General features: G+C 54.6%; 57 protein-coding genes (2 of these 57 cut by a window edge). 11 read left to right on the plus strand and 46 right to left on the minus strand.

Annotated elements, in window-relative coordinates; genetic code table 11:
• From ACLHV9_RS16330 to ACLHV9_RS16375, 10 genes are all read right to left on the minus strand, one after another.
• On the minus strand, positions 1–827 hold the 5' portion of the coding sequence (locus ACLHV9_RS16330; RefSeq protein WP_407220837.1) for a nicotinamide mononucleotide deamidase-related protein YfaY. It extends 373 nt beyond the left edge of the window; the window shows 827 of its 1,200 coding nt (coding positions 1–827); it begins with the start codon at positions 825–827; its stop codon lies off the left edge, out of view.
• A gap of 93 nt (positions 828–920) precedes the next feature.
• Entirely contained in the window at positions 921–1,460 is a 540-nt protein-coding gene (locus ACLHV9_RS16335) for a YfaZ family outer membrane protein (protein ID WP_028016260.1), read from the minus strand.
• Positions 1,461–1,584: 124 nt separating this feature from the next.
• Positions 1,585–2,946 carry an o-succinylbenzoate--CoA ligase gene (gene menE / locus ACLHV9_RS16340; RefSeq protein WP_407220838.1) on the minus strand — a complete coding sequence of 454 codons (1,362 nt, stop codon included), beginning with the start codon at positions 2,944–2,946 and terminating at the stop codon, positions 1,585–1,587.
• A complete protein-coding gene (gene menC / locus ACLHV9_RS16345; protein WP_407220839.1) occupies positions 2,943–3,908 on the minus strand; it encodes an o-succinylbenzoate synthase in 966 nt (321 codons plus the stop codon). The genes menE and menC overlap by 4 nt, the downstream gene beginning before the upstream one ends.
• On the minus strand, positions 3,908–4,765 hold the full coding sequence (gene menB / locus ACLHV9_RS16350; protein ID WP_080328564.1) for a 1,4-dihydroxy-2-naphthoyl-CoA synthase: 858 nt from the start codon (positions 4,763–4,765) through the stop codon (positions 3,908–3,910). The genes menC and menB overlap by 1 nt, the downstream gene beginning before the upstream one ends.
• A 10-nt stretch (positions 4,766–4,775) precedes the next feature.
• Positions 4,776–5,537: a 2-succinyl-6-hydroxy-2,4-cyclohexadiene-1-carboxylate synthase gene (gene menH, locus ACLHV9_RS16355; protein ID WP_407220840.1), complete on the minus strand. Its 762-nt coding sequence runs from the start codon at positions 5,535–5,537 to the stop codon at positions 4,776–4,778.
• Positions 5,534–7,204: a 2-succinyl-5-enolpyruvyl-6-hydroxy-3-cyclohexene-1-carboxylic-acid synthase gene (gene menD / locus ACLHV9_RS16360; RefSeq protein WP_049006403.1), complete on the minus strand. Its 1,671-nt coding sequence runs from the start codon at positions 7,202–7,204 to the stop codon at positions 5,534–5,536. The genes menH and menD overlap by 4 nt, the downstream gene beginning before the upstream one ends.
• A gap of 88 nt (positions 7,205–7,292) precedes the next feature.
• On the minus strand, positions 7,293–8,588 hold the full coding sequence (menF, locus tag ACLHV9_RS16365; protein WP_407220842.1) for an isochorismate synthase MenF: 1,296 nt from the start codon (positions 8,586–8,588) through the stop codon (positions 7,293–7,295).
• 96 nt (positions 8,589–8,684) lie between these two features.
• Entirely contained in the window at positions 8,685–8,990 is a 306-nt protein-coding gene (gene elaB / locus ACLHV9_RS16370) for a stress response protein ElaB (protein ID WP_028016253.1), read from the minus strand.
• A gap of 53 nt (positions 8,991–9,043) precedes the next feature.
• Positions 9,044–9,505: a GNAT family N-acetyltransferase gene (locus ACLHV9_RS16375; RefSeq protein ID WP_028016252.1), complete on the minus strand. Its 462-nt coding sequence runs from the start codon at positions 9,503–9,505 to the stop codon at positions 9,044–9,046.
• Positions 9,506–9,576: 71 nt separating this feature from the next.
• Here ACLHV9_RS16375 and rbn point away from each other — a divergent pair, with 71 nt between their 5' ends.
• Both rbn and ACLHV9_RS16385 read left to right on the plus strand, forming a co-directional pair.
• Positions 9,577–10,494 (plus strand): ribonuclease BN, encoded by a 918-nt coding sequence (gene rbn / locus ACLHV9_RS16380; protein WP_407220843.1) that lies wholly within the window; start codon positions 9,577–9,579, stop codon positions 10,492–10,494.
• 64 nt (positions 10,495–10,558) lie between these two features.
• A complete protein-coding gene (locus ACLHV9_RS16385; RefSeq protein ID WP_108090827.1) occupies positions 10,559–11,563 on the plus strand; it encodes a chemotaxis protein in 1,005 nt (334 codons plus the stop codon).
• A gap of 36 nt (positions 11,564–11,599) precedes the next feature.
• Here the strand turns inward: ACLHV9_RS16385 and nuoN are convergent, their stop codons facing one another.
• The 14 genes from nuoN to lrhA form a co-directional block, all read right to left on the minus strand.
• Positions 11,600–13,057 carry an NADH-quinone oxidoreductase subunit NuoN gene (gene nuoN / locus ACLHV9_RS16390; protein ID WP_108090828.1) on the minus strand — a complete coding sequence of 486 codons (1,458 nt, stop codon included), beginning with the start codon at positions 13,055–13,057 and terminating at the stop codon, positions 11,600–11,602.
• A gap of 6 nt (positions 13,058–13,063) precedes the next feature.
• Complete coding sequence (gene nuoM, locus ACLHV9_RS16395) at positions 13,064–14,593, minus strand: NADH-quinone oxidoreductase subunit M (protein WP_028016248.1); 1,530 nt, start codon at positions 14,591–14,593, stop codon at positions 13,064–13,066.
• A gap of 76 nt (positions 14,594–14,669) precedes the next feature.
• Positions 14,670–16,511 carry an NADH-quinone oxidoreductase subunit L gene (nuoL, locus tag ACLHV9_RS16400; protein WP_028016247.1) on the minus strand — a complete coding sequence of 614 codons (1,842 nt, stop codon included), beginning with the start codon at positions 16,509–16,511 and terminating at the stop codon, positions 14,670–14,672.
• The gene (gene nuoK / locus ACLHV9_RS16405) at positions 16,508–16,810 is read right to left on the minus strand and encodes an NADH-quinone oxidoreductase subunit NuoK (protein WP_003861496.1); all 303 of its coding nucleotides are present in this window, start codon (positions 16,808–16,810) and stop codon (positions 16,508–16,510) included. Before nuoK ends, nuoL begins: the two co-directional genes overlap by 4 nt.
• Complete coding sequence (nuoJ, locus tag ACLHV9_RS16410) at positions 16,807–17,361, minus strand: NADH-quinone oxidoreductase subunit J (RefSeq protein ID WP_014170993.1); 555 nt, start codon at positions 17,359–17,361, stop codon at positions 16,807–16,809. Before nuoJ ends, nuoK begins: the two co-directional genes overlap by 4 nt.
• Positions 17,362–17,371: 10 nt before the next feature.
• Positions 17,372–17,914 (minus strand): NADH-quinone oxidoreductase subunit NuoI, encoded by a 543-nt coding sequence (gene nuoI / locus ACLHV9_RS16415; protein ID WP_003861491.1) that lies wholly within the window; start codon positions 17,912–17,914, stop codon positions 17,372–17,374.
• A gap of 13 nt (positions 17,915–17,927) precedes the next feature.
• Positions 17,928–18,905 carry an NADH-quinone oxidoreductase subunit NuoH gene (nuoH, locus tag ACLHV9_RS16420; protein WP_008500211.1) on the minus strand — a complete coding sequence of 326 codons (978 nt, stop codon included), beginning with the start codon at positions 18,903–18,905 and terminating at the stop codon, positions 17,928–17,930.
• Positions 18,902–21,625: an NADH-quinone oxidoreductase subunit NuoG gene (gene nuoG / locus ACLHV9_RS16425; RefSeq protein WP_407220845.1), complete on the minus strand. Its 2,724-nt coding sequence runs from the start codon at positions 21,623–21,625 to the stop codon at positions 18,902–18,904. The genes nuoH and nuoG overlap by 4 nt, the downstream gene beginning before the upstream one ends.
• A 54-nt stretch (positions 21,626–21,679) precedes the next feature.
• The gene (gene nuoF / locus ACLHV9_RS16430) at positions 21,680–23,017 is read right to left on the minus strand and encodes an NADH-quinone oxidoreductase subunit NuoF (protein WP_023312536.1); all 1,338 of its coding nucleotides are present in this window, start codon (positions 23,015–23,017) and stop codon (positions 21,680–21,682) included.
• Positions 23,014–23,514 carry an NADH-quinone oxidoreductase subunit NuoE gene (nuoE, locus tag ACLHV9_RS16435; protein WP_006176513.1) on the minus strand — a complete coding sequence of 167 codons (501 nt, stop codon included), beginning with the start codon at positions 23,512–23,514 and terminating at the stop codon, positions 23,014–23,016. Before nuoE ends, nuoF begins: the two co-directional genes overlap by 4 nt.
• Positions 23,515–23,516: 2 nt before the next feature.
• Complete coding sequence (gene nuoC / locus ACLHV9_RS16440; protein WP_028016245.1) at positions 23,517–25,319, minus strand: NADH-quinone oxidoreductase subunit C/D; 1,803 nt, start codon at positions 25,317–25,319, stop codon at positions 23,517–23,519.
• Positions 25,320–25,408: 89 nt separating this feature from the next.
• On the minus strand, positions 25,409–26,083 hold the full coding sequence (nuoB, locus tag ACLHV9_RS16445) for an NADH-quinone oxidoreductase subunit NuoB (RefSeq protein ID WP_003861482.1): 675 nt from the start codon (positions 26,081–26,083) through the stop codon (positions 25,409–25,411).
• Between the two features lie 15 nt (positions 26,084–26,098).
• Entirely contained in the window at positions 26,099–26,539 is a 441-nt protein-coding gene (gene nuoA, locus ACLHV9_RS16450; RefSeq protein WP_014171000.1) for an NADH-quinone oxidoreductase subunit NuoA, read from the minus strand.
• Positions 26,540–27,169: 630 nt separating this feature from the next.
• A complete protein-coding gene (gene lrhA / locus ACLHV9_RS16455) occupies positions 27,170–28,108 on the minus strand; it encodes a transcriptional regulator LrhA (RefSeq protein WP_028016244.1) in 939 nt (312 codons plus the stop codon).
• A gap of 936 nt (positions 28,109–29,044) precedes the next feature.
• On the opposite strand from lrhA, the gene alaA reads away from it, so the two are divergent.
• Positions 29,045–30,259 (plus strand): alanine transaminase AlaA, encoded by a 1,215-nt coding sequence (alaA, locus tag ACLHV9_RS16460; RefSeq protein ID WP_003861471.1) that lies wholly within the window; start codon positions 29,045–29,047, stop codon positions 30,257–30,259.
• A 94-nt stretch (positions 30,260–30,353) separates the two neighbouring features.
• On the plus strand, positions 30,354–30,953 hold the full coding sequence (gene yfbR, locus ACLHV9_RS16465; RefSeq protein ID WP_028016242.1) for a 5'-deoxynucleotidase: 600 nt from the start codon (positions 30,354–30,356) through the stop codon (positions 30,951–30,953).
• Between the two features lie 40 nt (positions 30,954–30,993).
• Here yfbR and ACLHV9_RS16470 read toward each other — a convergent pair whose 3' ends face one another.
• From ACLHV9_RS16470 to yfbV, 4 genes are all read right to left on the minus strand, one after another.
• Positions 30,994–32,826 (minus strand): SLC13 family permease, encoded by a 1,833-nt coding sequence (locus ACLHV9_RS16470; RefSeq protein WP_028016241.1) that lies wholly within the window; start codon positions 32,824–32,826, stop codon positions 30,994–30,996.
• A 76-nt stretch (positions 32,827–32,902) separates the two neighbouring features.
• Positions 32,903–33,562, minus strand: a complete 660-nt coding sequence (locus tag ACLHV9_RS16475) for a sugar phosphatase (RefSeq protein WP_049005854.1) — start codon at positions 33,560–33,562, stop codon at positions 32,903–32,905.
• Between the two features lie 11 nt (positions 33,563–33,573).
• Complete coding sequence (locus ACLHV9_RS16480) at positions 33,574–34,068, minus strand: YfbU family protein (protein WP_028016239.1); 495 nt, start codon at positions 34,066–34,068, stop codon at positions 33,574–33,576.
• Positions 34,069–34,159: 91 nt separating this feature from the next.
• Positions 34,160–34,615 (minus strand): terminus macrodomain insulation protein YfbV, encoded by a 456-nt coding sequence (gene yfbV, locus ACLHV9_RS16485; RefSeq protein ID WP_028016238.1) that lies wholly within the window; start codon positions 34,613–34,615, stop codon positions 34,160–34,162.
• A 337-nt stretch (positions 34,616–34,952) separates the two neighbouring features.
• Between yfbV and ackA the strand changes: the two genes are divergently transcribed.
• Both ackA and pta read left to right on the plus strand, forming a co-directional pair.
• A complete protein-coding gene (gene ackA, locus ACLHV9_RS16490) occupies positions 34,953–36,155 on the plus strand; it encodes an acetate kinase (RefSeq protein ID WP_028016237.1) in 1,203 nt (400 codons plus the stop codon).
• Positions 36,156–36,231: 76 nt separating this feature from the next.
• Entirely contained in the window at positions 36,232–38,373 is a 2,142-nt protein-coding gene (gene pta, locus ACLHV9_RS16495; protein ID WP_134707710.1) for a phosphate acetyltransferase, read from the plus strand.
• A 44-nt stretch (positions 38,374–38,417) separates the two neighbouring features.
• Here pta and ACLHV9_RS16500 read toward each other — a convergent pair whose 3' ends face one another.
• The 5 genes from ACLHV9_RS16500 to ACLHV9_RS16520 form a co-directional block, all read right to left on the minus strand.
• Positions 38,418–39,371, minus strand: coding sequence for a transketolase family protein (locus ACLHV9_RS16500; protein WP_108090834.1), 954 nt, complete (start codon positions 39,369–39,371; stop codon positions 38,418–38,420).
• Positions 39,364–40,194 carry a transketolase gene (locus tag ACLHV9_RS16505; protein WP_108090835.1) on the minus strand — a complete coding sequence of 277 codons (831 nt, stop codon included), beginning with the start codon at positions 40,192–40,194 and terminating at the stop codon, positions 39,364–39,366. The genes ACLHV9_RS16500 and ACLHV9_RS16505 overlap by 8 nt, the downstream gene beginning before the upstream one ends.
• The gene (locus ACLHV9_RS16510; RefSeq protein ID WP_028016233.1) at positions 40,191–41,582 is read right to left on the minus strand and encodes a PTS ascorbate transporter subunit IIC; all 1,392 of its coding nucleotides are present in this window, start codon (positions 41,580–41,582) and stop codon (positions 40,191–40,193) included. The genes ACLHV9_RS16505 and ACLHV9_RS16510 overlap by 4 nt, the downstream gene beginning before the upstream one ends.
• 21 nt (positions 41,583–41,603) lie before the next feature.
• Complete coding sequence (locus ACLHV9_RS16515) at positions 41,604–41,876, minus strand: PTS sugar transporter subunit IIB (protein WP_003861447.1); 273 nt, start codon at positions 41,874–41,876, stop codon at positions 41,604–41,606.
• An 80-nt stretch (positions 41,877–41,956) separates the two neighbouring features.
• A complete protein-coding gene (locus tag ACLHV9_RS16520; RefSeq protein WP_108090836.1) occupies positions 41,957–42,400 on the minus strand; it encodes a PTS sugar transporter subunit IIA in 444 nt (147 codons plus the stop codon).
• Positions 42,401–42,635: 235 nt separating this feature from the next.
• Between ACLHV9_RS16520 and ACLHV9_RS16525 the strand changes: the two genes are divergently transcribed.
• A complete protein-coding gene (locus ACLHV9_RS16525; protein WP_028016231.1) occupies positions 42,636–43,655 on the plus strand; it encodes a LacI family DNA-binding transcriptional regulator in 1,020 nt (339 codons plus the stop codon).
• A gap of 3 nt (positions 43,656–43,658) precedes the next feature.
• Here ACLHV9_RS16525 and yfcD read toward each other — a convergent pair whose 3' ends face one another.
• Genes yfcD through yfcF form a run of 3 tightly spaced genes read right to left on the minus strand, consistent with a single transcriptional unit; the run spans position 43,659 to position 45,521 of the window.
• On the minus strand, positions 43,659–44,213 hold the full coding sequence (gene yfcD, locus ACLHV9_RS16530) for an NUDIX hydrolase YfcD (RefSeq protein WP_028016230.1): 555 nt from the start codon (positions 44,211–44,213) through the stop codon (positions 43,659–43,661).
• 55 nt (positions 44,214–44,268) lie between these two features.
• Positions 44,269–44,820 carry a phosphodiesterase gene (yfcE, locus tag ACLHV9_RS16535; RefSeq protein ID WP_028016229.1) on the minus strand — a complete coding sequence of 184 codons (552 nt, stop codon included), beginning with the start codon at positions 44,818–44,820 and terminating at the stop codon, positions 44,269–44,271.
• A 56-nt stretch (positions 44,821–44,876) separates the two neighbouring features.
• Positions 44,877–45,521: a glutathione transferase gene (yfcF, locus tag ACLHV9_RS16540; RefSeq protein WP_028016228.1), complete on the minus strand. Its 645-nt coding sequence runs from the start codon at positions 45,519–45,521 to the stop codon at positions 44,877–44,879.
• A 139-nt stretch (positions 45,522–45,660) separates the two neighbouring features.
• Here yfcF and yfcG point away from each other — a divergent pair, with 139 nt between their 5' ends.
• The 4 genes from yfcG (at position 45,661) to ACLHV9_RS16560 (ending at position 48,187) form a co-directional block, all read left to right on the plus strand.
• The gene (yfcG, locus tag ACLHV9_RS16545) at positions 45,661–46,290 is read left to right on the plus strand and encodes a GSH-dependent disulfide bond oxidoreductase (RefSeq protein ID WP_049005864.1); all 630 of its coding nucleotides are present in this window, start codon (positions 45,661–45,663) and stop codon (positions 46,288–46,290) included.
• A 67-nt stretch (positions 46,291–46,357) separates the two neighbouring features.
• The gene (gene folX, locus ACLHV9_RS16550) at positions 46,358–46,726 is read left to right on the plus strand and encodes a dihydroneopterin triphosphate 2'-epimerase (protein ID WP_028016226.1); all 369 of its coding nucleotides are present in this window, start codon (positions 46,358–46,360) and stop codon (positions 46,724–46,726) included.
• A 13-nt stretch (positions 46,727–46,739) separates the two neighbouring features.
• Positions 46,740–47,633, plus strand: coding sequence for a TIGR01777 family oxidoreductase (locus tag ACLHV9_RS16555; protein WP_108090838.1), 894 nt, complete (start codon positions 46,740–46,742; stop codon positions 47,631–47,633).
• Positions 47,634–47,677: 44 nt separating this feature from the next.
• Positions 47,678–48,187 carry a GNAT family N-acetyltransferase gene (locus ACLHV9_RS16560; RefSeq protein WP_108090839.1) on the plus strand — a complete coding sequence of 170 codons (510 nt, stop codon included), beginning with the start codon at positions 47,678–47,680 and terminating at the stop codon, positions 48,185–48,187.
• Positions 48,188–48,235: 48 nt separating this feature from the next.
• Here the strand turns inward: ACLHV9_RS16560 and hisP are convergent, their stop codons facing one another.
• The 10 genes from hisP to folC form a co-directional block, all read right to left on the minus strand.
• The gene (gene hisP / locus ACLHV9_RS16565) at positions 48,236–49,009 is read right to left on the minus strand and encodes a histidine ABC transporter ATP-binding protein HisP (RefSeq protein ID WP_028016220.1); all 774 of its coding nucleotides are present in this window, start codon (positions 49,007–49,009) and stop codon (positions 48,236–48,238) included.
• An 8-nt stretch (positions 49,010–49,017) separates the two neighbouring features.
• Positions 49,018–49,734 (minus strand): ABC transporter permease, encoded by a 717-nt coding sequence (locus tag ACLHV9_RS16570; RefSeq protein WP_028016219.1) that lies wholly within the window; start codon positions 49,732–49,734, stop codon positions 49,018–49,020.
• On the minus strand, positions 49,731–50,417 hold the full coding sequence (locus ACLHV9_RS16575; protein ID WP_014832782.1) for a histidine ABC transporter permease HisQ: 687 nt from the start codon (positions 50,415–50,417) through the stop codon (positions 49,731–49,733). The genes ACLHV9_RS16570 and ACLHV9_RS16575 overlap by 4 nt, the downstream gene beginning before the upstream one ends.
• 88 nt (positions 50,418–50,505) lie before the next feature.
• Entirely contained in the window at positions 50,506–51,288 is a 783-nt protein-coding gene (gene hisJ / locus ACLHV9_RS16580) for a histidine ABC transporter substrate-binding protein HisJ (RefSeq protein ID WP_008502592.1), read from the minus strand.
• 226 nt (positions 51,289–51,514) lie between these two features.
• A complete protein-coding gene (gene argT, locus ACLHV9_RS16585; protein WP_028016218.1) occupies positions 51,515–52,297 on the minus strand; it encodes a lysine/arginine/ornithine ABC transporter substrate-binding protein ArgT in 783 nt (260 codons plus the stop codon).
• A gap of 291 nt (positions 52,298–52,588) precedes the next feature.
• Positions 52,589–53,158 (minus strand): UbiX family flavin prenyltransferase, encoded by a 570-nt coding sequence (locus ACLHV9_RS16590; protein WP_108090840.1) that lies wholly within the window; start codon positions 53,156–53,158, stop codon positions 52,589–52,591.
• Positions 53,159–53,247: 89 nt separating this feature from the next.
• Positions 53,248–54,765, minus strand: coding sequence for an amidophosphoribosyltransferase (purF, locus tag ACLHV9_RS16595; protein ID WP_049005877.1), 1,518 nt, complete (start codon positions 54,763–54,765; stop codon positions 53,248–53,250).
• A 33-nt stretch (positions 54,766–54,798) separates the two neighbouring features.
• Positions 54,799–55,287 carry a colicin V production protein gene (cvpA, locus tag ACLHV9_RS16600; RefSeq protein ID WP_000262116.1) on the minus strand — a complete coding sequence of 163 codons (489 nt, stop codon included), beginning with the start codon at positions 55,285–55,287 and terminating at the stop codon, positions 54,799–54,801.
• Between the two features lie 165 nt (positions 55,288–55,452).
• Positions 55,453–56,151, minus strand: coding sequence for a cell division protein DedD (dedD, locus tag ACLHV9_RS16605; protein ID WP_114977628.1), 699 nt, complete (start codon positions 56,149–56,151; stop codon positions 55,453–55,455).
• Positions 56,141–57,231 carry the 3' portion of a bifunctional tetrahydrofolate synthase/dihydrofolate synthase gene (folC, locus tag ACLHV9_RS16610; RefSeq protein WP_407220851.1) on the minus strand. The gene runs 178 nt beyond the window's last position, so only the last 1,091 of its 1,269 coding nucleotides appear in the window; its start codon lies beyond the right edge, outside the window; it ends in the stop codon at positions 56,141–56,143. The genes dedD and folC overlap by 11 nt, the downstream gene beginning before the upstream one ends.

Raw genomic sequence — 57,231 nt, forward strand, 5'->3', positions numbered from 1 at the left:
AACTGCTCGCTTAAGGTCACGCTCAGCTGACGAGACTGCAGCTGCTTCGCAATCTGCGCGGGCAACCCTTCCGTCCCTTCGAAGATCAGGCTTTCACCCGCCACACGCTGCACCTCAGGCCAGAGTGCCAGCATCGCCGCTTTCTGCTCTGCAGGCCCCGTCAGCTTGAGTTCAATGATCGGCATGGAGGACCGATACCCCATTGATACGTCTGGCGGCAGTTGCAGGTGATCAAGACTCTGGGCCAGGTCGCTTTCCGAGCGGCCAAAAGTGGTCAGACGCAGGCAAAGCGGCGGTTCAGGCAGGGTAAAACGGTCGCGAAGGCGCGGCAGGATCTGCTGCTCGACCATCACTTTAAATTCTGAGGGTACGCCCGGCGTGAAGAACATCAGGCAGCGGTTCAGCTGCATGGCAAATCCACATGCGGTACCGACCGGGTTGTCAACCAACTCAGCGCTGGCGGGAATTTCAGCTTGTTTGCGGTTGCTGGGTGCCATGACGCGGCCACGTTCGGAGAAAAAGCGCTCCATCTGCGAGAGCCACGCCTCGTGCAGCACCAGCCCTTCACCTTTTGCTGTGGCGGCGGCCAGTGCGCTGAGATCGTCACTGGTGGGGCCAAGTCCGCCATTCACAATCAGCACGTCACACTGTTCGCTGCGCTCACGCAGGATATTGACCAGTGACTCAAGATTGTCGCCCACCGTGTTGCGGCGCGTTAACGGTAATCCTTGCTCAAAGAAAAGATCGGCAAGCCAGGCAGCATTGGTGTCGATAATCTGTCCATGCAGCACTTCATCGCCGGTGGATAACATCTCCACGTTAATCATTATGTTCTCCCGCTTAAATGGTCAAAACACTATAACGCAAACGCAGGATGGAGAAGAGAGAAACTGGCGCGACAGAATGTCGCGCCGGAGTGATTAGAAACCTGCGCTGACGCCCACGTAAGGGCCGTCGGCCAGCGCGTTGTCACGGTTGCCGTCTTTACCGGCCAGGTTCAGGTAGCGATAGCCTGCTTCGATGGTAATTGGACGCATGATGGTCCAGCGCGCACCGGCGTTGGCTTCTTCATAGCTTTCAATGCCGCTGGAGAGCGAGTCCGGGGAATAGTAATACTCACCAAACAGACCGAAGCTGTCGCCAATTTTCCACTGCAGACCGCCGCCCACTGCCGCCGCATAGCCTTCATCACCGTCGTTCGGGTTGGTATAAATACCTTTACCGCCGACAGTGGCCAGGAACGGACCAAGAGGAATGTTCAGACCCAGGCCAAGACTGGCTGCGTCGCCGTCGTCATCGTTATGTGTCCAGCCACCGGTCATTGCCAGACCAGAAGTCTCGGTGCCCATGCCAAAGCCCAGGTGGGTGTAATCCTGACCCGCCGAGCCGTTAATGCTAATGGCGTTAGCCGCCGCAGAAACAACCATCAGGCCGAAGCCCAGTAATGCCACTTTTTTCATTGTCGTGATCCCGCACAATTATTATAAAGAAGTCCCAAAACCGCGAGATTTTAACCGGAGTCTCCATGGGATCAAGCACTCTGCGTGCGGCAAGTCGGTAGATTGTAACTATTTGAAACGGCTACTATCCCTGAAGCGATGCATTCACCCACTGTTGCAGCGCGCGACGGGAGACCTTAATGCCGCCATTTTTGAGCTCAGTCGGCAACACTAGCCACCGGACGGGTTGCTGAAAACGCGCCAGTTTATCCCGGACCCAGTCAGGTAAACAGGTGATATCCGTTCCCGGTTCACACTCCACCACGGCTACCGGGCGCTGCCCAAACTCGGCATCGTCCAGCGGAACGATAAACACCTGGTTAATTTGCGGATGACGGGCGATAACCCGCTCAAGACTTTCGGGCTGGATCCCTTCTCCACCGCTAAAAAAGAGGTTGTCCATACGCCCCAGAATTGTCAGCCGGTCATCATGCCATTCACCGCGATCGCGGGTCGCGAACCAGCCCTGCTCATTCGTCAGCGGGATCAACTCCCCGTCACGCCAGTAGCCTGAGGCCATACTTTGCGCTTTGATCCAGACTTCACCGTCAACCACCTGCACTTCTCTGCCCGGCAGTACACCGCCCACATCCGGCTCGCCGTCCGCCTCTTTCGCACAGACTGTTGAAGCAAACTCCGTCAAGCCATAGCCACAGAGGGTGCGAACGCCCTGTTTTCGCGCTTCCTCTGTCAGTTCAACAGGTATTGCCGCTCCGCCGAGCAGAACGGCTTTCAGCGCAATATGATGCTGAGTGTTAAGCAGACGCCAGAGCTGTGTCGGTACCAGAGAAGCGTGGGTACAGCCCTGCAGTGCCTGCTCAAGCGGCTGCTTTTCGCGAACGGTTAAACGTGCCCCGGCCTGCAACCAGCGCCATAAAATCCCCTGACCGGAAACATGAAACAGCGGCAGCGAAAGTAACCAGTCATCCTCATCACCGTAGGGCATCAGCGCCAGCACGCCACGCGCGCTGGCAAGATGGGCTTCGCAGGTATGGACCGCCGCTTTCGGCAACCCGCTGGAGCCGGAGGTCAGCGTCATCGAGGCCAACCGCGCCGGTTGCCACGTAACGCGATGTTCGCCAGCATGCTCGTACATGTTCAGGACGGGAAGATCGTCGTAGATGCCGTCCAGCACCAGCGCAAAGCGCAGGGTCATCTGCGGAAGCAGAACATCCAGCAGATGACGCGGCAACTGCGGGTTAACGGGAAGAATGCGCGCCCCGCACTGGAGCAGTGCCAGCCATGCCGTCAAGGTTTGCGGATGATTATGGGCCAGCAGCAGCACACCGTCGCCCTCTCCGACGCCCTGCTGCTGAAATCCTGCCGCAAGGTGGTCGACACGCGCACATAGCTGTTGCCAGGTAAGCACCTCATCGTTCAGCCTCAGCGCCGGCTTATCGGCAGCCTGCGCACACCAGTGCCGCCACGGCCAGTCGGTAAAACTCATCGCAATGGCTCCAGCGCCTCAACGTCGAGGCACGGCAGCGGACTGTCCGGCCACTGGCGAATAAGCTGAGCCTGCATCAGGTTTAGCGTGTCGAGACCCGGGATCGTGTCTGGCGTTAACCAGGCAGCGATACGTGCCAGTTGGGTCAGCCCAAGGCTGGATTCGATGGAGGAGCTGATCACCGCCGTCAACCCCAACGCATGTGCCGCTGCGACCTGCTCGCGCACTTTCGCCAGACTGCCGGTCAGCGTTGGTTTAATCACTACCGCGCTGACGCCGGGTTCGGCGACAAATTCAAAATCCGCTTCGCGCAGGCTTTCATCCCAGGCGATGGCAATCCCCGTTTCCCGGGCAAACGCACGCGAATCATCGCGGGTTTTACACGGTTCTTCCAGGAAGGCAATGCGACTGCGGTATGCCGGATTGACGTACTTCGCGAATTGCTGTGCCTTAAGTGGCGTCCACGCGCGGTTAGCATCCAGACGCAGATGCAGATCCGGGATCGCCTCCAGCAGGAGGTTAGCGACCATTCCGTCTCTCACCGCTTCGTACAGGCCAACTTTGATTTTCGCCACTTTCTCACCGGGCATAGCGGAAAGCAGGGCGAACAGTTCGTCCGGATCGCCGGTGCAGAGCGGTGCCGCACGGTAATTAGCCTCTTCAGGCAAACTACCGTCGAGCTCAGCCAGCGCACAGCTAATGCCAAAAGCCACGGAAGGAACGTCCGGCAACGCCGGATCCGCTCCCTCACGCCACTCTCCGGCCCACGCCAGTAATGCAGACTGCGCGTCATCCAGCGACTCAAGGCTAAAGCCCGGCAGAGGTGAAACCTCCCCCCAGCCTTCCCGCTCACCCTGCTGCAGATGAACGAAGAAGCCGTCACGGTTTTTTAACCGCCGTTCACGCAGTACCACACCCGCGTCCATCGGTATCTGCCAGCGGTAAACCTGCGCGCGACGCATTACGGGTTCCGTTTGTATTTGCTGAAATCTGGCTGGCGTTTTTCGTTAAACGCGTTGCGCCCTTCCTGACCTTCTTCGGTCATGTAGAACAGCATCGTGGCGTTGCCCGCCAGTTCCTGCAGACCCGCCTGACCGTCACAGTCGGCGTTCAGCGCGGCTTTCAGGCAGCGCAGCGCCATCGGGCTGTTTTGCAGCATTTCACGACACCAGCGCACGGTCTCTTTTTCGAGATCGGCAATCGGTACGACAGTATTGACCAGCCCCATATCCAGCGCTTCCTGAGCATTGTACTGACGGCACAGGAACCAGATTTCGCGGGCTTTTTTCTGCCCGACAATGCGCGCCATGTAAGAGGCACCCCAGCCGCCGTCGAAAGAGCCCACTTTCGGGCCAGTCTGGCCGAAGATAGCGTTCTCTGCGGCAATCGTCAGATCGCACATCATGTGCAGCACATGACCGCCACCGATGGAATAGCCTGCCACCATCGCCACGACCGGTTTTGGACAGGTACGGATCTGACGCTGGAAATCGAGCACGTTCAGGTGGTGTGTACCCGCATCATCCTGGTATCCGCCGTAGTCACCGCGCACTTTCTGATCGCCACCGGAGCAAAACGCTTTGTCACCTTCGCCGGTCAGAACAATCACGCCGATGTTGTCGTCATAGCGCGCATCTGCCAGCGCCTGGATCATCTCTTTCACGGTCAGCGGACGAAAGGCGTTACGTACCTGTGGACGATTGATGGTGATTTTAGCAATGCCGTCTGCGGATTTGTGGTAACGGATGTCGGTATAACCTTCGGAGCAGTCTTGCCATTCAACCGGAGCATAGAGCATGTGTTCATCAGGATAGATCATAGAGAGTCCTTTATCGAAGACGCAGTATCTGAGCCAGACACGCAGCAACTGCACCCGGGTTTTCCCGGTGGGCGTTGTGTCCGGCGATGGGAATTGCATGGCGAACGGCGTTCAGTTCCGCGGCAAGGGCCGCAAACTTGTCATCATGTTCACCATATAAATATTCAAATGGGAAGTTGCGGGCGCTGAGCGCGGCACGCAAATCAGGCTGCACGGCCAGCGATGTCGCCTCCAGCATCATCGCCAGCGTCGTGCCGTTGTTCTGACTGCGCAAAGTAACCAGCGCTTCGCGCTGGGTGTCCTTCAGGGAGGCGAACACGGGCTGTTGATACCAGTCAGTAAAGACTTTTTTCAGCGGTTCAGTACGAAAACGCTGTGCCCAGCGGCGATCAGATACCCGCCGCCTGATGCGCTCTTCGTCATCATGCAGACCCGGATGCCCACCTTCCACAATCACCCCCTGCAGCCCCTGTGGCTGCTGGCAAGCATGGAACATCGCAATGCGGCCGCCGAGGGAGTACCCGATAAGCCAGAAGTTAAGTATGTTGTAACTAAACAAAGTTCGGGTGAGCATATTGCTCATCTCGTTGAACCCCGTCACGCCAATGCTCCCGGATCCACCGTGACCCGGCAGGTCCAGGTACAGCCGGGGATAATTGCTGAGCATCTCGCCAACGACCTGCCACTCACGGCAATCCCCGGAGAAACCGTGCAAAAAGACCAGCCAGGGATAACCTGGTTTTCCAGCCTGTTGCACACCCGAGAGGATCACAGCTGGCTCACCTGTGCCAGCAGGCTTTGCAGCATCTGCGCGCCGTCAGCATCATTCACCACCAGCTCAATCAACGTTGCTCCCGGCTGTTTCCAGGCGGTGCTCAGCGCTATATCAAGCTGTTCCCAGTTTTCCGGGCGATGGTATTTCAGGCTGAACATCGCTGCGGCGTGTTCAAACTGGACATTCTGCGGCATCAGGTAAAAGCGTTCACGCTCGCTTTGCGGCGTTGGCAAGAGAGAGAAGATCTGCCCGCCGTTGTTGTTGACCACAATCAGCACAAACGGGGCCGACGCCTGTCGTAGCAGCGCCAGCGCGTTGAGATCGTAGAGTGCAGAGAGATCGCCCACGATTGCCAGCGTCGATTTCGCGCTGGCGCGCTGCACGCCTGCTGCCGTTGAGATCAGCCCATCAATACCGCTGGCGCCACGGTTGCTGTAAACCGGGTAACCCGCAGGCAGCTTCGAAAACGCGTCAATCAGGCGGACAACGAGGCTATTTCCGACAAACAGTTGCCCCTGCTCAGGCAAATACTGGCGAATACGGTGCGCCAATCCGGCCTCGCTAAACGCTTCACAATGCGCTTTGGTGAGCTCCCACGCCTGACGCGAAAGTTCCGGGATCGCAACGGCCCAGGGTTTGCGTTTTTCCGCCGGATGGAGCGTAAGCCAGGTGTCGATACTGCTGACCAGACGACGCCCGCGATGGTGCGCCGGGTCGAGCCGCCCTTCCAGCGGATCCACCAGCCAGTATTCTTCCGGGGTGCACGTTGCCTGCCATTGCAGTAATCGCTTACCGGTTAAGCTTGAGCCAAGCTGGACAACAATCTGCGCCTGCGAAAGCTCAGTGACGGCTTTCGCATTCCCCAACCAGAGATCGGCGCACGGCAGCGGCTGACCGGTCTGGGAGAGCACGTCACCAATCAGCGGCCAGCCAAGTGTTTGCGCCCATTCAGCAACCCATTTTCCTTCAGCAGCGCTCATGCGCCCGGCGATAACCACGCCGCGTTTTTGCCGCCAGAAGAACCAGTCACGTTGTTTAGCACTCTCAAGATGCGTCTGCTCACGCAGCCACGGTTTTTCACTTTCCCACCAGTCACCGAGGGAGTGCTGCCACTCAAGGCCGGTGTTATCCAGTTCGCCATACAACGGTTCGGCAAACGGGCAGTTGATATGCAACGCCCCACTGCGCAATGTCTCCATGGCATGATCGACGGTAGATACCAGCCAGCTTGCCGGGATATCCTGCGTGGGACGCGGCAACGAGATTGTCTGCGAAGGGTGCGAGGAAAAGAGTCCCGGCTGACGAATAGCCTGATTGGCGCCACAGTCGATAAGCTCAGGTGGGCGGTCAGCCGTCAGCAGGATCAGTTTTTCACCGGTTAAACCGGCTTCAATCAGTGCCGGATAGAGGTTCGCCACGGCAGTACCGGAGGTGACAATCACCGCTACAGGCTCTTTGCTGACCTTCGCCAACCCCAGTGCCAGATGGCCAAGACCGCGTTCATCAAAATGAGTATGGTGAATGAATGCCCGGTTTTCAGCGGCCGCCAGCGTCAGCGGCGTTGAGCGAGAACCCGGCGCAATACACACGTGCCTGACGCCATGGCGGGTCAGGGCTTCAAGGATCACCGCCGCCCAGCGCCGGTTAAAAGAACTTACTGACATGAGATTGTCCGGAATCAAGATTACGACACAGTATAAATAATAGAAAAATTTGGAATTTTGATATGAATCGGGAATGCACGAATCAGTATTAATCCCTAAGGAGCAGAGAACGCAACCCTGCGGCTTTGTTTTCTATCTCCTGCCACTCCTGCTCCGGGTCAGACCCGCTGACAATTCCGGCTCCGGCGTACAGCCGCAGAGCGTCATCCTGGACACGTGCAGAGCGTAATGCCACGCAGAACTCGCTTTGTTCGGGTGATAAATACCCGGCCGACCCGGCGTACCACTCGCGGTTAAAGGGTTCAACATTCTCAATAAACGCCCGTGCAGGTTGACGCGGCAGCCCGGCAACGGCCGCCGTAGGCTGCAGAATATGTAAACACTGCTCATCACTGGCCTGTTTCAGCTCGGTCCAGATACAGCGGCGCAAATGCTGCACTTTGCGCAGGCGCACAACCTGAGCAGGCAACACATCAAGCGTCTGGGTAAAGTGCTGAAGGCGCTGACAGATATCTTCCACTACCAACATATTTTCGCGTTGGTTTTTATCATCATTCAGCAACCATTCGCCCAGACGCTGGGCTTGTTTATCATCAACATGACTGGTGACAGTGCCCGCCAGCGCTTCGGTACGAAGCAATTTTCCCCGCCGCCGCCAGAGACGCTCGGGCGTTGAGCCGAGAAACGCATTGCTGGCGTCGAAAACCATGCAGAAATGATAGCAATTTAAATTCAGGGCGCGGCTGGCGGCCATCAGTGCAACAGGGTTAACGCGCTGTTTAAACGGCAGATCGGTTGCCCTGGCGAGGACCACCTTTTCAAATTCACCGCGCGCGATAGACTCTGTTGCCTTGCGGATAAGCTCCAGCCATTCCTGCTTTTGCGGATGATGGGTTTCGCACTCAACCTGCACAGACAGCGGGCGGATAGGTCTGGCGGCATGAAGTTGCTGCAGAAAATCCAACGCGGTGCGGGCATCGTCCTGAAGAGAGTCATCGCTCCACAGTTGCAGGCGCAACGTGGCATTTCCGGCGGAACGTCGCCAGAGCAGGCGAGGTAAAAAGAGACTGCCCTGCTCCGGGTTAAATGCATTCAGGCCGCAAATACGGGTATCATTTGCCGCATTCTGCTCACGCAAAAACTGCGAGGCTAACGCCAGCGAGGAGAATTGGGTGACAGCCCCCAGAGCAGCCAGTTCCTCATCACCATTACGCTGTTGCCAGTAAAACTGGGGATAGCACTGCTGCGCGCCAAGCCAGGCAAGAGGATCGAAAGCGTCGTTTAACGGGAAAGTGACGTCGAAATGACGTAGACCGGGTATTGCGGGTAACGCTTGCGTAAGCTGACTACGCAGGTGCTCCAACGCGAGGAAAATCGAATTCACGCGAACCTCTCCCTGTTGAAACCTCATATTATACGGGGTACTGGTTATAAATAGCAGTACCCACGTATAGGGAGTGGTTAAGCGTTAAACATAAAATTAACGACGAGCCAGAAGCAGCCCAAACACCAACCCGACAGCTGCGCCCACACCAATGCCTCTCCACGGTTTTTCGTGAACATAATCATCGGCACGATAAACCGCCTTTTTGGCGCGGTAGTAGTACGTGTCGGACGCATGGCTGACGCGGTTTTTAACGTCATTTAGCGCCTGTTCTGCACGTTCTTTCAGCTCAATATATTTCTGATCGGCAGGGTCGCCCGACGAACGTAATACTTCTTCCAGCGTTTCTCTCAATAACGTCAGGTCGTCATCGATACGGGTATCCCAGGATTGAAATGACATATTTTTCTCCATGTTAGTACACCAGTCCGCTAACTATAGCCAACTACGACCCATTACGCCTGCTTAGCCTCCCGCGCCATGCCAATGTGCGGTATACCGTCTTCGTCATATACGTCAGTGACCGGCGTGAAGCCAAAATAACCGTAGAAAGATTGCAGGTGCGCCTGCGCGCCCAGGTATAACGCCTTGTCCGGCCACTGTTTCTGGCATGCCTCCAGCGTTTTTTCCATCAGCTGATAGCCCAGTTTTTCACCGCGCGCCTTACCGCTAATGATGACGCGGCCAATCACCACAGGCTCAAAATCGTCTTCGCTTTTCAGAATCCTCGCATACGCCACCAGCTCGTTATCCCGCCAGCCGAGGATATGCCGGTTCTCGCCGACGAGATCGTCGCCGTCGATGTCCTGATACGGGCAGGTCTGTTCTACCACAAACACTTCGCAGCGCAGTTTGAGCAGCGCATACAGTGAATTAACGGTGAGCTCGCTATGGTGTAAATCTTGCCACTGGATCATGTCAGTCTCCTTCCTGGGGTTCATCACGTTATACTAAACCCCTCCCCGTTCAGCAAAGGGCTGATTGCGTTATGGAACTGATTTTTCTGGGTACGTCCGCTGGCGTGCCAACCCGCTCACGAAATGTGACCGCGATTCTGCTGGATCTTAAACACCCAACCCGTGGTGGGCTATGGCTGTTTGACTGTGGTGAAGGGACACAGCATCAGCTGTTACATACCGCTTATCACCCAGGCAAGCTGGATAAAATTTTTATCACGCATCTGCATGGTGACCATCTGTTTGGCCTGCCTGGCCTGCTGTGCAGCCGTTCAATGGCCGGGAACGCTAATCCGCTGACGATTTACGGGCCTGCAGGTATCCGGGAATTTGTTGAAACCACGCTACGCCTCAGTGGGTCCTGGACTGATTATCCGCTGGAGGTCGTTGAGATCGCCGGGGGGCTGGTTTTCGATGATGAAGATTATGTCGTCACCGCTCACCCTCTTAACCACCCGGTAGAGTGTTATGGTTACCGCATTGAAGCGCATGACAAACCCGGCGCACTGGATGCCGCCGCGTTAATCGCCGCGGGGGTAAAGGCCGGGCCGCTGTTCCAGCGTCTGAAGCAGGGAGAGACGGTCACGCTGGAGGATGGGCGCGTTATCAATGGTCAGGATTATCTCGCGGCACCCCAGCCCGGCAAAAAACTGGCGATTTTTGGCGACACCGCCCCCTGCCCGACAGCATTGGAACTGGCTCAGGGCGTGGATGTCATGGTACATGAAGCAACGCTTGAAACGGCCATGGAAGAGAAAGCCAACAGCCGTGGGCATAGCTCAACCCGTCAGGCGGCACAGCTTGCCCGTGACGCAGGCGTCGGGAAACTGATCGTTACTCATGTTAGCTCGCGCTACGATGCTCGGGGATGTGAAGGTCTGCTGGCTGAGTGCCGCGCAGTGTTCCCGAAATGTGAGCTGGCAGAAGATTTCACTCAAGTCAGCGTTTAGTCCTTCATTTTTCCCTCAGGATGCCGATAACGATTAAAAGGTCAGCATTTCTCTCGAGGGTAGAATGGATAATTTCCAGAAAGATATTGATGACAGGGCGAATCTAACCCTGTCGAACCGTTTTGAACTGTTGTTATTCCGGCTGGGCACGTCTCTGAACGAAAACAAATCAGAGCTTTTTGGCATTAACGTTTTCAAGCTGCGTGAAATTGTGCCGATGCCAGAGTTCACGAAACCCGCCGGGATGAAATCACCGCTGATGGGGATGGTGAATATTCGCGATCAGGTGATTCCGGTGATCGACCTGGCCGCCGTAGCGGGTTGTAAACCGACAACGGGGCTCAACATCCTGCTGATCACAGAATATGCCCGCAGCGTGCAGGCGTTTGCCGTGGAATCCGTTGAGAACATCATGCGCCTCGACTGGAAACAGGTACACGCGGCGGAAACCGCCGTCAGCGGACGTTACATCACCAGTATCGCCTGTCTGGACGAGAAGACTGATACCAACGAACTGGCGATGGTGCTCGATGTTGAGCAGATTCTGTATGACATCACCCCAGCTAACCACGATCTGCACGCCACTAATCTGCAAACCACAAAATTCCATATCAAGCCGGGTGCTGTCGCGATTGTTGCAGAAGATTCCAAAGTCGCACGCTCCATGCTGGAAAAAGGTTTGCAGGCGATGGAGATCCCGGCGCAGCTACATATCACCGGCAAAGATGCGTGGGAAAAAATTGGCGTTCTCGCTGCTCAGGCACAGGCGGAAGGGGTCCCGATCACTGATAAAATTGCCCTGGTGCTGACCGACCTCGAAATGCCGGAGATGGACGGTTTTACGCTGACGCGCAAAATCAAAACCGACCCGGTACTGAAAGATATTCCGGTGGTGATCCACTCGTCGCTTTCTGGTAACGCCAACGAAGATCATATTCGTAAAGTGAAGGCTGACGGGTATGTGGCGAAATTTGAACTGAACGAGCTGTCTTCGGTGATTGAGGAAGTTCTGGATCGTTCGATGAAGAAGATTGACGGGCCGTTAATTAGTCGCAAGCAATTGGCTTAAAGCATAAAAAAACCCGCCGAGGCGGGTTTTTTGTTTTTACATCAGTGGCATCGCATGCTGCACGATATCAATCAGCGGCTGCGGATAGATACCGAAGATCAGTACCAGCAGCGCGGAGATCAGCACCACAATACCACCGGCGCTGTACTGCCAGTTGGTTGGGGCATCACGGTTGAGTTGCTGAGGTGCACTCAGATACAGACTCACCGCCACACGCAGGTAGTAATACAGACCGATTGCAGAGCCGATAACCACGCCCGCAGTCAGCCACCACAGGTGCGCCTGCACACCGACGGCCAGCACGTAGAACTTACCGATAAAGCCCAAGGTCATCGGGATACCCGCCAGAGAGAGCATCATCACTGTCATCACCGCGGACAGAATCGGACGGTGCCAGAATAGACCACGGTAGGAGAACAGTGAATCCGCATCCGGGCCACGGTATGGGCTGGACATCAGGCTCACCACGCCGAACGCGCCGAGGCTGCTGAACAGGTAACCTGCCAGATACACGCCCACGGTTTCCATCGACATCTCACCGCTTTGCAGCGCAATCAGTGCCACCAGCAGGTAACCCAGATGGGAGATAGACGAGTAGCCCAGCAGACGTTTGATATTGGTCTGGCTCAGCGCCATCAGGTTACCGAAGATGATGGATACGAACGCGATAATGCCGAGCACAACGCGAACCGCTTCACTATCACCTACCGGTGCATACAGGAACAGACGCATGACCACACCGAAGATAGCGATTTTGCTCGCCGTCGCCAGGAAGGTGGAAACCGGTGCCGGAGCACCCTGGTATACGTCTGGCGTCCACAGGTGGAATGGAACCAGAGACAGTTTGAAGCCGAGGCCAACAATCATCATGCCCAGACCCGCCAGCAGCAGCGGCTCATGCAGCATGCCGTCGCCGAGGCTCTTGCCGAGCGCAACGAAGGAGAGGTTACCAGACTGAGCATACACCAGCGCGATACCGAACAGCAGGAAGGACGACGCGGCAGCAGACAGAATGGTGTACTTGATACTCGCTTCCAGTGAGCGCTTCTGACGGAAGGCATAACCAATCAGACCGAACAGCGGCAGAGATATCAGCTCAATACCGAGGAACAGCGCGGCCAGGTGGTTAGCATTCGCCAGCAGAATGCCGCCCAGTGCGGCAATCAGTACCAGCAGGTAAAACTCTTCTTTGTTGTCGTTGTAGCCTTCAAGCCACGGATACGCAAAGGTACAGGTTGCCAGGCTCGCCAGCAGAACCAGACCCGTGTACAGCATGGCATAGCCGTCAACGCGCATCAGCGGGGTGACATCCATCGCGCCCGCCTGGCCAACAAACCAGAGGGAAACCAACGCAGCGTTCAGACCCAGAACGGACAGGGTCGCATTCAGGAAGTGATTGCGTCGCCACGCAATGGAGAGCATCACAACCACCACCGTCAATCCGACGATCAGCAGCGGTAGCAGCGCGATCAGTTGTTGTGGAGTTATTGTCATGGCGAATTACGGCCTTGTAGTAGAAGCAGAATTAACAAACCACTGCTGGATGTTACCCATCGCGCTATGCGAGGTATCCAGAATCGGCTGCGGATAGAAGCCCAACAGCACCAGCAGTACGACCAGCAGCAGGATGATGAACAGCTCACGCAGCGACATCCCCGGCAGTTCTTGTGCAGCAATTTCGCTCTTCGCTTTACCGAAGTAGGCACGGTGCAGCATCGCCAGCGAGTAAACGGAAGCGAACACCAGACCGAAAGTCGAAACCACGGTAATGACCGGAACCACTTTGAAGCTGCCGAACAGAATCATAAATTCGCCGACGAAGTTACCGGTGCCAGGCATACCCAGAGTAGCCACCGCGAAGAACATGGACAGCGCTGGCAGCCATTTAATTTTGCTCCACAGACCGCCCATCATACGCATATCGCGAGTGTGCAGACGTTCGTACAGCTGACCACACAGGATGAAGAGGCCGGCTGCGGACAGACCATGCGCAATCATCTGGATCACCGCACCCTGGTACGCGAGCTGGCTGCCGGTGTAGATAGCAATCAGTACGAAGCCCATGTGGGAAACGGAGGTGTAAGCAATCAGACGCTTAATGTCGTATTGCGTGAAGGCCATCCAGGCACCGTAGAAGATACCGATCACACCCAGCCACATGGCAATTGGCGCGAACTCAGCGGACGCGTTCGGGAACAGCGGCAGTGCGAAACGCAGCAGACCGTAGGCTGCGGTTTTCAGCAAGATGCCCGCCAGGTCAACGGAACCCGCCGTTGGTGCCTGGGAGTGCGCGTCTGGCAGCCAGCCGTGCAGCGGAACCACCGGCATTTTCACCGCGAAGGCGATGAAGAAGCCCAGCATCAGCAGATATTCAACGCCGTGAGACATAGGCGTCTTCAGCAGGTCTTCATAGTTGAATGTCCAGACTCCGGTCGCATCGTGGTGAACAAACACCAGCGCCAGAATGGCAATCAACATCACCAGACCACTCGCCTGGGTATAGATGAAGAACTTGGTTGCCGCCGTGATACGCGTTTTACCGTCGGACGCCTTGTGGCCCCACAGCGCGATCAGGAAGTACATCGGCACCAGCATCATCTCCCAGAAGAAGAAGAACAGGAACATGTCGATGGCAAGGAACACGCCGATAACACCGCCCAGGATCCACATCAGGTTCAGGTGGAAGAAGCCCTGGTATTTTTCGATTTCTCGCCAGGAGCAAAGTACCGCCAGAACGCCGAGCAGACCGGTCAGCACCACCATCAGCAGCGACAAACCGTCGATGGCCAGGTGGATCGTAATACCGAAACGTGGGATCCACGGCAGGATAAACTCAGACTGCCACTGCGGAATACCCGCAGACTGGGTCAGAGAGTAGCCACCCTGCAACCACAGTTGCAGACCAAGCGCGAGCGTCAATCCCATGGTGATCAGCGCGATCCAGCGCGGCATCTTCACGCCAAAGCGTTCAGTCTGCCAGCACAGGAAGCCGCCGATGAAGGGAATTAATATTAGCCAGGGTAGTAACATGGCGATTTACATTCCTTTTAAAGGCCCCCAGCAGGGGCCTGATTTTCAACGAATTCGAATAAAATTCACTTAACGATCAACGCAACACCATCAGCAGCGCCAGTACGACAACCGCACCGATGCTCATGGACGCCACATACCAGCGCAGGTAACCGTTCTCGCTGAACAGCAGGCCTTTACCTGCAAAGCGGGAAAGGATCGCCGGGATATTCATCATGCTGTTCAGTGGATCGCGTTTCACCAGCCACGCAACACCCAGGAACGGTTTGACGAAAATCATGTCGTACAGCCAGTCGAAGCCCCACGCGTTGTACCACCAGGTGCCCAGCAGGCGGCCTGGCGCACTGTTGGCAACAGAGGTTACCAGCGTACGTTTACCCAGCCACAGCCATGCTGCAATCAGGATGCCCGCGATAGCGACCACACCGGAGGTGATTTCAAGCGTCAGAACGCGACCGTGCTCAAGCTCGGTGGTGTCCGGCAGTACGCCCTGCAACGGTGGCACAATCATCGCGCCAACGAAGGTGGAGAGTACAAGCAGCACAATCAGCGGCAGGTGGTGGGTAATCCCCTTCCCTGCGTGAGCGTGAATTTGTTCTTTACCGTGGAATACGATGAAAATCATACGGAAGGTATACAGGGAGGTCATGAATGCACCGACCAGACCCGCAACCATCAGATTGATATGACCATTCGCCATGGCACCCGCAAGGATTTCGTCCTTACTGAAGAAGCCCGCAGTGATCAGCGGCAGTGCCGCCAGCGCCGCGCCGCCCACCAGGAAGCAGACATAGACCAGCGGGATGGACTTACGCAGTCCGCCCATCTTGAAGATGTTCTGCTCGTGATGGCAGGCCAGAATCACAGAGCCGGATGACAGGAACAGCAGCGCTTTAAAGAACGCGTGTGTCATCAGGTGGAAAATGGCTGCGTCCCACGCCTGAACGCCCAGCGCCAGGAACATGTAACCAATCTGGCTCATGGTGGAGTACGCGAGAACGCGTTTGATGTCGGTCTGCACCAGTGCGGCAAAGCCTGCCAGCACCAGCGTAACCGCACCAACGATACCCACCAGATGCAGAATTTCCGGGGTCATCAGGAACAGGCCGTGGGTACGCGCAATCAGGTAAACACCGGCGGTAACCATGGTCGCAGCGTGGATCAGCGCGGAGACAGGGGTTGGACCCGCCATCGCGTCGGCCAGCCATGTTTGCAACGGCAGCTGTGCGGATTTACCCACAGCACCACCCAGCAGCATCAGCGTTGCCCACCACAGCATGTTGTTGCCTGCTGCGAAGTGCGCCGGCGCCAGTTCCACCATTTCGCGGAAGTTCAGCGTGCCCAGTTCGTTGTAAAGAATGAACAGCGCGAAAGCGAGGAACACGTCACCCACACGGGTCACGATGAACGCTTTCATCGCCGCTGCGCCATTCTTCGGATCGGTATAGTAGAAACCGATCAGCAGGTAAGAACACAGACCCACGCCTTCCCAGCCCAGATACATCAGCAGCAGGTTATCGGCCAGCACCAAAACCACCATGCTGGCGATAAACAGGTTGGTGTAGGCGAAGAAGCGGGAGTAACCCTCTTCACCGCGCATATACCAGGAGGCGAACATGTGGATCAGGAAGCCCACGCCGGTCACCACGGAGAGCATGGTCAGCGAGAGACCATCCAACACCAGGTTGAAACCGATGTTGAAATCACCGACCGACATCCAGGTCCACAGCGGCACGCTGAAAGGCTGACGTCCGTTGTTGAAGAAGTCGATTCCCGCATACGCCGTCACCAGCGCAGCCAGGCCGATAGAGCCAATGCCTACGGTCGCAGACAGATTCTCAGACCAGCGGCCACGAGAAAACGCCAGCAGCACGAAGCCAATCAGCGGAAAAATAATGGTTAAGGCAAGCATGTTCATCCACGCAACTCACTTACTGAATCGATGTTCAGGTTCTGGCGGCGACGATGGAGCTGCAGCAACAGCGCCAGGCCAATACTCGCTTCGGCAGCCGCGAGGCTGATGGCGAGAATATACATCACCTGACCATCGGTCTGGCCCCAGTAGCTTCCGGCGACCACGAAGGCCAGCGCGGAGGCGTTAATCATGATTTCCAGGCCGATCAGCATAAATAGCAGATTGCGGCGGATAACCAGACCGGTCAAACCCAGAACGAATAAAATCGCAGCGAGGATCAGTCCATGTGTTAAGGGGATCATGCGCGCTCCTCCGTTTTTCTTTTCGCGCGGTCGTCAGTGCGGTTGCTCAGCAGCTCGCCAGCACGCTCTTCGCGGCCAACGTGGAAGGCAACAACCAGACCAGCCAGCAGCAGCATCGACGCCAGTTCCACCGCCAGAACGTATGGGCCAAAGAGTGTAATGCCGACCTCTTTCGCGCCGATCGGCGTACCGTCGATTCCCTGATCGTTCACGCCCAGAATGGCGTAAACAATCACCACCAGCATGATGGCCGACAAAATTGCCGGGCCAATCCACACCTGCGGTTTTAACCACTGACGTTCCTGCTCAATTTCAGAGCCGCCCAGGTTCAGCATCATCACCACGAACACGAACAGAACCATAATGGCCCCGGCGTAGACGATGATTTCCAGCGCACCGGCGAAGTGCGCGCCCAGTGCGAAGAACACCCCGGAAATGGCCAGCAGCGAAATGATTAAGTACAGCAGCGCATGCACCGGGTTGGTGTGCGTGATCACTCGCAGCGTAGCCAGGATGGCGATAAGGCCACAGATATAAAAAGCGAATTCCATTGCCCTCTCCTTACGGTAACAGGCTCTTGACGTCGATAGGCTTAGCTTCGTTCTCTGCTTCGCCCTTATCTTTGCCGTCGATTGCCATACCCGCCATCCGGTAGAAGTTATATTCCGGGTATTTGCCCGGACCGGAAATCAGCAGATCCTCTTTCTCGTACACCAGGTCCTGACGCTTGTACTCACCCAGCTCGAAGTCTGGAGTCAGCTGAATCGCCGTGGTTGGGCACGCTTCTTCACACAGGCCGCAGAAGATGCAGCGTGAGAAGTTAATGCGGAAGAACTCAGGATACCAGCGGCCATCTACCGTCTCTGCTTTTTGCAGAGAGATACAGCCGACCGGACACGCTACCGCACACAGGTTACAGGCAACGCAGCGCTCGGAACCGTCCGGATCGCGCGTCAGCACGATACGGCCACGGTAGCGCGGCGGCAGATATACCGGTTCTTCCGGGTACATCCGGGTTTCGCGTTTCGCAAACGCGTGCAGGCCGATCATCCAGATACTGCGTACCTGGGTGCCGAAGCCTACCAGTAATTCTTTTAAGGTCATGGTCTATAGCCCCTTATGGCTGCTGCCAGAGAATGACAGCGGCCGTTACCAACAAGTTGACGAGCGTCAGCGGCAGGCACACTTTCCAGCCGAAGGACATTACCTGGTCATAACGCGGACGAGGTAACGCTGCGCGAATCAAAATGAACATCATCATGAAGAACGCGGTTTTCAGCGCGAACCAGATGAACGGCGGTAAGAACGGGCCATGCCAGCCACCAAAGAACAGCGTTACCATCAACGCGGAAATGGTGACAATACCGATGTACTCGCCCACGAAGAACAGACCGAATTTCATACCGGAATATTCAATGTGGTAACCGTCGGCCAGTTCCTGTTCGGCTTCTGGCTGGTCAAACGGGTGACGGTGACACACCGCCACGCCCGCGATAGCAAAGGTAATAAAACCAAAGAACTGCGGGATAACGTTCCAGATGTCAGCCTGGTTGTTGACGATGTCGGTCATGTTAAATGAACCGGCCTGCGCCACCACGCCCATCAGGGAGAGCCCCAGGAACACTTCGTAGCTCAGCGTCTGCGCGGAAGCACGCATCGCACCCAGCAGGGAGTATTTGTTGTTACTGGACCAGCCTGCGAACAGCACCGCGTAAACCGCGAGTCCTGCCATCATCAGGAAGAACAGAATGCCGATGTTCAGGTCAGCCACAACCCAGGTCGGGCTGACAGGAACGATGGCAAACGCCAGCAGCAGCGAGGTGAAGGCGATCATCGGTGCCAGAGTAAAGATCACGCGGTCAGAGAAGCGCGGGATCCAGTCCTCTTTAAAGAACATCTTGATCATGTCCGCAACCAGCTGGAGTGAACCACCCCAGCCCACGCGGTTCGGTCCGTAACGGTTCTGGAACAGACCGAGCAGACGACGTTCACCAAAGCTCATGAACGCGCCGCAGGTGACCACCACCAGCAGAATAACAATCGCTTTCAGAATGCTCAGCAGGATGTCGATAAGATCCGGCGTTAACCAACTCATGCTTTTGCCTCCTGCAGATTATCAAGACGCGCACCCGCCAGTACCGGCGCGATGCCAGGCATACCCATTGGCAGACCCACCTGCCCTGCTGTCAGGCCTTCAGAAATAATCAGCGGTAGGCTGATTGTCTGACCGTCGTAGCTAAAGGCGATGTTCGCGCCCGCATTAACGCCAAGCTTCGCGGCATCCGCCGGGTTGAGCTTGATGTATGGCTGAGGCATACGTTGCTGGAATACCGGAGAGCGCTGGGACAGCTCGTCGCTACCAAACAGATGGTAGTACGGGGCGATACGCCAGTTCCCTTCCTGAGCCTGGAAGCTCGCCGGAACGGTCGTGAAGAAATCCAGACCGGTTTCGGAGGCTTCGATCAGACGCACGCCCGGATCGCCGTGACGCAGAGAACCGCCCACTTCCGCCTGGAACTTGTTCCATGCCTGTGGGGAGTTCCAGCCCGGTGCCCATGCGAATGGGATCTGTGAACGCGGTGCAGACGGCTGGTTGTTCCCTTCCATGGAGAAGGCGAACATAGTGTCTTTATCCTGCGGTTGACGCGGTTCGTGAACGCTGATATTGGCGCGCATTGCGGTACGGCCACTGTAACGATGCGGTTCACGCGCCAGTTTCTGGCCACGAATGCGGAAGCTCGCTTCAGGGGCAGCATCTTTAATGCCTGCCAACTGAGGCAGTTTTTCGACAACCGCGTCGATAACGTGGTCGAGCTGCGTCCAGTCCACTTCACGGCTCTGCACGGTGCTGTGCAGGGAGTGCAGCCAGCGCCAGCTTTCCAGCATCACGGTGTTGCTGTCATAGTACGCCGGGTCATAAACCTGGAAGAAACGCTGGGCGCGACCTTCGTTGTTAATAACGGTACCGTCGCTTTCTGCGAAGCTTGCCGCAGAGAGGACCAGGTGCGCTTTATCCATAATCGCGGTGCGCTGATGGTCAATCACCATCACCAGCGGCGCTTTGGAGAGCGCGGCGTCAACGCGTGCGGCAGAAGCATGGCGATGCAGGTCGTTTTCCAGCACCACAACGGCGTCAGCGGCACCGGATTCCAGTTCGCTCAACGCAGCTTCCAGCGAGCCGCCGCCAATCATACCCAGACCAATGCTGTTTACCGCACGGGCAACCATGGTCACGCCAACGTCAGCACCGCGGCCTTTCAGGGCTTTGGCAACGTTCGCTGCCGCCTGAATGATCTCCGCGCTTCCGGCGTTAGTACCAGAAATAATCAGCGGTTTCTTCGCACCCGCCAGGGCCTGAACAATCACGTCAACCTTGTTTTGCAGGTCGCGATCCAGCTCAACGGCCGGCGAGTTGTCGTCCAGCGCGTGGGCAATGGCAAAGCCAAGACGCGCCTGATCTTCAACCGGGGCGCAGTAGGTCCACGCCGCTATATCATCCAGACGGGTGTTGTCGACGTTGGTCACAAACAGAGGATGTTTCGCGCGCTGACCGATGTTCAGGATTGCCGCAATCTGCCAGTCAGCCACTTTCTGTGCTGCTGCCATTTCACGTGCTTTCCCCTTAACCGCCTGGCGAACCGCCAGAGCCGCGCGAGCGCCGGTCTGCGTCAGGTCTTCACCCAGCACCAGGACCGCATCATAAGATTCGATTTCGCGCAGCGCAGGAGTATGAATACCGCCTTCGCGCAGCACTTTCAGGACCAGTTGCAGACGTTCCTGCTCGCCCTGGGCGATACCGGTGTAGAAGTTTTCCGCCCCAACAAGCTCACGCAGCGCGAAGTTGCTTTCGATGCTGGCGCGCGGGGAGCCGATACCGATCACTTTCTTCGACTGGCGCAGAATATCTGCCGCGCCCTGCATCGCCTGTTCAGCATTCAGGGTGATGAAGTCGTCGCCACGGCGCTGAACCGGCTGACGCGGACGGTCTTTCAGGTTCACATAGCCATAGCCGAAACGACCGCGGTCGCACAGGAAGTAGTGGTTAACGGTACCGTTATAACGGTTTTCGATACGACGCAGTTCGCCGTAGCGTTCACCCGGGCTGGTGTTACAGCCGAGAGAACACTGCTGGCAGATGCTTGGTGCAAACTGCATGTCCCATTTACGGTTGTAGCGCTCGGAGTGGGTTTTATCGGTGAATACGCCGGTCGGGCAGATTTCTACCAGGTTACCGGAGAATTCGCTTTCAAGCGTACCGTCTTCCGGACGACCGAAGTAAACGTTGTCATGCGCACCATATACGCCCAGATCCTGGCCGTCTGCGTAGTCTTTGTAGTAACGCACGCAGCGGTAGCAGGCGATGCAGCGGTTCATTTCGTGAGAGATGAACGGCCCCAGGTCCTGGTTACGGTGGGTACGCTTGGTAAAGCGATAGCGACGGAAGCTGTGACCGGTCATGACGGTCATATCCTGAAGGTGGCAGTTACCGCCTTCTTCACAGACCGGACAGTCGTGCGGGTGGTTGGTCATCAACCATTCCACAACGCTTTCGCGGAACTGTTTAGCTTCTTCGTCATCAATCGAAATAAAGGTGCCTTCGGTGGCTGGCGTCATACAGGACATCACCAGGCGACCACGCGTGTCTTCCGCGTTTTGATATTGCTTCACCGCACACTGGCGGCAAGCACCGACGCTGCCCAGCGCCGGATGCCAGCAAAAGTACGGAATATCAAGGCCGAGCGACAGACAAGCTTCCAGCAGGTTGTCCGCCCCGTTGACCTCATATTCTTTGCCGTCTACATGAATCGTAGCCATTAGCATGCTTCCAGTTGGCTCGGTCGAAACCGAGCGTTAATCAAAATTCTGTCTTTACCAGCGCGCTTTCAGCAGGTTCGGCTGAATCCCATTAATGGCATGGGTATTGCTGAACGGCTGCTTGATGCCTGCTTCGAATTCGTCGCGGAAATATTTAATCGCGCTCTGCAGTGGCTCGACGGCACCCGGTGCGTGGGCACAGAAGGTTTTGCCTGGGCCCAGGAATCGACACAGTTGCTCAAGTGTCTCAATATCACCCGGCTGGCCTTCGCCACGCTCGATAGCACGCAGGATCTTCACGCTCCACGGCAGACCATCACGGCACGGTGTACACCAGCCGCAGGACTCGCGGGCAAAGAACTCTTCCAGGTTACGCACCAGCGACACCATGCCGATCTCGTGGTCGACGGCCATCGCCAGCGCCGTACCCAGGCGGCTGCCTGCTTTACCAATGCTTTCGAATTCCATTGGCAGATCAAGGTGGGCCTCGGTCAGGAAGTCTGTCCCTGCCCCACCCGGCTGCCAGGCTTTGAATTTCAGGCCATCACGCATACCGCCAGCATAGTCTTCAAGAATTTCACGTGCGGTGGTACCGAACGGCAGCTCCCAGACGCCAGGGTTTTTCACGCGACCGGAGAAGCCCATCAGCTTGGTACCGGCATCTTTGCTTGAGGAGATGCCCTGATACCACTCCACGCCGTTGGCGAGGATTGCCGGAACGTTACACAGGGTTTCGACGTTGTTTACGCAGGTCGGTTTACCCCATACGCCGGAGCTTGCCGGGAACGGTGGCTTGGAACGCGGGTTCGCACGACGACCTTCCAGGGAGTTAATCAGCGCGGTTTCTTCACCGCAGATGTAACGCCCGGCACCGGTGTGCACGAACAGTTCGAAGTCAAATCCAGTGCCCAGAATATTTTTACCGAGCAGACCCGCTTCGGTGGCTTCGGCAATCGCGCGACGCAGGTTTTCTGCCGCTTCGATGTACTCACCACGCAGGAAGATGTAGCCACGGTACGCTTTCAGCGCGAACGCGGAGATCAACATACCTTCCACCAGCAGGTGCGGCAGTTGCTCCATCAGCAGGCGGTCTTTATAGGTGCCCGGCTCCATTTCATCGGCGTTACACAGCAGGTAACGGATGTTCATGGATTCGTCTTTTGGCATCAGGCTCCACTTCAGACCCGTGGAGAAACCTGCACCACCGCGCCCCTTCAGGCCGGAATCTTTTACCGCGTTAACGATATCGTCCGGTGCCATGCCACCGAGGGCTTTACGCGCACCGGCATAGCCGTTTTTGCTCTGATATTCGTCGAGCCATACCGGCTGTTTGTCATCGCGCAGACGCCAGGTCAGCGGATGGGTCTCAGCAGTACGAATTACCGTTTTCATTTGTACTGCTCCAGCAGGTCAGGAATGGCTTCCGGCGTCAGATGGCTGTGAGTGTCCTCATCAATCATCATGGTCGGCCCCTTGTCGCAGTTACCCAGGCAGCAGGTTGGCAGCAGAGTAAAGCGACCATCGAACGTGGTCTGGCCCGGCTTGATATTGAGCTTCTTCTCAATTGCTGCCTGAATGCCCTGATAACCGGTAATGTGACAAACGACGCTGTCACAATAGCGGATCACATGGCGGCCTACCGGCTGACGGAAGATCTGGCTGTAGAACGTGGCTACGCCTTCTACGTCACTTGCCGGAATACCCAGCACTTTTGCGATCTCATAGATCGCCCCATCCGGCACCCAACCACGCTGTTTCTGTACGATTTTCAGCGCTTCAATGGACGCCGCACGCGGGTCTTCGTAGTGGTGCATCTCGTGCTCAATGGCGGCACGCTCTGCTTCACTCAGCTCAAAAGCCTCGGTCTGTGGTTGTTGATTTTCGTGCATAATTAGCGGTCCACATCTGACATAACAAAATCGATACTACCCAGATACACAATCAGGTCGGAGACCAGACTGCCGCGGATGGCGGACGGGATCTGCTGCAGATGCGCAAAACTCGGCGTACGCACGCGGGTACGGTAGCTCATGGTGCTGCCGTCACTGGTCAGGTAGTAACTGTTAATACCCTTGGTCGCTTCAATCATCTGGAAGGATTCTTGTGCCGGCATGACCGGGCCCCAGGAAACCTGCAGGAAGTGGGTGATCAGGGTTTCGATATGTTGCAGCGTGCGCTCTTTCGGTGGCGGCGTCGTCAGCGGGTGATCCGCTTTGAACGGGCCTTCCGGCATGTTGTTGAGGCACTGCTCAAGAATGCGCAGACTCTGGCGCAACTCTTCCACTTTCAGCATCACGCGGGTGTAGCAGTCGGAAACGCCGCCGCCAACCGGGACTTCAAAGTCGAAGTTCTCGTAGCCAGAGTAAGGACGGGCTTTACGCACGTCGAAATCAATACCGGTCGCACGCAGACCTGCACCTGTCGTACCCCACTCCAGCGCCTCTTTCGCACCGTAGGCAGCAACGCCCTGGGAACGGCCTTTCAGAATGGTGTTACGCAGTGCGGCTTTCTCGTAAGAGGCCAGACGTTTTGGCATCCAGTCGAGGAATTCGCGCAGCAGACGGTCCCAGCCGCGCGGCAGATCGTGTGCCACACCGCCAATACGGAACCAGGCAGGGTGCATACGGAAACCGGTAATTGCTTCAACCAGATCGTAGATTTTCTGACGGTCGGTAAAGGCGAAGAAGACCGGAGTCATCGCACCCACGTCCTGAATGAACGTAGAGATGTACAGCAGGTGGCTGTTGATACGGAACAGCTCGGACAGCATAACGCGGATCACGTTAACGCGATCCGGCGTAACGATACCCGCCAGTTTCTCAACGGCCAGCACGTATGGCATTTCGTTTACGCAGCCGCCGAGATATTCGATACGGTCGGTATACGGAATGTAGCTGTGCCAGGACTGACGCTCACCCATCTTCTCAGCACCACGGTGGTGGTAGCCGATGTCAGGCACGCAGTCGACAATCTCTTCGCCGTCAAGCTGAAGAATAATACGGAATGCACCGTGCGCAGACGGGTGGTTCGGACCGAGGTTAAGGAACATGAAGTCCTCGTTGTCGGTACCGCGCTTCATGCCCCAGTCTTCCGGCTTGAAGGTCAGCGCTTCCATCTCCAGATCCTGCTTGGCTTTGGTCAGCTCAAACGGATCGAATTCGGTGGCACGTGCCGGGTAGTCTTTACGCAGCGGGTGGCCAGTCCAGGTATGCGGCATCATGATGCGCGTCAGGTGCGGGTGGCCATCGAAGGTCATGCCGAACATTTCCCAGGTTTCACGCTCATACCAGTTGGCGTTCGGGAAAAGTTTGGTGATCGTTGGCAGATGCATGTCGTTTTCAGACAATGCCACCTTGAGCATGATATCCGTATTGCGGTCTATTGAGATCAGGTGGTAGAAAACGGAAAAATCCGCAGCAGGGAGGCCCTGGCGGTGGGTACGCAGACGTTCATCCATGCCGTGTAAGTCAAACAGCATGACGTACGGTTTTGGCAATTTCTTGAGGAAATCGACAACTTCCAGTAATTGCTCACGCTTCACCCAAACAACGGGTACCCCGGTGCGGGTAGCCTGAACAGTAAAGGCATCCGGCCCAAAACGGTTGCGCAGTTCGCCAATGACTGGGTCATCCAGATGATCCCGGGTCTGCCAGGCGGCTTCTTGCGCGGTTAAGTCGGTCATATTGTTCACCATTGCAAATGGTCCGTGGTGACTGTTGAGCCTGGCTTCGCGCTATTTGAGTAGTGATATGCGAAGGTGTTCTCCAGGCCTACAGGCGCAAATTAAATTTCGTCAGGCGTACGCAGATTGGTGACGGCAATACGTTCACCACGTTTACGCTCGCGCTCAGACTGCATGTTCGCGCGATACACACCCTGATCGCCAACAACCCACGACAGTGGGCGACGTTCTTTACCGATAGACTCCTGCAGCAGCATCAGCGCCTGCATGTAGGCTTCCGGGCGTGGCGGACAACCCGGGATGTACACATCCACTGGGATAAATTTATCTACGCCCTGCACGACGGAATAGATGTCGTACATACCGCCAGAGTTTGCACATGCGCCCATGGAGATAACCCATTTTGGCTCCAGCATCTGGTCATAAAGACGCTGAATAACAGGTGCCATCTTGGTAAAGCACGTACCGGCTACCACCATCAGGTCAGCCTGACGTGGGGAAGCACGCAGTACCTCTGCCCCAAAACGCGCAACGTCATGCACCGCAGTGAATGACGTCACCATTTCAACGTAGCAGCAAGAAAGGCCAAAGTTGTAAGGCCAGATGGAGTTCTTACGACCCCAGTTGACCATATCGTGCATGGCATGCTCGAGTTTGCCCATGTACACGCTTTTATTGACTTCTTGCTCCAGGGGGTCGGTTACGATCTCCTGTTTTTGCAGGGGGTAACGGTCATTCTCACCGTTAGGATCTATGCGGGTGAGCGTATAATCCATCTTATTGCCTCGCTGTTACTGCTGACGATTAGAGATACTGTTTTCCGGGTTGATGTGTTCACGACGTGAACGCGCAGGCGTCCAGTCAAGCGCGCCAATGCGCACCAGATAAACCAGACCGGCCAGTAGCACTAAAATGAAAATTGCGGCCTCGACAAAGCCCACCCAACCACTTTCGCGGATGGACGTTGACCATGCGAAAAGGTAAAGCGCTTCCACGTCAAAGATGACGAAGAACATGGCTACCAGATAGAACTTGGCAGACAGGCGTAAGCGAGCGGAACCTACTGAATCAATACCTGATTCGAAAGGTGTGTTTTTGTGCCTTGCACGGGCGCGACCGCCCAGGAACCAGCCGCCGACTAACATCAGGCAGCACAGGCCAATGGCTACAATAAGAAAGATTGCGAATGCCCAGTGATGAGCGATGACTTCTGTGGATGTTGACATACTCATTGCTTACTCATCAAAAGTGATACCTACGACACTGCTCTTGCTGGCAGATGGGCATCACATCGATTCATGGGGAGGAACAAATAACCTTACACTAACTGTCAGAAATGAGACGGAGACAGCAAAATGATGGGGTTTTTTACTCCTTTCTATAACCTATTGTCAACTTTAACAAAGGTTTCTTCACATTAAATTACATCGAGCGATTCTCATTAACATTTGGTGCCCTTTAACCCTGGTGGGTGCATGACTTTCCGTCAAATGTATGTTGTTGAATCGTGTCCGTTTCGGAAGTAAAAAAAATAACCCTCCTATTTTGACAGGATTTGCCAGCGATTCCTCCCCCCAAATAGGAGTATTTTCTTGATCTGCGACACGCTTTTGTTAATTCAACCGGAAAAACGGCAACATATTTCCTGTTTTTTTAACATGAGAGAGATGTGGATGAAGTTAGAACGGGAAACGGACAAGTTTTAAGCAAAAGCATTTAGCTTATTGATAAATAGAGAGTATCCTGAAAATCCATGCACCATAAGCGGGTATTATTGCCAAAAAAAAGCCACTGCATGCGAAAATGGCATGAGCGGCTTTTTTTTACACTTACATTTTGTTACCAGAATTTTGAGCTATTGATCACTCAAAATCACCTTCAACGATCAGGGAATCATCCCCCCCTTCGGAGGTAACGTGTTCGAACTGCCACGGGTTATGGTAGTTTTCCATTGCCTCGAACACCACTTTCGCCAGCTCGTTATGGGTGGACGAGTTGTGGCAAAGCAGATACTCCGTATCGGGCAACACCGGAAGACCATCAGACTTACCCAACACACGCAGATCAGGGCTCATCATCTCTACCGGGCGTGCCGTTACGCCAAGCCCTGCTTTCACAGCAGCGCGAACCGCTGGCAACGTGGAAGCCACATACGCTAAACGCCACGGAATATTGGCTTCATTTAACGCCGTCAGCACCATATCGCGGAAAGGACTCGGGTCATCCAGTAAAACCAGTGGAACAGGCTCCCCTTTTTGCAGCACATATTCTGCTGCGCAATACCAGTGCGTTGGTGATGTACGCAACGTCAGACAATCAAACTGCCCGGGACGATGCGTGGTGACCACCAGGTCGACCTTTTTCTCATCTAACATCTCAACCATAAAGGCATTGCGTTTTACGCTCACATCCAGCGCAAGCTTCGGATAAACCGAACTAATTCGATTGAGAAGGAACGGCAATATCGTATCTGCTGACTCATCAGATGCCCCTAAGGTTAACACCCCCTGGAGGTTGCTAAACATTAATGACATACATGCTTCATCATTAAAGCGAAGAATTTTCCTGGCATAACCCAGAAGCTGAATACCGTGTTCCGTTAAGAGCTTATTACGCCCATGACGGGCAAAAAGCTCTTTACCAACCAGCTGCTCCAGCCGCTGCATTTGCTGGCTAACGGCGGACTGGGTTCGGCAAACGGCGGCAGCAGCAGCTGCAAAAGTGTTGAGATCGGCGACCGCAACAAACGTTCTCAGCAGATCGAGGTCGAGATTCATTATCGGACGATTTGCATTTATCATATCTATTCACTTTCAGGTTGCTCGTGCGGAGCTGCCCGGGTTGAAGCTGTGTGTAACAGTTAAGCAATTCCCTCTGAAGGTTTTCCCTCGCATCCCGGCCCGGCAGACTGCCTGACAGATAGTTATTGTGCTGCTTTATATCAACAGTCAGAAAGCACGTTTCATGACGTTATTTTTATTCTCTTAAACGTTCAGGATATTTAGATGTTCGCAGGGTTATGTAAATTACATTAAAGGTACAACACCTTTTCTGCCATCTATATCGCAGCGCTGTCAACGTAGCGGGAAATGTTCGACACATCCCAGCCAGAGATAACTCCAACAATAACAATCAATTAATTCAGATAAGCAGTTCCAGATAAACAAAACATATGCATCTGTTGCCTGCTTTCCTGAAAGACATCTTAACCCAAATCCACTTTATTTATAAGTCTTATTGCAATATTGCGGATTAAAACGGGTTGTTAACCTTCTAAACTGATTTTATTAATATTAACTAAAGTTGCATTTTGTTCGTTAATAATAAATAAATTTTAATTTAGATTAAGGTCTTTCATTAATAATGCTTAACATTAATTTCACATGAGTAACTTTTAGCCACATCATGCTATTACGGTCAAATGTAGCAAGCATTCAGGTTTTACGAAAAGTCACGCAGCGTGACTTCCCACTCGGAGCCGCTCGCCAGTTATTTTCGCCAGCACAATATACAGCATTTTTCCAAATGAACAGTACAATTAACCTAAGCATGTGCTGTGCGCATAACTTTAAGACAGTAAAGAGGCACATCTATAGCGAAATAGATTCACCAGACTTTTGCTCTCTTCACAAAATCTTCTACTGCACACCCTTCAAAACGAAGCGAGGGGGGAGTACATTATTCCGTGCTAACTTCCACGGCAGGGAGTGGCAATAATAGCAAAAAGGTTAAGGTTCATGTCCCCTATCGAAAAATCCAGCAAGCTAGATAACGTCTGTTATGACATCCGTGGCCCGGTTCTGAAAGAGGCAAAACGCCTGGAAGAAGAAGGCAATAAGGTTCTTAAACTCAACATTGGTAACCCTGCGCCATTTGGTTTTGAAGCGCCGGATGAAATTCTGGTTGATGTGATCCGCAACCTACCCACCGCACAAGGCTATTGCGATTCAAAAGGACTTTACTCCGCGCGTAAAGCTATCATGCAGCACTATCAGGCTCGCGGTATGCGTGATGTTACCGTTGAAGATATCTATATTGGTAACGGCGTCTCTGAACTGATCGTGCAGGCGATGCAGGCGCTGCTGAACAGCGGCGACGAGATGCTGGTACCTGCGCCGGACTACCCGCTTTGGACGGCAGCCGTATCCTTGTCCAGTGGGAAAGCGGTGCACTACCTGTGCGACGAGTCTTCTGACTGGTTCCCGGATCTCGATGATATTCGCGCGAAAATCACCCCTCGTACGCGTGGCATCGTGATTATTAACCCGAACAACCCTACGGGTGCGGTCTATTCCAAAGAACTCCTGATGGAGATCGTCGAGATCGCCCGTCAGCACAACCTGATCATCTTTGCCGACGAAATTTACGACAAGATCCTGTACGACGCGGCGCAGCATCACTCTATCGCCGCGCTGGCACCAGACTTGCTGACCGTGACCTTTAACGGTCTGTCTAAAACCTACCGAGTGGCCGGTTTCCGTCAGGGCTGGATGGTATTGAACGGCCCGAAAAAACACGCCAAAGGCTATATTGAAGGGCTGGAGATGCTGGCCTCCATGCGTTTATGTGCCAACGTACCGGCGCAGCACGCGATCCAGACGGCGCTCGGTGGCTATCAGAGCATCAGTGAGTTTATTGTCCCTGGCGGTCGTCTGTACGAACAGCGTAACCGCGCATGGGAACTGATCAACGACATCCCTGGCGTCTCCTGCGTGAAGCCGAATGGCGCACTCTATATGTTCCCGAAAATTGACGCGAAGCGCTTCAATATTCATGACGACCAGAAAATGGTGCTCGATTTCCTGCTGCAGGAAAAAGTGCTGCTGGTTCAGGGGACGGCGTTTAACTGGCCGTGGCCGGATCACGTGCGTATAGTCACGCTGCCGCGCGAAGACGATCTCGAAATGGCCATCAGCAGATTCGGGCGATTCCTTTCCGGCTATCATCAGTAATCTTAAAAATCAGGCTACCTCGGTAGCCTGATTTGCATCTTCCCTCCCCTCCCCGCACAATGAAGTCTGTCGCAGTGAAGACAAAAGGTACCTTATGAGTCAGAGTCATTTCTTTGCCCACCTCTCCCGCCTGAAACTCATCAACCGCTGGCCGCTGATGCGCAACGTGCGCACTGAGAATGTATCGGAGCACAGTTTGCAGGTTGCCATGGTTGCTCACGCGCTGGCCGCCATTAAAAACCGCAAATTTAACGGCCAGGTCAACGCGGAACGCATTGCCCTGCTGGCGATGTACCATGACGCGTCAGAAGTGCTGACCGGCGATCTACCTACGCCAGTGAAATATTTCAACTCGCAGATTGCCCAGGAATATAAGGCCATCGAGAAAATTGCCCAGCAGAAGCTGATCGATATGGTGCCTGAGGAGTTACGCGATATCTTTGAGCCACTGATCGATGAGCATCAGTACACGGAAGATGAAAAGTCGCTGGTCAAACAGGCCGACGCGCTATGCGCCTACCTGAAGTGTCTGGAAGAACTCTCTGCAGGAAACAACGAATTTTTACTGGCGAAAACGCGTCTGGAGAAAACGCTGGAATCCCGCCGCAGCGAAGAGATGGATTATTTTATGCAGGTGTTTGTCCCGAGCTTCCATTTATCGCTGGACGAGATTAGCCAGGATTCGCCGTTGTAACTTTTGCCGGGTGGCGGCTTCGCCTTACCCGGCAAAATTCTCAGAACGGGAACAGGACCGGTATCAATACCACGCACACCAGCATCACCAGCACGGTGAACGGCACGCCCAGTTTCACAAAATCGCTGAATCGGTAGTTCCCCGGCCCCAGTACAAGGGTATTGACCGGTGAAGAGACTGGCGTCATAAACGCTGCTGATGCCGCCATCGCCACCATCATCGCAAAGGGATACGGCGACACGCCCATGGATTTCGCCATCGCCAGCGCAATCGGCGCCATCAATACTGCCGTCGCGGTGTTTGAGATAAACAGACCGATGGTGGCGCACATAATAAACAGGCAGACCATCATCATGTACGGCCCATACCCGCCGCCAACGTCCATCAAACCTTTAACGATCAGATCTACCCCGCCGGTTTTTTGCAGCGCCAGGGCGAAGGGCATCATCCCGACGATGAGAATAATGCTCGGCCAGTGAATCGCTTTATACGCACTTTCGGCGTCAATACAGCGGAATTTTCCCATCAGTAAACAGGCAATAATCGCCGCCACAGGGTTAGGTATTTCATCGGTCAGCATCAGCGCTACCATTAGCACCAGACAAAAAATGGCGTGGGGAGCCTGACTGTGGGCCGGAGAGGCATCGCTCTCCTCAACTGGCATGTTGAGCACCACAAAATCACGCCCTTTTTGCCCGAGCTGGCTGATGAGCTTCCAGTTACCGACGACCAGAAAAATATCCCCCAACTGGATAGGCTCATCCACGACGGCCCCATCCATCGCGACGCCATCACGCTTCAATCCCACCACGTTTAAACCATAGCGGGTTCGGAAGCCGATTTCGCGCACGGTTTTGCCCAGTAGTTCCGATTCCGGGATCAGCGACACTTCGGCCATGCCGACATCGAGCGCCTGGTCTGAGAAATACTCTCCGCGAAGTACCATCGGCTCCAGCATTTGCTCGCTGCAGAATTCACGCAGATCCACATCTGCGGTGGACATATCAATCAGCAGGACATCCCGCGCACGAAATTCCGAAACCCCGTTAACGTTGACGATAACCCGACGAAAACGACGCCAGCGCTCTACACCGATCACATTCGCGCCATAACGTTCACGCAGCCTCAGGTCGTCAAGCCGCTGCCCAACCATCGGCGAACCGGGGCGAATGGCCAGACGGCGCGCACGCCCTGTGAGGCGGTACTCTTTGATCAGATCGCGGAAGGTACGTCGCTTCCAGCCCTCTTTGGTTTTATCCTGCTTTTCCCCTTTCAGAGCAAAACGGGTCAGCAGCATGTAGACCACGCCCAACAGAAGAATGACCAACCCAAGCGGGGTGACGCTGAAAAAACTGAACCCCTGGAATCCTTCCCGGATCAGCTCGCTGTTAACGACCAGGTTTGGCGGCGTTGCCACCAGCGTCATCATACCGCTGATCAAACCCGCAAAACTCAAAGGCATCATCAGGCGCGACGGCGAGGTCTGCATCCGCATGGAAACACTCAGCACCACCGGGATAAAAATCGCCACCACGCCCGTTGAGCTCATAAACGCCCCCAGCCCGGCGACGGTCAGCATCAGATAGATCAACATCTTTGTTTCACTGCTACCGGCCACCTTCACCAGCCATGCTCCCATGATGGTCGCTACGCCGGTACGCACCAGTCCATCGCCAATAATAAACAGGGCGGCAATCAGAATGACGTTGGGATCGCTAAACCCGGAGAAGGCTTCCGGCAGCGTGAGCGTACCGCTCAGCACAAAAGCAACGATGATAAACAAGGCGACCGCATCCATACGCACCTTGCCCGTGGCGAAAAGAATGATGGCGATTAAAAGCAGGCTAAGGACCCAAATCAGTTCACCGTTCACAACATGTCCTTGTCAGTGGGAGATGAGAATTTTTTACCATAAAAAAGCCCCAACAAGGTGGGGCTATATCATGGGATTACATTTTCAGCGAGACGGTTACAACGCCATCTGGTGCTTTTGAAACAGCCAGTGCCGTCAAAGAATCAAGTACAAAGTCCGCTTCACTCAGCCGGGGGGAGCCCGTCGGAACGTTGACGGCGATAACGTGGCTACCGGCGTTTAACCCGGCAAGGACGCCTGCTGCTGCATCTTCGACCACTACACACTCTGCCGGAGCGAGCCCCAGCAATTCAGCACCCAGTAAAAAAGCGTCGGGTTCAGGTTTTCCGCGCTTAACGCGCTCCGCCGTGATAAACACTTCGGGCGTTGGCAGACCTGCCGCCTTGTGTCGGGCGTGAGCAACCGGCACGGAACCGGAGGTGACAATCGCCCATGGGATCTGTGCCTCGTTCAGATGCTCAAGCAGTTCGCGTGCCCCTGGTAATGCAGTGATGCCGTCCGTATCGGTGGCTTCAATGTGTTCCAGGTATTTGAACTCCGCCTGAATGTCGTCCTCAGAGCGTCCGGCCAGGAAGTGCCTTAGCGAGGTTATGGCCTGTTTGCCATGGATAAAATTCAGCACGTCCTGATGGTCGATGCCATGTCTGTCAGCCCAATGGCACCAGGAGCGCTCCACAACCGGCAGCGAATCCACCAGCGTACCGTCCAGATCAAACAGAAAACCTCTACACTGCACACGCACCTCCGTCAGGCATTAATGATTTGTTGAATTTCGTTGCTGCTTAAATGGTACTGGCGCGGACAGCCGTGCCACGCGCTCAACATGCGCTGGTATTTATCCCACATTGGGGTCTGCGCGTTGAAGCCGTGAGTGCCCGCATCAAAGTGGGTATAACGCCCCTCGGTATTCACCATAAAGCGAACATAGCTCAGATAACGCGCTTCTGTAGCAGCATCAAAGCCTAAGAAGGTGACACGGCGCTCGTCAATGGACTGCTGATCTTTAAGATTCGTCCAGGACACATGCAGGGCGTGATACATCTCCATAATGTCGATCACGATGCGGCAGGTTTCTTCTTTCAGCTCACCAAACTCGCGATCCAGTTCGCGCATTTGCAAACCAAAGCCGCGTTCGACGATGGTCTGCAGGCGGCTGTAGCGCGCAGCGTTATCGGGATCAAGCATAGTCATCATCTTGTACTGGTTAGACAAAATCAGACGTTGAGCATGGGTCATTTCCATCTTTCGACTCCTGTAGCGCATTGCACTTAAAAAAAAGACACGGTAACTGATTGTTACTGTGCCTTCTTTTAATAGTCGTTTCGATGATCAATCACAAATCATCGAGGAATGTTTTATCAAGTTGCTTAAAAGCTCGCTTAAGCGTGTCGGCCAGCGCCTGGTAATCCGGCTTGCCTTCGACCGGGGCAAGCGCCTGGCCTGCCTCTTCCAGTTTTCCGCGAACTTCATAAAACCAGTGTAAAATAGAAGGCGGAAGCGGTGTGATGGAGCGTTTACCTAACCACCAGAGCCCCTGCATTGGCAGACTTAACGCGAAAAGCGCCGTCGCGACCGCCGGACCAAGCTGACCGCCCAACGCGATTTGCCAGCACAGGGTAAAGATAGCGACGGGAGGCATAAATCGAATCGCATAGCGCGTTGCGCGGATGGTACGATTCTCTATAAACATGGGTGCAAGACGCTTTTCCATCGGCCACGTCTTTGCGTAATGCTGTCCCCGACGAAACAGACTAAAGAAATTTACGGTCGGGTTCTCTGGTGTCGACATGGCTGTACCTCAACTTCACATATAAAATTTAAAATTTTCGTGCAAAACCACAACAGGCGATGACAACGTTCAAAATATTTTGTCATCCCTACCCCGTATCGGGTATCCTGTGCCAGCCTGATAGGGCCATAGACGAGAATCATTAACTCGTCAAATTATCGCATATTATGCCATTGTCTGAAAAATGTTCAAAATGGCATAAAATCATAGGTATTTCTTTCATCATGCCAGAATGTTCGTTTGGCATGATGTTAATCATAAATGTCTGAGTCATCATGCGTTACGCTGTTAGACTCACTGACGTTTTTTTAGCCACGTATCAATAATAGGTACTTCCATGTCGAGTAAGTTAGTACTGGTTCTGAACTGCGGTAGCTCCTCACTGAAATTCGCCATCATCGATGCGCTCAACGGTGACGAATACCTCTCTGGTTTGGCCGAATGTTTCCATCTGCCTGAAGCACGTATCAAGTGGAAGATGGACGGCAGCAAACAAGAAGCGGCTTTAGGTGCAGGCGCCGCTCACAGTGAAGCGCTGAACTTTATCGTTAACACTATTCTGGCACAAAAACCAGAACTGTCTGCTCAGCTGACTGCGATTGGTCACCGTATCGTCCACGGCGGCGAAAAATACACCAGCTCCGTCGTGATCGACGACTCTGTTATTCAGGGCATCAAAGATGCTGCCTCGTTTGCACCGCTGCACAACCCGGCGCATCTGATCGGTATCGCTGAAGCGCTGAAATCCTTCCCGAATCTGAAAGATAAAAACGTGGCCGTGTTTGACACCGCGTTCCATCAGACCATGCCGGAAGAGTCTTACCTCTATGCCCTGCCATACAGCCTGTACAAAGAGCACGGTGTTCGTCGCTACGGCGCGCACGGCACCAGCCACTTCTATGTGACTCAGGAAGCGGCAAAAGTACTGAACAAGCCAGTTGAAGAGCTGAACATCATCACTTGCCACCTGGGCAACGGTGGTTCTGTTTCTGCTATCCGCAACGGTAAATGCGTTGATACCTCCATGGGTCTGACCCCACTGGAAGGTCTGGTGATGGGTACCCGTTCCGGTGACATCGACCCGGCGATTATCTTCCACCTGCACGACACTCTGGGCATGAGCGTTGATCAGATCAACAAGATGCTGACCAAAGAGTCTGGCCTGCTGGGTCTGACCGAAGTGACCAGCGACTGCCGTTATGTTGAAGACAACTACGCAGAAAAAGAAGACGCTAAACGTGCAATGGACGTTTACTGCCACCGTCTGGCGAAGTACATCGGCTCTTACACTGCGCTGATGGAAGGCCGTCTGGACGCGGTTATCTTCACCGGTGGTATCGGTGAGAACGCGGCAATGGTGCGTGAACTGTCCCTGGGCAAACTGGGCGTTCTGGGCTTCGACGTTGATCACGAGCGTAACCTGGCTGCCCGTTTCGGCAAGTCTGGCTTCATCAACAAAGAAGGCACCCGCCCGGCTATCGTTATCCCAACTAACGAAGAGCTGGTCATCGCGCAAGACGCAAACCGTCTTACCGCCTGATTCCACACCGCCAGCTAAGCTGGCGGTGCTGTTTTGTAACCCGCCCAATTTCGGCGGTAACGAAAGAGGATAAACCGTGTCCCGTACTATTATGCTGATCCCTACCGGAACCAGCGTCGGCCTGACCAGCGTCAGCCTTGGCGTTATCCGTGCTATGGAACGCAAAGGCGTTCGTCTGAGCGTCTTTAAGCCAATCGCCCAGCCTCGTGCCGGTGGCGATGCGCCAGACCAGACCACCACCATCGTTCGCAAGAACTCCAATCTGCCAGCGGCTGAACCGCTGAAGATGAGCCACGTTGAGTCTCTGCTGTCCAGCAACCAGAAAGACGTGCTGATGGAAGAGATCATCGCCAACTACCACGCTAACACGCAAGACGCGGAAGTGGTGCTGGTTGAAGGTCTGGTCCCGACCCGCAAACACCAGTTTGCCCAGTCTCTGAACTTCGAAATCGCGAAAACCCTGAACGCAGAGATCGTTTTCGTGATGTCTCAGGGCACTGATACCCCTGAGCAGCTGAACGAGCGTATCGAACTGACTCGCAGCAGCTTCGGCGGCGCGAAAAACACCAACATCACTGGCGTAATCGTTAACAAACTGAATGCGCCAGTTGATGAGCAGGGCCGTACTCGCCCTGATCTGTCCGAGATCTTCGACGACTCCTCCAAAGCGAAAGTCATCAAAGTTGATCCGGCTAAACTGCAGGAATCCAGCCCGCTGCCAGTACTTGGCGCGGTACCATGGAGTTTCGATCTGATTGCCACCCGTGCAATCGACATGGCGCGTCACCTGAACGCCACCATCGTTAACGAAGGCGACATCAATACCCGCCGCGTGAAGTCCGTGACCTTCTGTGCGCGTAGCATTCCGCACATGCTGGAACACTTCCGCGCAGGTTCCCTGCTGGTAACGTCTGCAGACCGTCCTGACGTCCTGGTTGCAGCGTGCCTGGCCGCGATGAACGGCGTGGAAATCGGCGCTATCTTGCTGACCGGTGCCTACGAGATGGACCCGCGCGTCAGCAAACTGTGCGAACGCGCGTTTGCCACTGGCCTGCCAGTCTTCATGGTGAACACCAACACCTGGCAGACCTCTCTGAGCCTGCAGAGCTTCAACCTGGAAGTACCGGTTGATGACCACGAGCGTATCGAGAAAGTTCAGGAATACGTTGCGGGTTACATCAACGCAGACTGGATCGAATCCCTGACGGCGACCTCCGAGCGCAGCCGTCGTCTGTCTCCTCCTGCGTTCCGTTATCAGCTGACCGAGTTGGCGCGTAAAGCGGGCAAACGCGTTGTTCTGCCAGAAGGCGACGAACCACGTACCGTTAAAGCGGCGGCTATTTGTGCAGAGCGCGGCATCGCGACCTGCGTGCTGCTGGGCAACCCGGACGAGATCAACCGCGTGGCGGCATCTCAGGGCGTTGAACTGGGTGCTGGTATCGAAATCGTTGACCCGGAAGTGGTTCGCGAAAGCTATGTTGCACGTCTGGTTGAGCTGCGTAAGAGCAAGGGTATGACCGAAGCCGTTGCGCGTGAACAGCTGGAAGACAACGTGGTGCTGGGTACGCTGATGCTGGAGCAGGACGAAGTTGACGGTCTGGTTTCCGGTGCGGTTCACACAACTGCGAACACCATCCGTCCACCGCTGCAGTTGATCAAAACTGCTCCAGGCAGCTCTCTGGTTTCTTCCGTGTTCTTCATGCTGCTGCCTGAACAGGTTTATGTTTACGGTGACTGCGCGATCAACCCGGATCCAACCGCAGAACAACTGGCTGAAATCGCTATCCAGTCTGCTGACTCCGCGATTGCCTTTGGTATCGAACCACGCGTAGCTATGCTCTCCTACTCTACCGGTACCTCTGGTGCAGGCAGCGATGTAGAGAAAGTCCGTGAAGCAACACGTCTGGCACAGGAAAAACGTCCTGACCTGATGATCGATGGCCCTCTGCAGTACGATGCTGCGGTTATGGCTGACGTTGCGAAATCCAAAGCGCCGAACTCACCGGTTGCAGGTCGCGCGACCGTGTTCATCTTCCCTGATCTGAACACCGGTAACACCACCTACAAAGCGGTACAGCGTTCTGCAGACCTGATCTCCATCGGGCCAATGCTGCAGGGTATGCGCAAACCTGTGAACGACCTGTCCCGTGGTGCGCTGGTAGACGATATCGTCTACACCATCGCGCTGACCGCGATCCAGTCTTCACAGCAGCAGTAAGTTTTACTGCAACAAAAAGGCGACCCTCTGGTCGCCTTTTTTATTTACAGCAGCTCACGCGCCGCCGACACAATGCCATGTGCCGTCAGGCCATACTCCTTCTGCAGGAAATCCTGTGTCCCCACCTGGCCATAACGCTCCTTCACGCCAACCCGACGCATCGGTACCGGGCAGGTTTCTACCAGCACTTCCGCAACGGCTGAACCCAGCCCGTTATGAATACTGTGGTTTTCGCAGGTGACGATACGCCCGGTTTTCTCGGCGTAGTTTTTCACCAGCATCCGGTCGATAGGCTTCAGGGTAAACATGTCGATGACCGCCGCGCTGACGCCCTCCTTCTCCAGCTGACGCGCCGCTTCCAGTGCTTCCGCCACCATAATGCCATTGGCAATCAGGGTAATATCGGTGCCTTCGCGCAGCACATTGCCTTTGCCGATGGTAAACGTCGAGCCAGGCGCGTACACGCTCGGTGCTTGCTTACGGATGGTACGTACCCAGTAGAAGCCTTCGAGGTCGATAAGCTGGCGCAACACGTCTTCAAACATTACCGCGTCGGTGACTTCCAGCACCACCGAGTGCGCCAGACCGCGAACGATACCCATGTCTTCAAACGACATATGCGTTCCGCCGTTGTGGCAGGCCGTCACGCCTGCATCTGAAGCTATCACCTTCACGTTGTTGCGCTGGTAGTCAAGGGACATAAACAGCTGATCAAAACAGCGACGGCTGGCGAAGGCGGTAAAGGTATGAACAAACGGTTTACGCCCGGTGAGAGACAACCCTGCAGCCGTACCAATCACGTTCGCTTCCATGATGCCGCAGTTAATCACATGCTGCGGATAATCACGCGCCACGCTATCCATCGCCATAGAGCTCATCAGATCCGCTTCAAGGGCGATAATCTCACTTCCCGCCTCAATCTGCTTAGCCACAAAACTCGCGTAGACTTTACGCATCTCAATGGCATCTTTCTGTCCTGCTGGTGCAACCTTAATCATGTGTAGCCTCCAGTTGGCGGATAGTCTCATCGAGGGCCGCTTTGCTCTCTGCGGTCAATCGCAGATGGTGCGAGTTACTGAGCTGCTCCAGATACGGCACCCCCTGCCCTTTAATGCTGTCCAGGATCACCACTCTTGGGCGAGCATCTTTCGCCGGAACCAGAGAGGTCACTTCCAGCAGCGCCGGAATATCGTCTCCTTTGACCGTCACCACGTCATAGCCAAAAGCGCGGAATTTTCCTTCCAGGTCGAACGCACAGATAATATCGTCCAGCTCGCCATCCAGCTGCTGCTTGTTCCAGTCCACAAATACCGTCAGGTTGTTCAGGCGATGGTGCGCAATAAACTGGAACGCTTCCCAGCACTGCCCTTCGTTCAGCTCGCCGTCACCGACGATGCAAAAGACTCTGTTTGGCCGCCCTGCCAGCTTGTGCGACAGCGCCATTCCCCCGGCAATGGAGATCCCCTGCCCCAAGGAGCCTGTGGTGGCATCCACGCCACGCGTTTTCAGGCGATCCGGATGGCTTGGCAGTCGGGTACCGTTCTGGTTCAGCGTGCTCAGTTCTTCCACCGGGAAGTAACCCTTGATCGCCAGCGTGCTGTAGAGCGCCGGGCCCGCATGACCTTTCGACAGGACAAAGTAGTCACGCTCTGGCCAGTCCGGATCGGCCGGGTCGATTTTCATCACCGCGCCGTACAGCACGGCCAGCGTTTCAACCACCGACATACTGCCACCGTAGTGTCCAAAGCCCAGCTGCGTCAGGGATTTCAGCGTCTCAAGACGGATCTGACGCGCGAGTTCGGTTATCTCTTTCTCATTCATGATTTGGCTCCGGTGTTTTCCTGCGCGTTACCGCCTGCAGGTTTGTTTTTCGCGAAGACGTTGTACGCCACCAGCAGCGCGAATAGCGCCACAACCAGCCCGGTAATGGCAAGCGGCGACAGGAAGCGCGCCAGGTTGCCGAGCACAATCCCAACCGCGCCGAAATCTGCGTCCGAGAACGTTGTGTTAGCAAAGCCAATTGCGCCCAGCACCGGTAATAGCAGTACCGGCAGGAAGGTGATCAGCAGCCCGTTGGCAAAGGCGCCAATCATTGCCCCGCGACGTCCACCGGTGGCGTTACCGAACACGCCCGCCGTTGCGCCGGTGAAGAAGTGCGGCACCACGCCCGGGAGTATCAGTACCCAGTTAAACTGGCCGCAGATGATCAGCCCCACAATCCCACCCAGAAAGCTGAACAGGAAGCCAATCAGCACCGCGTTTGGTGCATACGGATAGACCACCGGGCAGTCCAACGCCGGGCGCGCATTGGGCACCAGTTTTTCCGAGAAGCCAGTAAAGGCCGGAACGATTTCCGCCAGGATCAGGCGCACACCCTGCAGGATGATGAACACGCCCGCCGCGAAGGTAATCGCCATGATGATGGCGTAGACCAGGTAGTTCTGACCGCCGCTGAAGGTGGCCTCAACGTATTCACGCCCGGCACTCACCGCCATGATCAGATAAATAATCATCATGGTCAGCGAGATGGAGATAGAACTGTCGCGAAGGAAGCTCAGGTTCTTCGGCAGGTTCATCTCTTCGGTTGAGCGGGAGCCTTTGCCAACCTTGCTGCCAATCCAGCCGGAAAGCACATAGCCCAGCGTGCCGAAGTGACCAAAGGCGATATCGTCGTTACCGGTGATACGCTTCATATAACGCTGCGCAATTGCCGGGAAGAAGGCCATTACCAGGCCGAGGATCAGCGAGCCGGTAAAGACCAGCCCTACGCCTTCAAAGCCCGCTACCGTCAGGATCACACCAATCATGCACGCCATGTAAAAGGTGTGATGCCCGGTCAGGAAGATATACTTCAGGCGGGTAAAGCGAGCGACGATAATATTCGCCACCATCCCGAAGGCCATAATCAGTGCGGTCGCGGCACCGTATTTCTCAAGCGCAATCGACACAATCGCTTCATTGTTTGGAATAATCCCCTGGATAGTAAAAGCGTGCTCAAACATGCCGCCTAAAGGATTTAATGACCCTACCAGTACTGTGGCACCACCACCCAGCACAATAAATCCCAGGATAGTTTTAATTGTCCCTTTCACCACGTCCGAAAACGCTTTTTTCTGTGCAACCAAACCGATTAACGCAATTAACCCCACCAGCACCGAAGGGACTTTTAATATATCAACAACGAAATTCAGCGTTTCAAGGATAAACATATCCACCTCGCCTAATCAGGGTTATTGTCTTTCGAACCAGGCACGCAGTTGCGCTTCAAGTTCGTTGATGTCGATGATGTTGTTGATCACCACCAGCTGGCTTTCCGGCACGCTGGCGCTGGCCGCAATGTCTTTTGCCATCACGAACAGGTCGGCCGCGCCCGGTGTGGCCGAGGAGAGATCGGAGTGTTCAACCTCGGCCTCAATCTCCAGCTTTTTGAGCACCTTTTTGATATTCATTTCGACCATAAAACTACTGCCCAGGCCAGAACCGCAAATAGCCATGATTTTCATTGTTGTCCCCTTTTTTTGAGTAGAGCACGCCCCATCACGCCGGCGCGTAATGTTGTGAAAAATCGGATTAAAGAATTAAATCAGAAGCGGTCAATAATCGTTTTAATTTCCTCCAGGGTATTCGCCTGATGCAATTCAGCCATATCTTCATCGCTGGAAAATAGCTCAGCCAGTGCAGAAATCATCTCGATATGGCTATGTTTGTCCGGCGCCGCGAGCATAATAATGACATCGACAGGGTCAAACTCACCGGCACCAAAAGAGACGCCCTGTTTTAGTTTTAATAAAGACAACCCCAGTCCTTTGGCTCCTTCCTCCGGCCGCGCATGCGGCATTGCCAGCCCTGGTGCCAGCACATAGTAAGGTCCTAATGTACGATGTTGTTCAACGATCGCCGTGACGTATTCCGGCGCGATCACCTGCAGATCCAGCAACGGTTTTGCACATATCTCCAGCGCCTGTGGCCAGCTTTCAACGCTTTCCTGAAGCGTGATGGTTGTATCATATATCCATTTATTCAGCACTTTTCACTCCCGTCACACTGCAAAAGATGAGCAAACTTTATTCAACACATCAATACTTGGCTGCGATCAAGATCACAAAGATAGCGCTACCAATCGCTAACATTCAGAAATGTGATAGCGCTATCAAATTGTAATCATGGAGTGAAATCACAGCAAAAAAAGGGATTTAGGGCGTATACTGCCTGTCACGTGAAACGAAGGAAAATAAGAACGCGTCTGGTCAGCAGGAAGGTGTATGTCTCTAACCCGAAAACGGCGCAGTACCGGTAAAGTGACACTCGCCGATGTCGCACAGCTTGCCGGTGTGGGCACGATGACCGTGTCCCGTGCACTCCGCACGCCTGAACAGGTTTCCGATAAACTGCGAGAAAAAATTGAAGCCGCGGTGCAAGAGTTAGGTTATATGCCCAATCTTGCGGCCAGTGCACTGGCCTCAGCCTCGTCATGGACGATTGCGATGGTCGTTCCTAATCTCTCCGAGGCCGGCTGTTCAGAGATGTTCGCCGGGCTACAGCAGGTGCTGCAGCCTGCCGGCTATCAGATCATGCTGGCAGAATCCCAGCATCGTCTTGAACAGGAAGAGAAGCTGCTGGAGACGCTGCTGGCGTCGAATATTGCCGCCGCCATTTTGCTCAGTGTTGAACACACTGACACTGTTCGCCACTGGCTGAAAAATGCCTCCATTCCGGTAATGGAAATGGGGGCCATGCGTGCCGATCCGATTGATATGAATATCGGGATTGATAACGTAGCGGCCATGTACGAACTGACGGAAATGGTCATTAAGCGCGGCTATCAAAATATTGGTCTGCTGTGCGCCAACCAGGAACAGTGGATTTTCCAGCAGCATTTACAGGGCTGGTACAAAGCGATGCTTCGCCACCATATGTCACCGAACCGGGTCATTAACGCTGCCATGCCGCCAGTTTTCTCGACCGGCGCCGCGCAACTGCCGGAATTCCTGCTGGCATGGCCTGAACTGGATGCGCTGGTGTGCGTCTCAGACGAACTGGCCTGTGGCGCGCTGTATGAATGTCAGCGCAGGCGAATCAAGGTACCAGACGATCTGGCGGTGGTAGGCTTTGGCGACAGCGATGTGAGCCGCGTCTGTCAGCCGCCGCTGACGACGATGGCAGTGCCGCATCGTAAGATTGGGATTGAAGCAGGGAAAGCACTTCTGGAACGTCTGAATGACGGAGACTGGCGCGATCAAAAGCCCATCGCGTCCAGTCTGTGTCTGCGAGAGAGTTGCTAAGGCTTACTCAGCCTCTTCCTCTTTCTCTGATTTGGTCGACTCGTTATTCGCGTTACGGCTCATCCACAGTGCCAGCGCTTTTAATGAATCTGGAGTGAACTCGTCGCAACGCGCGGTAATTTCTTCCGGCGTCATCCAGTTCACTTCGCTGACTTCTTCTTCCTGCAGGGCAAACGGCCCGTGAGAGACGCAGCTAAACAACCCGCCCCAGACGCGGCAGTTTTCATCCTCAAAATAGAACTGCCCATGTTCGGCAAACGGTACGCCCGCAATACCTAACTCTTCTTCCGCTTCACGACGCGCGGAATCCAGCAGCACTTCATCAGCCTGGACCACACCGCCTGCAGTGGCATCCAGCATACCCGGGAGAAAATCTTTGGTGTCCGTGCGGCGCTGAACCAGAATTTTACCCATACCGTCATGAACAACGATATATGTCGCACGATGACGCAGACGTTCCGCACGCATTTGTTCGCGGCTGGCCTGCGCGATCACTTCATTCTCTTCGCTGACAATGTCAACCCACTCTGTACTTGCCAAATGATTCTGCTCCACCATCGGGAAACCTTCTCGTCTAAGCGCTCTTTCGGCGCGTTTGCAGTTGAGGTGTAACTTACGGATTAATCGCTACCTGCGCAATAACTTGCTGATCATTAAGTGCGATAACGCTTAACGTATTTCCATCGAGCATGCCATAGCTCGCAGGGTATCCGCCTTTGGGTATGCTGACCGACCCCGGGTTAAAGTGATAAATCTCACCGCGCTTTTCAGCAACCGGAATATGAGTATGACCGTAAACCAGGACATCGCCAGCCGCCAGCGTCGGGAGATTATCCGGGCTAAAAAGATGTCCATGCGTCAGAAACAGGCGACTTTTTTCCAGCAGTACCTGTTGCCACGGCGCGGTAAGAGGAAAATGCAACAGCATCTGATCGACTTCGCTGTCGCAGTTACCGCGAACGGCGATGATGCGCGAGGCATGCTGGTTGAGCTTTTCCGCCACTTGCGCCGGGGCATAGCCTTCCGGTAGCGCATTACGCGGTCCGTGATTGAGCACATCGCCCAGAATGATCAGCCACTGCGCACCGCTTTGCGCAAACAGGGAAAGAACTCGCTCGGTAGCGGGCAGCGATCCATGGATATCCGACGCAAACATTAGTTTCATCAGTCACTCCTCGGGAAAACAAACTGCCCTTATCATACCTGAAGCGCCAGGGGTTATCAGCCCGCACGCTTAGCGGAGAGTGCCACATAGCGCTGCACAGAGGCTCGCTGCCATTGAAACGCAGCATAATCCACCAGCAGTTGCGGCACTTCATCACCGTTGAGGATTAAGCGGTTTAACATCAACGCCAGATCGGCGTCGGCAATGCACCACTCGCCGAACAGGTTCGGGTTGCCATGCGCAAGCAGTGAGGTGGCGGTTTCAATCAGTTTTTGCGCGCTTTCTGTGCCTTCTGCGCTCAGGGCTGGTTTTTTCACCCCGGCAAACACAACGTCCGTCGAGCGTTCCACGCGAATCGGTACCAGATCGCTACGCAGCCACGCCTGAATCTGCCGCGCCCGGGCACGCTTTTGCAGATCGTGAGGGTAGATACGTTCCCATTCTGGTGGCGCGAAGCGATCTTCCAGATATTCATCAATCGCTGACGATTCGCTCAGCGCAAATCCATCTATTTCCAGCACCGGTACACGTCGGGTCAGGTCGTAGCCCTGCCACTGCGGCTTGAGATGTTCACCACCATCAAGATCAACGGTCTTCAGCGTAAAAGTGAGCCCCTTTTCAGCCAGCGCAACGTATACGCTCATTACATAGGGAGAAAAGAAATTCGCATCGGACCACAATGTGATTACAGGCTGGTTCATAACATCCTCATCGGCTGATCGGTTTTTACTCAACATATAATCTCTTTGCCTTGCTGTCACTTGATGAAAACTCACGATTTACAACAACCACCTATACTCATTTTCATGACGCCATTCTTCACATGGAGAAGAGTTGAAAATGATCGACCTTTATTATGCCCCTACCCCAAACGGCCAAAAGATCACCCTCTTTCTTGAAGAGGCCGAACTGGATTACCGGATCATTCGCGTGGATATCAGCAAAGGCGATCAATTTAGCCCTCTCTTTCTGGCTATCTCACCAAACAATAAAATCCCAGCCATCATAGATAACCAGCCAGCGGATGGGGGCAGACCATTGAGCCTGTTTGAATCCGGCGAAATTTTACTCTATCTGGCGGAGAAAACCGGCAAACTGTTGAGCGGTGAATTGCGTGAACGGCACCATACTTTGCAATGGCTGTTCTGGCAGGTAAGTGGACTGGGTCCCATGCTGGGGCAAAATCACCATTTTACCGCTTACGCCCCGCAGCCCATTCCCTATGCGATAGAACGTTACCAGGTAGAAACTCAACGGCTCTATGGCGTCCTGAATCGTCGCCTGGAGAAAACGCCGTGGCTCGGGGGCGATCATTACAGTATTGCTGATATCGCCTGCTGGCCATGGGTGAATACCTTCGAAAAGCACCGAATTGACCTGGCCTCTTACCCGGCGGTGAACAACTGGTTTGAGCGTATTCGGACCCGCCCGGCCACCGAACGCGCGATGCAAAAAATCCAGCAAATTTAACCCTGTATGAGGCTGGGTGCCTCTCATGTATTATGAGCAGGAAATACTGACACGGAGAAGACCTGCAATGTCACAGCCAGACGCTATTATTCGTATAAAAAATTTACGCCTGCGTACCTTCATCGGTATCAAAGAGGAAGAGATCGCCAACCGTCAGGATATTGTCATTAACGTGGTGATTCACTACCCGGCAGATAAAGCGCGGGCGAGTGAAGACATCAATGATGCGCTGAACTACCGCACCATCACCAAAAACATCATCCAGTACGTGGAAAATAACCGCTTCTCTCTGCTGGAAAAATTAACTCAGGATGTGCTCGACATCGCACGCGAACATCACTGGGTCACTTATGCTGAAGTAGAGATCGATAAACTTCACGCCCTGCGTTATGCCGATTCCGTCTCCATGACGTTAAGCTGGCAACACCAGGCGTAAACCTGGAGGTTGTATGAAGATTTTGCTGACCGGCGGTACAGGACTGATTGGTCGTCATCTCGTTGCGCGCCTGCAGGCGCTGCATCACGGCATTACCGTTGTGACGCGCAGCCCGGAGAAAGCACGCCAGGTCCTGGGGACGGGTGTCGACATCTGGAAAAATTTGTCCGAGCAGCAAAATCTGGACGGCTTTGACGCCGTCATCAACCTGGCAGGCGAACCCATCGCCGACAAACGCTGGACGGAAGAGCAAAAACAGTTGCTCTGCAGCAGTCGGTGGAACATTACCGAAAAGCTTGTCGAGCTTATTCGCAATAGCCACACGCCGCCTTCGGTGTTGATTTCAGGCTCAGCAGTGGGCTATTACGGCGATCTCGGCGAAGTGGTAGTGACCGAGGAAGAGCCCCCCCATAACGAGTTTACCCACAAACTCTGCGCCCAGTGGGAACGCATTGCCTGTGCCGCGCAGAGCGATCGCACCCGCGTCTGCCTGTTGCGTACCGGCGTAGTGCTTGCGCCGAAAGGCGGCATTCTGGCGAAGATGCTTCCCCCTTTCAGGCTCGGGCTCGGCGGCCCCATAGGTAATGGCCGCCAGTATATGGCGTGGATCCACATTGACGATATGGTGAACGGCATTCTCTGGCTGCTGGATAACGATCTGCGCGGGCCGTTTAACATGGTTGCGCCGTATCCGGTGCGTAATGAGCAGTTTGCTCATGCGCTGGGGCACGCCCTGCATCGCCCGGCGATTTTACGTGTCCCTGCAACGGTAATTCGCCTGATAATGGGTGAAGCATCGGTGCTGGCATTAGGTGGGCAACGGGCGCTGCCAAAACGGCTGGAAGCGGCCGGATTTGCGTTCCGCTGGTATGAATTAGAAGAGGCGCTGGGGGATGTAGTACGGTGAATATGTTACAGTGACAGGCCATGTTCCGAATAAATGGCGTAACAATGGCAACGATCACCACTCCCCGGCTTCACCTCACTCCTTTTGAACCCACTGACTGGGCCTTCTTCCGCTCGCTGCGAGAAGATCGCAGCATCATGCGCTATATGGCCGCCATCGCCCCGGAAAAAGAGACCCGACGCGTGTTTGCCGCGCGACTCGCTGCTGCCCATGTGTTTGTCATTCGTTTGCGGGATGATGACACACCGCTTGGTGACATTGGCCTGCAAATCAGCCCTGAGAATCGTGAAGAGGCCGATATCGGCTATACGGTTGTGCCTGCCGCGCAGGGAAAAGGGATTGCCAGCGAGGCGCTGCGCGCGGTGTGTGACTATGCGTTTAACCAGACCGGCGTGAAAGCGATTAACGCCTACGTGCTGGCAGATAACGGCGGCTCGGTGCGAGTATTAGAGAAAGCCGGGTTTGTACGCACGCAGGTGCTGGAAAAGGCGTACGAGATTGACGGCGTGCGCTATGACGACTGGGTGTATCGGCTGGAGTGCGGTACAGTTTGATGCAGCACTCCAGCCCTCTCCCAAAGGGGAGAGGGCGAAAGGCAAAATCTACTTCAGTGAGCCTTTCAGGAACTGCTGTAAACGCGGGCTTTGCGGGTTTGCCAGCACCTCATCCGGATGCCCCTGCTCTTCTATTTTCCCCTGATGCAGGAAGATAACGTGATTCGAGACGTTACGGGCGAAGCCCATCTCATGGGTGACCACCACCATCGTTTTCCCCTCTTCGGCCAGCTTCTGCATAATGCGCAGCACTTCACCGACGAGTTCTGGATCGAGCGCGGAGGTCGGTTCGTCGAACAACAGCACCTCGGGTTCCATCGCCAGCGCGCGGGCGATGGACACACGCTGCTGCTGACCACCGGAGAGATGCACCGGGTATTTCATCTGCTGGCGCTCGTCGATACCCACTTTCGCCAGGTATTTCACCGCGCGCTCGCGGGCTTCCTGCTTGCTCAGGCCCAGCACCTGAACCGGTGCTTCCATCACGTTCTCCAGCACCGTCATATGGCTCCAGAGATTGAAGTGCTGGAACACCATCGTTAGCCGCGTACGCAGCAAGCGCAGCTGGTTCTTATCTGCAACCTTAAGCTGGCCGTCTTTATCACGGACCAGGTTAATATTCTGTCCGCTCACCACAATCGAGCCTTCACTCGGTTTTTCGAGGAAGTTAATGCAGCGCAGGAAGGTACTTTTTCCCGAGCCGGATGAGCCGATGATACTGATCACGTCGCCCGCATTCGCCTGCAGCGACACCCCTTTCAGCACTTCATGTTCGCCGTAGCGTTTGTGCAAATCAATAACGTTTAATTTGTTCTCAGCCATCATCTTTCTCAGTGCGTCGAAGAAGGTTTTATATGCTGCAACCAGCGTTTTTCAGCCTTACGGAACAGGCTAATCAGAACATAAGAGATAATTAAATAGAGCACCGCCGCAATGCCAAACGCGGTAAACGGCTGATAGGTCGCGGAGTTAATATCGCGCGCAATTTTAAGCAGATCCGGCACCGTCGCGGTAAAGGCGAGCGCGGTGGAGTGCAGCATCAAAATCACTTCGTTACTGTACGCCGGTAGCGCGATACGCAGCGCCGACGGCAGAATAATGCAGCGGTAAAGTTTCACTGATGAGAAACCATACGCGCGCGCCGCCTCGATTTCACCGTAAGGCACGGAACGAATTGCCCCCGCGAAAATCTCGGTGGTATAGGCGCAGGTATTGAGCGTCAACGCCAGCACCGTACAGTTCAGGCCACTGCGGAAGAACGCATTCAGCATCTCAGTGCCTTTTACGATCTCAAGCGTATACATCCCCGAATAGAACACCAGCAGCTGCACGTACAGCGGTGTGCCGCGAAACACATAGGTAAACAGCCAGATCGGGAACTGGATATATTTATTGTTCGACACGCGGCCAATGGCAAGAAACACCGCCAGAATGCCGCCCATCACCACGGAGGAGATCAGCAGCCAGAGCGTAATCGCCACGCCGGTAAAGCGATAGCCATCTGTCCACAGCAGCGATTTCCAGTATTCCTGAATAATCTCAATCACAGGTCAGCCCTCTTCACACCCACGGAGTAGCGACGCTCGAGCAGAAGCAGCACACCATTGGAGACGGTCGTAAAGACCAGATAAATCACGCCACAGACCACCGCAAAGTAGAACGGCTCCCAGGTGCTCTTGCCCGCCAGCTGAGTCGCTTTAACGACGTCTTCCAGACCGAGCAGCGAGACCAGCGCCGTCGCTTTGAGGATAACCTGCCAGTTGTTACCGATACCCGGAAGCGCGTAGCGCATCATGGCCGGGAACATGATTCGGCGAAACGTTTGTGAGGAGGTAAAACCAAATGCGGTTGCCGCCTCAATGTGACCTTTCGGCACGGCCATGTAAGCACCGCGGAAAGTTTCAGTGAAGTAGGCTCCGTAGATAAAACCGAGGGTGATAATACCAGCCACCATCGGGTCAATATCAATTTGTCCCATGCCCATCGCGTCCGTCACGCTGTTCAGCGCAATCTGTAGACCGTAGAAGATAAGCAGCATCAGCACCAGATCGGGAACACCGCGAATGAGCGTGGTATAGCCTTCAAAAATCAACGCCAGTGGTTTGTTAGCTGAAAGCTTCGCACCGGCACCCGCCAGACCTATCAGCACCGCCAGCACCACGGAGCTGATCGCCAGCTCAAGGGTGACAAGCGCGCCCTGTAAAATAACGCCAGAAAATCCGTACAGCATACCGCGAGCCCTGTCGTATCGTGAGTGGTGGAACCGTGTCTTTTCCCCCCCCACTGCGGGAGGGGCCGCACGTTATTTGACGGGGCGATTAGCCGCCGTAAACATTAAAATCAAAGTATTTTTTCGCCAGTTTGTCGTACGTGCCGTCAGCGCGCATTTCGGCAAACGCTTTGTTCAGCGCTTCACGTAATTCGTTGTCTTCTTTACGCAGGCCCATACCGGTGCCTACGCCAAACAACTTCACATCCTTAATGGACGGACCGCCAAACTTGTAATCTTTACCCACCGGCGTCTTCAGGAAGCCTTCGCTCGCCGCGACTTCATCCTGGAATGCCGCATCAATACGGCCTGCCGTCAGGTCAGCATAGATATTTTCCTGGCCCTGATAGGAGACAATTTCAATCCCTTTCGGTGCCCAGTGTTCGTTACCGTAGGTTTCCTGCGTGGTGCCCTGCAGCACGCCGACGCGTTTGCCTTTCAGCGACTCCAGCGTTGGTTGAATGTCAGACGATTTCGCCACCACCAGACGGGAATCAGCCGCGTAGAGTTTGTCCGTGAAAGCAATCTCCTGCTGGCGTTTTTCGGTGATAGAGAGTGAGGACATAATCACGTCGATTTTTTTGGCTTTCAGAGAAGGGATCAACGCGTCCAGTGGGTTTTCAACGTAGGTACATTGTGCTTTGATGCGTTTGCACAGCTCATTGGCCAGATCGATGTCAAAACCAACCAGTTCACCCTTAGAATTCTTTGACTCGAATGGCGCATAGGTAGGATCGGTACCAATACGAATTTTCTGCGGAATGGCTGCGAATGCCGCGGTGGCGCTGGAAAAAGCCAGTACCAGAGATAGTGATAACACGAGTTTTTTCATATCTGTCCTCAACAAACTGTCTTCATACGGGATTTTTACGACGACGGGGTGGTGCTAATGTGCCATCAATCCCCTCCTACAGGCAAAGATTAATGCCCTTCAGCTGGGATTTTTTGCATTATAAATGCGTAAGTATGCACAAAACGATCCAATACAGTGCAACAAATGCACTGCATTGGGTCAACCTCTCCCGTAACGCACCTTTCTGGTGCGTTACCGCCTGGTGTTATTCACCGTATACGTTGAAGTCGAAGTATTTCTTCGCCAGTTTGTCGTAAGTACCGTCTTTACGCAGCTCTGCGAACGCTTTGTCAAAGGCGGCTTTCAGCTCGGTATCATCCTTACGCAGGCCAATACCGGTACCGTCACCAAAGTACTTTTTGTCCTTCACTGACGGGCCTGCAAACGCGTAGTCTTTACCCGCAGGTTGCTTCAGGAAGCCTTCGCTTGCGGCCACTTCATCCTGGAATGCCGCATCCAGACGACCTGCTGCCAGGTCAGAATAAATCAAATCCTGGTTCTGGTACGCGACGACGTCTACGCCCTTCTCACGCCAGTTTGCATTGGCGTAACCTTCCTGAGTTGACCCCTGAAGCACACCGACATGCTTGCCTTTCAGCGAGTCAATGGTTGGCTTGATAGGGGAACCTTTCTGCGCAATCAGGCGAGAATCCGCAGCGTAGAGCTTGTCAGAGAAAGCAATCTCCTGCTGACGTTTTTCGGTGATGGAGAGAGAAGAGATAATGGCGTCGATTTTCTTGGCTTTCAGCGACGGGATTAACGCGTCAAAGTCGCTGCCCACCCATGTGCATTTCACCGCAATGCGTTTGCACATCTCATTTCCCAGATCGATATCAAACCCCACGAAATCGCCTTTCGCATCTTTGGAAGAGAATGGCGCGTAGGTTGCGTCTGTACCGATACGAACTGTCTGTGGAAGCGCTGCGTAGCTACCTGCTGCCGCACTTAACCCCACGAGCAAAGACAGAGCCAGAACCGTCTTCTTCATACATTTACCCTCAAGTACCGTGATTTTATTATGTATTGTGTTGTGTGTTGTGTTGCAGGCTTCATCTTGCAGGTCTTATGCCACATTGCCGTCTGGTCAAAACTTCGACGTTAAATATGTTAATAAAACGTTGCGATATTGCCTTAATGGTGAAAGATAGCAGGTCTGCCGAACGAACCGGAGAGAGAAAAAGGGAAAAAACGAATTAAATGTCGAGGATATGATCGCCGTTGCATAATTGCCCTGAAACAGGGCAACGACTCTTTTCATGCACTCTGTTTGTGCACAGAATCAGGCCCCTTGCCAGCGGGTGAAGAGGTCTTCAGGCAGGTCGATATCAAACTGATCCAGTACACGGTTAACGGTCTGGTTAATCACATCATCCAGTGAGACAGGACGATGATAAAACGCCGGCACCGGTGGCATGATCACCGCCCCCAACTCGGCGGCCTGCGTCATTAAACGCAGGTGGCCCAGATGCAGCGGCGTTTCCCGCACACAAAGAACCAGAGGGCGGCGCTCTTTCAACACCACATCTGCCGCGCGCGTCACCAGCGTGTCGGTATAGCTGTTCACAATGCCGGAGAGCGTTTTAATAGAACAGGGCAGGATAACCATGCCGGCGGTTTTAAATGAGCCTGAGGAGATGCTGGCGGCGATATCGCGGGCATCGTGAACGACATCTGCGAGTGTCTGAACGTCACGCAGGGAAAGATCGGTTTCCAGAGAGAGAGTCTGCCGCGCCGCCTGACTCATCACCAGATGGGTTTCGACTTCCGCTACGTTACGCAGAACCTGTAACAGCCGTACGCCGTAAATCGCGCCACTGGCACCGCTGAGCCCAACAATGAGTCGTTTCATGATTTTCGCCCTTACTGATTTCAGGGCAGACTGTGCAGGATTTTGCGGGGAGTTGCAAGTGAGGGCGAATACCCTCACTTGCAGAGACATCAACCTTCGTTGTGCATCTCTAAACTTTCGAGATCGTTTTGCAGCTGGACGGCTTTCGCATCGTCGTTGCGCAGCGAATCCAGATAGTCGAGGTACTTCTGGTCAACATCTTTGGTCACGTAGACACCGTTGAAAACGGAGCATTCGAACTGCTGAATCTCTGGGTTCTCGGCACGCACTGCGTCGATGAGATCGTTCAGATCCTGGAAAATCAGGCCGTCGGCACCGATGATCTGGCGAATTTCGTCCACTTCACGACCGTGGGCAATCAGCTCGTTAGCGGTTGGCATATCAATACCATACACGTTCGGGAAGCGAATTTCTGGCGCTGCGGAAGCCAGGTAGACTTTTTTCGCACCCGCTTCGCGCGCCATCTCGATAATCTGCTCTGAGGTAGTGCCACGGACGATGGAGTCATCCACCAGCAGAACGTTTTTGTCGCGGAATTCCGCGCGGTTGGCGTTCAGTTTGCGACGCACGGACTTACGGCGCAACTGCTGGCCCGGCATGATGAAGGTGCGGCCAACGTAGCGGTTCTTCACAAAGCCCTGACGGTACGGCTTATCCAGAATGCGGGCGATTTCCAGGGCGATATCGCAGGAGGTTTCCGGGATAGGAATAACGACGTCGATGTCGAGATCGTCCCACTCGCGGGCAATCTTCTCGCCCAGTTTCGTCCCCATGTTCACACGGGCGCTGTACACGGAAATTTTGTCGATGAACGAGTCCGGACGCGCGAAGTACACGTATTCGAACAGGCACGGATTGCTGACCGGGTTATCTGCACACTGGCGGGTAAACAGCTGCCCCTTCTCAGTAATGTAGACCGCTTCACCCGGGGCTACGTCACGCAGGAATTCGAAGCCCAGGGTATCCAGCGCCACGCTCTCAGAGGCAACCATATATTCGGTACGACCATCGCCAAGGTCGCGCTTGCCGAGCACCAGGGGACGAATGCCGTTTGGATCGCGGAAGGCCACCATGCCATGACCGATGATCATCGCCACGCAGGCATATGCGCCGCGGATCTGGCGGTTTGTGGCAGCAATAGCAGCAAAAATGTTGTCTGCTTCCAGCGGGTAGTGACGGAAATTATCCAGCTCGCTGGCGAACACATTGAGCAGGATTTCAGAATCAGAGGTGGTGTTAATGTGGCGACGTTTCTCTTCGAACAGCTTTTTACGCAGCTCGTGCGCGTTGGTCAGGTTGCCGTTATGGGCAAGGGTAATGCCATACGGTGAGTTGACGTAGAAAGGCTGTGCCTCAGAGGCGCTGGAACTGCCAGCAGTAGGATAACGAACGTGACCGATCCCCATATTACCTTGCAGACGCTGCATATGGCGGGCTTCAAACACATCGTTTACCAGGCCATTCGCCTTACGTAAACGGAAGCAGTTGTTTGCATCAATGGTGATGATACCCGCAGCATCCTGCCCACGGTGCTGAAGCACCGTTAACGCGTCATAAATCGACTGGTTTACCGGCATGAAACCGGCGATACCGACAATACCGCACATTCGTCTTTTCCTCGTTAAGCCACATCTCAGGGTTTATGCCCTGGGCAAAAAACTCGACGAGCTTTGCAGATAGTCAAAGAACCATCTGATGATGAAGCTGAACTCTGGAATGAGCTGCGATTTCTGCCAGTCTTCACTTTTGGAGAACCCGGTGAAGGTATCCAGGAAGAACAAGATCGCGGCTACAATCAGTACGCCTCGTAATGCACCGAAACAGATCCCGAGCACCCTGTCCGTTCCTGACAGACCGGTTTTCTCGACCAGCTGACCTATCACGTAATTCACGATAGCGCCAACAATCAGCGTCGCGATAAACAGCACCGCGATAGCGATTCCATTTCGGACCAGTTCATCTTCAAAGCCCGTGAACCAGACAGACAGGTAAGTGTAGTAATGACTGGCAACAAAGAAAGCACAACCCCATGTCACCAGCGATAACGCTTCACGAACAAAGCCACGGATCAGGCTAACCAGACAGGAAAAACCAATCACCGCAATGATGGCGTAATCAATCCAGACCATATGTGTCCCACGATTTAACGCCCTGTCATCCAGTTCGGGGCGAATTCTAACAGAAAAAGAAAACGTTTGCGTAGGGATTTCCTTCCCGCGCGTAAATAAAAAAGGCGCTGAAAAAATGTTCAACGCCGTGGCCTATCGCCTCTCTCTTTCAGGAGCAGGTCGTACTTAGTTAGCGCTGTAGCTCATCACTACACCACTCAGACCGGAGATCTGCTTCAGCTCGCCGAGCGAACCTTTCAGTTTGTCTTTAGACGCCTCTGGCCCCACGAGGATACGGGTAATTTTACCCTGCACCGGCGTGGAAGGTGAAGTGTAAACACGATACCCCGCACTGCGCAGTTTCCCCACCACCTCATTGACTTTATCCGCATTTTTCAGCGCACCAAGCTGCACAACGTAAGCTTTGCCCGTTGGGGCTGCGGCCTCTTGCTGAGCCGGTTTCGCTGGTGGAGCTGTCTCTGAAGCAGCGGCCAGCTGTTCTGCTGTCTTATCGCGCTGTGGTTTCGGCTGTGGTTTGTCGACCGGCTTCGGTTTTTCAACAGGTTTAGGCTGCTCTACCGGCACAGGGTCGATCTCATTGTTGCTCGTTGCCGCCAGACGAGACGGGTCGAGCGACGGTGCTGCGGCATCGCCCGCACGGATCTCTTCTGCCGCACCTTCCGGTGGCTGAGCAGGAAGCGCCTGCGTCGCCGCAGGGAGCATATCCGGCTCATCGCGATCACCCGGTTTAGGGACCAGCGGAATAGCGGCAAACTCATCCTGATAATGCTTTTTCTGCCCGTCGAGCAGACCCGGGAGGATAATCACCCCAAGCGCGACCAGCACAATGGTTCCTGTTAAACGGTTCTGAAACTTACTCGCCACCGGTTCTCCCCGCGTCCATCACTTCCATGACATGTGCTACGGTGTGGAATGAGCCACACACCAGCACGGTATCTTCTCGTTTAGCATCCGCCATCGCGGCATGCCAGGCCTGGGCCACGCTATTGTAGATTGCGCCTTTGCCAAGATGTTCCATCAGTTGCTCGGCTGTTGCACCACGCGGCCCCTCCAGAGGAGCACAATACCAGCTATCGACCACACTCTCCATGCAGGCCAGCGTCCCGCCGATATCTTTATCATGAAGCATACCGATAACTGCCAGTACGCGCCCGGTTTTTGGTAACGATTTAAGACGTCCGGCAAGATAAGCCGCCGCATGTGGGTTATGAGCCACATCCAGAATGAGACGTGGTGACTCGCTGACGATCTGGAAACGCCCGGGCAGAATCGCGTTCTGTATACCATCGCGGATCGCCTGCTCGCTGACCGCGAGGCCGCTGGCGCGCAGTGCTGCCAGTGCCGTTGCCGCGTTCGGCTGTGGCACCTGCGGCAGAGGCAGGTTGTCCAGCGCGCCCTGTGCATCGCTAAAGCACCAGGCGTTGTCACGCACTTCATACTGCCAGTCAACGCCGCGGCGCAGCAGACGCGCGCCCTTCTCGTTTGCCACGTCAGCGATGGTGTGTGGCATATCCGGCTCGCCGACCACGGCGGGCTTATTGGCCCGGAAAATACCGGCCTTCTCGCGGCCAATGCTTTCACGGTCCGGTCCCAGCCAGTCGGTATGATCCAGCGCGATGCTGGTGACCACCGCCACATCTGCATCCACCATATTGGTGGCATCAAGACGTCCACCCAGTCCGACCTCAAGGATCACCACATCGAGTTGCGCCTGCTTGAACAGCCACAGCGCCGAAAGCGTACCGTATTCGAAATAGGTTAATGAGATCTCACCGCGCGCGGCTTCAATTTCCGCGAACGAGGTCGTATGTGCCGATTCCGGCAACTCGCTGTTCTGCACGCGAACCCGTTCGGTATAGCGTACCAGGTGTGGAGAGCTGTAAACGCCAACCTTATAACCCGCAGCCATCAGAATGGATTCCAGCGTACGGCAGGTCGTCCCTT

Origin of the sequence: Enterobacter sp. CPE_E890 (assembly GCF_046521475.1) — a bacterium.
Taxonomy (GTDB): Bacteria; Pseudomonadota; Gammaproteobacteria; order Enterobacterales; family Enterobacteriaceae; genus Enterobacter; species Enterobacter adelaidei.

Excerpts from the sequence above, each read along its gene's own strand:
- ACLHV9_RS16335 (WP_028016260.1), bottom strand. The coding sequence starts at position 1,460 with ATGAAAAAAGTGGCATTACTGGGCTTCGGCCTGATGGTTGTTTCTGCG.
- menE (WP_407220838.1), bottom strand. The coding sequence starts at position 2,946 with ATGAGTTTTACCGACTGGCCGTGGCGGCACTGGTGTGCGCAGGCTGCC.
- menC (WP_407220839.1), bottom strand. The coding sequence starts at position 3,908 with ATGCGTCGCGCGCAGGTTTACCGCTGGCAGATACCGATGGACGCGGGT.
- menB (WP_080328564.1), bottom strand. The coding sequence starts at position 4,765 with ATGATCTATCCTGATGAACACATGCTCTATGCTCCGGTTGAATGGCAA.
- menD (WP_049006403.1), bottom strand. The coding sequence starts at position 7,204 with ATGTCAGTAAGTTCTTTTAACCGGCGCTGGGCGGCGGTGATCCTTGAA.
- elaB (WP_028016253.1), bottom strand. The coding sequence starts at position 8,990 with ATGTCATTTCAATCCTGGGATACCCGTATCGATGACGACCTGACGTTA.
- ACLHV9_RS16375 (WP_028016252.1), bottom strand. The coding sequence starts at position 9,505 with ATGATCCAGTGGCAAGATTTACACCATAGCGAGCTCACCGTTAATTCA.
- rbn (WP_407220843.1), top strand. The coding sequence starts at position 9,577 with ATGGAACTGATTTTTCTGGGTACGTCCGCTGGCGTGCCAACCCGCTCA.
- ACLHV9_RS16385 (WP_108090827.1), top strand. The coding sequence starts at position 10,559 with ATGGATAATTTCCAGAAAGATATTGATGACAGGGCGAATCTAACCCTG.
- nuoN (WP_108090828.1), bottom strand. The coding sequence starts at position 13,057 with ATGACAATAACTCCACAACAACTGATCGCGCTGCTACCGCTGCTGATC.
- nuoM (WP_028016248.1), bottom strand. The coding sequence starts at position 14,593 with ATGTTACTACCCTGGCTAATATTAATTCCCTTCATCGGCGGCTTCCTG.
- nuoL (WP_028016247.1), bottom strand. The coding sequence starts at position 16,511 with ATGAACATGCTTGCCTTAACCATTATTTTTCCGCTGATTGGCTTCGTG.
- nuoK (WP_003861496.1), bottom strand. The coding sequence starts at position 16,810 with ATGATCCCCTTAACACATGGACTGATCCTCGCTGCGATTTTATTCGTT.
- nuoJ (WP_014170993.1), bottom strand. The coding sequence starts at position 17,361 with ATGGAATTCGCTTTTTATATCTGTGGCCTTATCGCCATCCTGGCTACG.
- nuoI (WP_003861491.1), bottom strand. The coding sequence starts at position 17,914 with ATGACCTTAAAAGAATTACTGGTAGGCTTCGGCACCCAGGTACGCAGT.
- nuoH (WP_008500211.1), bottom strand. The coding sequence starts at position 18,905 with ATGAGTTGGTTAACGCCGGATCTTATCGACATCCTGCTGAGCATTCTG.
- nuoG (WP_407220845.1), bottom strand. The coding sequence starts at position 21,625 with ATGGCTACGATTCATGTAGACGGCAAAGAATATGAGGTCAACGGGGCG.
- nuoF (WP_023312536.1), bottom strand. The coding sequence starts at position 23,017 with ATGAAAACGGTAATTCGTACTGCTGAGACCCATCCGCTGACCTGGCGT.
- nuoE (WP_006176513.1), bottom strand. The coding sequence starts at position 23,514 with ATGCACGAAAATCAACAACCACAGACCGAGGCTTTTGAGCTGAGTGAA.
- nuoC (WP_028016245.1), bottom strand. The coding sequence starts at position 25,319 with ATGGTGAACAATATGACCGACTTAACCGCGCAAGAAGCCGCCTGGCAG.
- nuoB (WP_003861482.1), bottom strand. The coding sequence starts at position 26,083 with ATGGATTATACGCTCACCCGCATAGATCCTAACGGTGAGAATGACCGT.
- nuoA (WP_014171000.1), bottom strand. The coding sequence starts at position 26,539 with ATGAGTATGTCAACATCCACAGAAGTCATCGCTCATCACTGGGCATTC.
- lrhA (WP_028016244.1), bottom strand. The coding sequence starts at position 28,108 with ATGATAAATGCAAATCGTCCGATAATGAATCTCGACCTCGATCTGCTG.
- alaA (WP_003861471.1), top strand. The coding sequence starts at position 29,045 with ATGTCCCCTATCGAAAAATCCAGCAAGCTAGATAACGTCTGTTATGAC.
- yfbR (WP_028016242.1), top strand. The coding sequence starts at position 30,354 with ATGAGTCAGAGTCATTTCTTTGCCCACCTCTCCCGCCTGAAACTCATC.
- ACLHV9_RS16480 (WP_028016239.1), bottom strand. The coding sequence starts at position 34,068 with ATGGAAATGACCCATGCTCAACGTCTGATTTTGTCTAACCAGTACAAG.
- yfbV (WP_028016238.1), bottom strand. The coding sequence starts at position 34,615 with ATGTCGACACCAGAGAACCCGACCGTAAATTTCTTTAGTCTGTTTCGT.
- ackA (WP_028016237.1), top strand. The coding sequence starts at position 34,953 with ATGTCGAGTAAGTTAGTACTGGTTCTGAACTGCGGTAGCTCCTCACTG.
- ACLHV9_RS16500 (WP_108090834.1), bottom strand. The coding sequence starts at position 39,371 with ATGATTAAGGTTGCACCAGCAGGACAGAAAGATGCCATTGAGATGCGT.
- ACLHV9_RS16505 (WP_108090835.1), bottom strand. The coding sequence starts at position 40,194 with ATGAATGAGAAAGAGATAACCGAACTCGCGCGTCAGATCCGTCTTGAG.
- ACLHV9_RS16510 (WP_028016233.1), bottom strand. The coding sequence starts at position 41,582 with ATGTTTATCCTTGAAACGCTGAATTTCGTTGTTGATATATTAAAAGTC.
- ACLHV9_RS16515 (WP_003861447.1), bottom strand. The coding sequence starts at position 41,876 with ATGAAAATCATGGCTATTTGCGGTTCTGGCCTGGGCAGTAGTTTTATG.
- ACLHV9_RS16525 (WP_028016231.1), top strand. The coding sequence starts at position 42,636 with ATGTCTCTAACCCGAAAACGGCGCAGTACCGGTAAAGTGACACTCGCC.
- yfcD (WP_028016230.1), bottom strand. The coding sequence starts at position 44,213 with ATGGTGGAGCAGAATCATTTGGCAAGTACAGAGTGGGTTGACATTGTC.
- yfcE (WP_028016229.1), bottom strand. The coding sequence starts at position 44,820 with ATGAAACTAATGTTTGCGTCGGATATCCATGGATCGCTGCCCGCTACC.
- yfcF (WP_028016228.1), bottom strand. The coding sequence starts at position 45,521 with ATGAACCAGCCTGTAATCACATTGTGGTCCGATGCGAATTTCTTTTCT.
- yfcG (WP_049005864.1), top strand. The coding sequence starts at position 45,661 with ATGATCGACCTTTATTATGCCCCTACCCCAAACGGCCAAAAGATCACC.
- folX (WP_028016226.1), top strand. The coding sequence starts at position 46,358 with ATGTCACAGCCAGACGCTATTATTCGTATAAAAAATTTACGCCTGCGT.
- ACLHV9_RS16555 (WP_108090838.1), top strand. The coding sequence starts at position 46,740 with ATGAAGATTTTGCTGACCGGCGGTACAGGACTGATTGGTCGTCATCTC.
- ACLHV9_RS16560 (WP_108090839.1), top strand. The coding sequence starts at position 47,678 with ATGGCAACGATCACCACTCCCCGGCTTCACCTCACTCCTTTTGAACCC.
- hisP (WP_028016220.1), bottom strand. The coding sequence starts at position 49,009 with ATGGCTGAGAACAAATTAAACGTTATTGATTTGCACAAACGCTACGGC.
- ACLHV9_RS16575 (WP_014832782.1), bottom strand. The coding sequence starts at position 50,417 with ATGCTGTACGGATTTTCTGGCGTTATTTTACAGGGCGCGCTTGTCACC.
- hisJ (WP_008502592.1), bottom strand. The coding sequence starts at position 51,288 with ATGAAAAAACTCGTGTTATCACTATCTCTGGTACTGGCTTTTTCCAGC.
- argT (WP_028016218.1), bottom strand. The coding sequence starts at position 52,297 with ATGAAGAAGACGGTTCTGGCTCTGTCTTTGCTCGTGGGGTTAAGTGCG.
- ACLHV9_RS16590 (WP_108090840.1), bottom strand. The coding sequence starts at position 53,158 with ATGAAACGACTCATTGTTGGGCTCAGCGGTGCCAGTGGCGCGATTTAC.
- purF (WP_049005877.1), bottom strand. The coding sequence starts at position 54,765 with ATGTGCGGTATTGTCGGTATCGCCGGTTTCATGCCGGTAAACCAGTCG.
- cvpA (WP_000262116.1), bottom strand. The coding sequence starts at position 55,287 with ATGGTCTGGATTGATTACGCCATCATTGCGGTGATTGGTTTTTCCTGT.